Genomic DNA, 57,671 nt, shown 5'->3' on the forward strand with positions numbered 1-57,671 from the left:
GACGTGCACCCGGCCCCCGCACGCCTGCAGGGCACCGGGGCCGAACACCGCGATCCCGATCGGCAGCCCGACGGAACAGACGTGGTCGAGGACCGCGGGCACGACATCGGTCTCGATCGCCCGGTGCTCGCCGCGGTAGCGGTGGAAGGCCGCGCGCCGGGCGGCCCCGCCGTCCGCCAGCACCGCGTCCAGCTGGGCGAGTTGGTCGCCGTTCTCCCAGTCAGGCACCCCGGGCGCGGTGGCCGGTCCGGCCGCCGGGAGGCCCGGGGCGACCGTGCCGGCGAGCCCGGCCAGCAGCCGGTCCCCCTCGGAGAGCAGCCGCCCCTGGTGCACGGTCCGGCCGTCCGCGTCGAGCAGGCTCAGGGCGACCGTGCCGCCGTCCTCGTCCCGCGCGACCACGGCCGAGGCGATCGAGCCGCCGTCGACACGCAGCGCGATCGAGCCCGGGTGGACGGCGAACGCCTCCCCGAGCAGGCTCGGGACCGCGTAGCTGCCCGCCTGCTCGATCCGGGCGACCGGTCCTCCGGTGATCGCCTGGACGTACTGGAAGAGCGTCAGGCACCGGGCCAGTTCGGGCATCCGCGCGTCGATCAGCCGCACGCTGCTGTTCCGTCTGCCGCAGCACCCCTCGAACGCGCACTGCCCGTGCCGGTAGGGGTCGTCGTGGTCCGTCATGCTCAGTACACGTCCCGTACGTAGCGCTTCGCCCGGCGCAGATCCGCCAGGTACTCGGCGGCGTCGGCGTTGCCGCGTCCGCGCTGTCCGGCGATGACGCCCAGCAGGGCCGCCTCGACGTCCTTCGCCATCCGGGAGGCGTCACCGCAGACGTAGACGTGCGCGCCGTCCTCCAGCCAGGCGTACAGCTCGCGGGCCTGCTCCCGCATCCGCGTCTGGACGTACACCTTCTCGGTCTGGTCGCGCGAGAACGCGAGGTCGAGCCGGGTGAGGACGCCGCTGTCGCGCAGTTCGGCCAGCTCGTCCTCGTACACGAAGTCGGTGGCGCGGTGGCGGTCGCCGAAGAACAGCCAGTTGCGCCCCTCGGCGCCCCGCGCGGCCCGCTCGTGCAGGAAGCCGCGGAAGGGCGCGACGCCCGTGCCGGGGCCGATCATGACCATCGGGGTGTCGTCGTCGGCGGGGACGCCGAAGGAGGCGTTGGGCTGGAGGTAGACGCCCACGGGCGCCTCCTCGCCGACCCGGTCCGCGAGATACGACGAGGTGACCCCCGCGTACGTGCGCCCGCCGGTGTCGTAGCGGACGGACGCGACGGTGAGGTGGATCCGGTCCGGGTGGGCGAGCGGGCTCGACGAGATCGAGTACTGGCGGGCCTGCAACGGCCGCAGGAGCGGCAGCAGTTCGGCCGGTCCGGGTGCGGCCGGTCCGGCGTCCCGGAGCAGGTCGAGCACGTCCCGGCCCCACAGCCAGGACTCCAGGTCGGACCGGTCGCCGTGCGCGACGACCGCGGCCAGCTCGCTCGACGGCGCCCGCTCCACGAGGTCGGCGATCAACTCCTTGGACGGCGTACGGATCTCGCGCTCGGCACGCAGCAGTCGGGCGGTCTCCTCGTCGCCGCCCGCGCCCAGGTGATCGAGGAGCGCGCCGACCAGCGCGTCGTCGTTCAGCGGTACGACGGCCAGCGCGTCGCCGGCCTGGTAGGTGATGCCGCTGTCGCCGAGGTCGAACTCGTAGTGGCGGATCTCCTTCGCGCTGTCCGGCGAGGACAGCAGCCTGTTCACCAGGAGGCGGGAGGGGTAGGGGGTGCGCTTGTTCCAGGGGGAGCGGGTGCGGGCGGCCGGGGCGCTCGCGGCGGAGGCCGTGGTGGCGGTCGCCGTCGTCGTGCCGGTCTCGGCGGTCAGCCGGTCCAGGACCGCGGTCGTCCAGGCAGCCGCGGGCTCCTCGAAGTCGACGTCGCAGTCCACGCGGTCGTGCAGCCGGGTGGCCCCCAGCTGTTCCAGACGGGTGTCGATGAGCTTCGCCGCCTGGCAGAAGTCGTCGTACCCCCGGTCGCCGAGCCCGAGGACCGCGTAGCGCAGCCCGTCCAGGCGCGGCGCGGTGTCGGCCTGGAGCGACTCCCAGAACAGCCCGGCGTTGTCGGGCATCTCGCCCTCGCCGTACGTCGAGGCGAGGACGAGCACGTGGGACATGGCGGCGAGCCGTTCGGGTGTGACGGCGTCGAGCGCGGTGGCGGTCCCGCCGAGGCCGTGCGCGCGGGCCCCGGCGACGACCTCACCGGCGAGGAACTCGGCGTTCCCGGTCTGGGTGCCGAACAGCACGTCGACCGTCGCCGTGGGCGCGTCGGCCGCGGCGGACGCCCGGCGTCCGGCCGCGGCGACACCGGCGATGAACCCGGCGAGCCAGGCCTCCTGCGCGGCGGAGAACGGCGCGTCGGCCGGGATGAGGAGCCCGGTCGGGGGCATGGGCGTCACGCGGTCACCGTCTCGGTCGTCTCGGTCGGGGCCTGCGGGGCGCGGCGGCTCGCCAGGTCGTCGAGCGCCGCCGTCGCGAGCAGTTCGTCGAAGCGGGCGGCCCGTACGCGGCCCGCGTTCTTGGCGTTCTGGTGCATGATCCAGCCGTAGGTGCCGGGCGCGTCCACGCTGAGGTTGTTGCGCTGCCGCAGTGCGCGCTTGTAGTCGTCGAGGCGCTTGACCGCGATGAGCGTGGCCAGTTCGTCGTCGTCGAACCGCTCCAGCGTGCCGCGCAGATACTTCACGACCCGCTGCTTGACGAAGAAGTCCTCGGTGAGCACCAGGTTGCGGACCGCCCCGGCGATCCGCGGGTCGTCCGGGCCGCTCGCCCCGGGCACCCGCTGGAGCGCGAGATCCTGCGCGACCCCGAGCACGGTGTACGACGACAGCAGCGAGAACATGTCGTCGCCGCCCTGGTCGCCGAAGGCCGGGGCACGGCCGCCGAGCACGGTCCGGCGGTCGCGGTAGTCGACCTTGAACGCGCGGAGCTTGTCCGTCGCGATCGAGGTCGCCAGCTCGTCGAGGAGCTGCCCCCGGCTCGCCGCGGCGAGGATCTCACCGGCGTCCTGGTACAGGAGCAGCGCCCGGGGCATCCCGCAGTACACGTGCCGCCGCTCGGACTCCCAGTCCGCCAGCAGCCGGGCCGCGAGCGGGGAGCCGGTGGCCTCCAGATGCCAGGCCAGCAGCAGTCGTACGGCCTCCTCGTGGAAGGCGCCGTGCCCGGTGTCGGTCACCGGGAACACCAGCAGCGAGTCGGCGCTCACCCGGTCGCGGACCTCGCCCGAGGGGTCGTACTGGTAGAGGAACCCGCCGCTCATGCCGTTGCCGAGGCCCTTGCCGAAGCCGCCGAGGTTCAGGACGGTGCCGCCGGTCATGTACTCGCAGCCGAAGTCGCCGACGCCCTCGACGACCGCGGTCGCCCCGGAGTTGCGTACCGCGAACCGGTCGCCCGCCTCCCCCTGCACGAACGTCCGGCCGCCGGTCGCGCCGAACAGCGCGAAGTTCCCGACGAGCACGTTCCCGCCGCGCTCCGCGCTACCGCCGCCCGGGGCGCGGACGACGATCCGGCCGCCGCTCTGGCTCTTGCCGACACCGTCGTTGGCGGTGCCGGTGTGTTCGAGGGCGATGCCGTCGTTGCAGAACACGCCGTACGACTGACCGGCGGACCCGGTGGTACGGATCCGGACGGCGCCGTCGACGAGGCGGCGCCGGCCGCGGTCGTCGACGGTGACGGCGGGTACGCCGGTGTCGCTCCTGCGGCCGTCGTGGTTGAGGAGCCGCTCGATGTCGATGGAGAGCTGGCCGCCGACGGACTTGTCGCTGTTGCGGAGCCGGACGCCCTCGACGAGCAGCGCCGGCTCGCGCCGGTCGAGGAGCGCGGCGCGGACCCGCTCGATGAGCGCGTCGTCGGTGGTGAAGTCCTTCTCCAGGTATTCGGGGTCCGTGACGGCCTTCTCCGGCACGCGCGCGAGCAGCCGACGCACGTCGAGCCGCCCGACGCTCGCGGGATGGTCGAGGAGCTGCAGCAGATCCGTCCGCCCGCGCGCCTCCCGCAGGGACCGCAGGCCCAGCCGGGCGAGGATCTGCCGGACGTCGTGCGCGATGTTGAGCAGGTACTGGGCGAGCGCGCGCGGGTCGCCCTCGAAGGCCTCGGCGTTCGTGGTGAGCCCGGCCGGGCACTTCACGTTGCAGTTCTTCGCCATGACACAGCCGAGCATCATGAGCGCGGTCGTGCCGAACTCGAAGCTGTCGCCGCCGAGGAGCGCGGAGGTGACGACGTCGGAGCCGGTCTGGTGCGCGCCGGAACAGCGCAGGACGACCTTCTGGCGCAGCCCGTTGGCGACGAGCGCCTGGTGCACCTCGGCGACACCGATCTCCGCGGACCGTCCGGCGTACTTGAGGCTGGTGACGGCCGCGGCGCCCGTGCCGCCGGTGTTCCCGGCGACGTTGATGACGTCCGCGCCCGCCTTGGCGACACCGACCGCGATGGTGCCGATGCCCTCCGAGGACACCAGCTTCACGACGACCCGTACCCGGGCGGCCTTGCAGTCGTGGATGAGCTGCGCGAGGTCCTCGATCGAGTACGTGTCGTGGTGCGGGGGCGGAGAGATCAGCTCGATGCCGGGGGTGCCGCCGCGGGCGGCGGCGATGTCGACCGTCACCTTCGGCGCGGGCAGCTGACCGCCCTCGCCGGGCTTGGCGCCCTGCCCGATCTTGATCTCCAGTTCCTCCAGCATCGGATCGGCGAGATAGCCCGCCCAGATGCCGAACCGGCCGGACGCGAACTGCTTGATCCGGGAGCCGCGGATGGTCCCGTAGCGGGAGTGGTGTTCGCCGCCCTCGCCGCTGTTCGACAGGGCGCCGACCATGTTCGTGCCGTGCGCGACGGCCTCGTGCGCGGTCGCCACGAGCGCCCCGTGGCTCATCGCGCCGGAGGCGAGCACGCAGGTGATCTCGTGCGCGGGCCGCACCTCGTCGAGGGGCACGCTCGCGGGCGCGCTCTCCAGCAGCCCGAGCAATCGCGCGGCGGTGCCGGTGGCGGTGACGGTGACACCGTCCGCGTCGGCCTCCAGCGTCTCGACCTGGCCGGGATGCGCGAGGGCGAGCCCGCCGGCGAGGGCGAGGTGCCGCTCGGCGGGGTCGTCGGGCCCGGCGGCGGAGGGGCTGCCGGGGGTGAGCCGCAGGCGCAGGGTCACACCGCCGTCGGCGGCCGGGTCCGTGGCGGACACGGCCGTCACGGTGACCCCGCGCACCATGACGCTCGCGTTGCCGTCGGTGGAGAACCGGCCCAGTTCGCGGGCGAAGTCCTGAGGGGTGCGCAGGCCCGTGACGTCCGCGGGCAGGGCCAGTACGTCGCGCAGTGCCGACGGGCGGCGCGAACGCTCCTCGTGCGTGGTGCGCAGGAACGCGCGGTAGCCCGGCGTGATCCGGAACGCGTCGATCTCCGCGTCACTGAGCGCGTCGTACCCCGTGTTCCGGTACGCGGTGTCGGTGATGCCGAACGCGTCGTCGAGCTGGCCGAGCGTGAGTAGGCGCAGCGCGTCCGAGTCGCCGGTCCGCCCGAACTCCGGCCGCTCCTCGACCATGTCGCCGAAGCCGCGCACGGCCGTGACCCCGAACGAGTGCCCGGCGCCGTCCGAGCGCTCCTTGAACAGGCCGAGCAGCGGGATCTGCTGCTCGCCGTCGACCGTGCGGGCGCGTTCGTGCCAGTCCGTCGCGGCCTGCGCGATCCGGGCGAAGCCGACCCCGCCGACCGGGGCGTCCATGTGCGGGAAGGCGCGCGCGAACACGTCGTCGCGGGTGTCGAGGTAGTTCGGTTCGAAGAACGCGCCGCCGATGTAGCTCTCGGCGGTGCACAGCCCGACGCGCCCCATGGTCTTGGCGAGCGCCTTCTCGGCCGCCTTGCGGAACTTCGCCAGCGCCCGGTCGGTCTCGGTGATCTCCCCCGCGGGCGCCGGAGCGGCCGGGTGCCGCTCCTCGGCGCGCAGCCGTGCGCTGAGGCTGTAGACCGCCGAGGCGCCGAAGCCGAGCGCGGTCGCGACATGGTGCGAGGACGGCAGCTGACCGCTCTCCGCGACGAGCGAGACGCGCAGCCGCAGCCCGGCCTCGATGAGGCGCTGGTTGACGGCGGCGACGGCGAGGACGACGGGCAGCGGCGCCCGCGTGGACGAGATCGCACGGTCGCTGAGGAGGGCGATACCGCCCCGCTCGGCGGCGAACCGCTCCACGTCGTCGCACAGGCGCGTCAGCGCGTCCCGCAGCGCGTCGGCGTTCGCGGTGGTGTCGCCGGTGACCGGCTCGTAGAGCATGGCGAACCGTTCCAGCGGCACGATCCGCTGGTCGCGCAGCCGGACCATGTCGAGGTGCCCGAGCACGGGCGAGGCCACGACGAGCTGGCGCTCGCCCACGTCCCCGATGTCTCCGGTGCCGTCCGGCTTGGGACCGAGCGCGACCCGCATGCTCATGCCGTCGGCCTCTCGGATGCTGTCCAGCGGCGGGTTCGTCACCTGGGCGAAGCGCTGCGAGAAGTACTTCGCCATACCGCCCTCGGTGTCGCTGAGCGCGTTGATGGCGTTGCCGTAGCCCATCGCCGAGATCCGCTCCGACCCGTCGGCGAGCATCGGGTCGAGCATGAACCGGAAGCTCTCCTGGTTCAGCCCGTACGCCACGTACCGACCGGCCGGCGTCAGGTCGCCCTCGTACCCGAGGGTGGTGGTGCCCCGGTAGTAGTCGGGGGCGGGGATGCCGTCGAGGTTCACCCGGGCCGCGTCGAGCAGTTCGCTGTACGGGCGGCGCGCGGCGAGCGAGTCGAGCACCTCGCGCGTGCGCATCCGCCGCCCGGTCCGGTGGTCGACGACGAGCATGCCGCCGGCCTCGATCCGGCCCCGGCGCACGACCTCCTCGTCGGGGAACGCGACCTGCCCGGCCTCCGAGGACACCATCAGGTACTCGGCGGTCTCGACGGTACGCAGCGGACGCAGCCCGAGCCGGTCCAGCCGGGCGCCGATGACGTCCCCGTCGCTGAAGATGACGGCGGCGGGCCCGTCGTTCTTCTCCTCGTACAGCGAGAAGTACTCCAGCATGTCGCGGACGGCGACGGGCAGGGTGCGGTCGTTCTCCCAGGCGGGCGGCATCAGCGACACGACGGCCTCGACGATGTCCAGGCCGTCGTCGCAGACCCGGCTCTGCAGGGTCTGGTCGAGCCGGCTGGAGTCGGACTGGCCGGGCGGCCGCACGATGCTCCGGGTGCGGGCCCGCGCGAGCGCCTCGTCGCTCAGCCGGTTCTTGCGGTCGGTGTTGAGCTCGCCGTTGTGCGCCATGAGCCGGAACGGCTGCGCCATCGTCGGATGCGGCTCGGTGTTGGTGGAGAACCGGGTGTGGAAGTACAGCGAGCGCACGGAGTGCCGCGGGTCGCACAGGTCACGGAAGTACCCGACGATCTCCCCGGAGTTGAGCCGCCCCTTGAGCACCTGGGTGCGCGCGCTCAGCGACAGCGGATACAGCCCGGCGTACGCGTCGTCGGCGTAGGCGGCGGCCTCGACGGCGAGCAGGGCGCGATGGGCGGCCGAGTCGACCTCGGGGCGCTCCCAGGCGTCCGGGGCCCGGAACACCCACTGCACGAGGGGGAGCTGGTACTGCTCGGCGGCGGGCCGGGCGACGCCGTGGTCCACGGGCACGTCCCGGACGAGCAGGAGGTCGAAGCCCTGCGCGGCGAGGGTGCGGCCGACCAGGTCCACCGACGCGTGACGCCGTACGCCGTCCGTCGGTACGAAGCAGTTGGCGACCCCGAAGTGTCCGGGGCGCAGCCGTTCGCCGGTGAGCGCGCCGAAGAACTCCACCGACAGGTCGACGCTCACGCCCGCCCCGTCGCCGACACCCTCGGCGGACGTGCCGCCGCGGTGCGGGATGGCCCGCAGCGCCTCGTCGCCCCGGCGGACGACGTCGTGGCTCGGCGTCCCGTCGAGCCGGGTGATGAAGCCGACGCCACAGGCGCTGTGCTCACGGGCGGGGTCGTACAGGCCGAAGGCGGCGGAGGGCGAGGCGGCGGAGGGCGAGCCGGTGGAGCGATTCACGTGCGGGTCCTCTGAGCGGGTTCCGGCTGGGGGCACTTCCCAGGCCCGCGGGGCACTGGGGGAGGGCGGCCAGGCTGCGTCGGTGGAGCGCTCGCCGAGGGGGACCGGTGCGCCGGTCGAGGACCGGGCCCGAGTGGTGCGACTCAGTACGGTAAGCCTTACCTAAGTTAATTCGCAAGGATGTGCCGTGGACGTGGACGTGTACGGGATCTCCCGGGCGGGGGCACCGGGCAGGCAAGATGTCCCTATGAAAAAGCTGTCCGTACGATCGGCCGGTCGTGACTCCGCCTGTGCCGGTTCCGCCGGGTCGGTGCTGTCGCTGTGGTCCCAGGACTCCGTGCTGTCGATCGGCTCGGTGGGCTCGGTGCTGTCCATCGGGTCCGTCGGTTCGGCCCTGTCCGTCGGTTCGATCGGCAGCGCCCTGTCGGTCGGTTCGATCGGCTCGTCCCTGTCGCTGATCTCGACCGGCTCGTGGCTGAGTACGGGATCGCTGTTCTCCGCGCAGTCGCGCTGGTCGGTGCTGTCGTGGCGCTCGACCGGCGGCTTCCTGGCGGTGGGAGCGGTGGGCGCCGCCGGCGCCGCCGTCGGCGGGGCCCTGCTGACGGCGCGGCTGCGGCACCGGGGTCAGGGGTGAGGCCGGAACCCGAACGGTGATCCGCCCGTCTTCCTCTGCCGAGAGGCCCGGCTCGGGCCTGCCCGCCCCCTACCAAATCGACTGAAGACTTGAAACATATAAAATCGCAGGTCATCACCCGGACGGACACCGGCGCCGCGCCCTCCCTGTGGCGCCGGCGACGGGTGAGACTCTGGGCCGTGGTGGGTGTGGCGGCCCTCGGGTTCATGATCGCGCTGGAGATCGCCGCACGTCACTACGGCCTGCCGGGGCCGATCACCAACCAGGTACGGGAAGTGGTCTTCGCCCCCAAGTCGGGTGGGCTGCTCTACGCGAGCATGGCGCTGACACTGGTGGTGCTCCCCTGGCGGCAGCGGTTCGTCGCGGTCGGCGCCGCGGTCGGCATCGACGCCGTCATCTGGCTGGTCCGGTGGGCGGCCGACATCAGGATCACCGACGGCCACCCCTTCGGGAACGGCGCGCTGTGGGTGATCCTCGGCTGCGCGGTCATGGCCTTCACCCGCCGCACCGGCCAGGACCGCGTCCTGCTGCTGAAGGGCGTCGGGCTGGGCCTGCTGCTGGTGGTCGGCCGCAAGACCGGGGACACCTGGCTGCTCATCACCTCCAAGACCCGCCCGATGGTGCTCGACCAGTACATGGCGACCGCCGATCACGCGCTGGGCAACCTCTCCTGGCCGATGGGCAGGCTCGTCACCGCGTCCGGCCCGTTCGGCTTCGGTCTCCTCGACTTCGTCTACGGCCAGCTCGCGGTGGCCGCGGTCGTCGTCGCCCTGTACCAACTGCGCAACGTCGCCACCGAGCGCCGCTTCCCGGGCCATCACCTGGTGCGTACGTTCCTGGTGATCGGTCTCCTCGGACCGGCCGTCTACATGATCTTCCCGGTCGTCGGACCGGTCTTCGCCTTCGGTGACGGCGCCGAGCACTGGGCGTCGGTCAGCGTGTGGGCGCAGGACGCCCCGTCCAGCGTCCAGTGGGCGGTGGGCGATCTGTGGCCGCGGACGCCGCCGCCGATCGGTGCCCCGCAGCCCATGGGCTTCGACGGCATCACCCCGCGCAACTGCATGCCCAGCCTGCACACGGCGTGGGCCGTCACGATCTTCATCCACTCCAGGAAGGGCCCGCGGCTCATACGGTTCGCGGGCGCGTTCTGGCTGATCGCGACGCTGACCGCGACGCTCGGATTCGGCTACCACTACGGGGCGGACCTCGTCGCCGGTGTGGTGTTCGTCCTCACGATAGAGGCGGCCCTGCGCGCGTACGACCGCGGCTGGGACCGCTCGGGGATCCGGCTGGCCGCCCACGGCGCGACCGTCTTCGCCGGACTCCTGGTCGCGTACCGCTTCCTGCCCTCCGAGATGGCCCGCTATCCGTGGATCTACGGGCCGCTCGTCCTGCTCGCCATGATCTCGGTGATATACGGCTACGTACGGACCACGACGGCATGGGAGCCGAAGCCCGCGCCGACGCCGCAGCTGGACCCGCAGCCCGAACTCGCCTGAGCACCGGGGACCGGACCGGACCGGTCGCCGGGGACCGGTCGTCGGACGGTGTCCCAGGCGGCCCGCCCGCCCGCCGGGCGGCCGTTCAGGAGAACAGCAGGCGCCAGGTCAGGGGGCCAGGGATGCCGTCGGCGTCGCCGCGCAGTTCCTTGCGCGACTTCTGGAAGTCACGCACGTTCAGCCGGTCCGCCTCGCCCCAGGTCCTGCTCGGCCCGACCTTGTAGTGGTCGCCGAAGCCGCGCTTGACCAGCTGCTTGCCGAGCTGGAGCACGTACGCGTTCGACGTCCCGGCCCCGAAGTACTTGCGGCCGGGGAAGGCGGGGACGGCGGGCGTGGTCGTCCCCGGGGTGTCGTCGTCCACGTCCAGGTCGGCCTTCGCGTACTTGAGGATCCTGGCGAAGTCGATCGCGCCGGGGTCGCCGTGGACGTTCTCCGGCACGTGCATGTGCCCGCAGACACCCTTGAAGGCAGTCCACTTCGCGCCCGACATCCGCTGCCCGCCGCCGTTCGCGTACGAGGTGGGGTACGCGGGCCACGCCTTCGGGCCGGACAGCGGTACGCCGTGCTCCTCGTGCATCCAGGCCACGAAGCGGGCGACCGCCTGCAGGGCCCAGTCGGGCGCGTCCGGCCAGTAGATGTGCGCCCGGCCCGCCGTCTTCCACTTCGCGTGCGTCGTCGGGTCGCAGGTGCCGACGAGTTCGACCTGGCACACGTTCAGGGTGTTCGTCTCGACGCCGCCCGCCAGATTGACCAGCGCCCGGGAGGAGGTCTCGATGTCGAAGTGCTGGTACCACTTCAGCTTCTTGGCGGCGAGGTCGGGAACCGCCGTCAGGTTCGGCGCGGAGGCGCCACCTCCGTAACCGGGCAGGGTGGAACCCTCCGTGGTGTGCAGGACGACGACGTTGACCTGCATCGGGTCACCGCCGAAGTCGTCCTGGTACCAGTTGGCACGGCTCGCGGAGGGGTATCGCTGGGGTCCCGTCTTGGTGCTCATCACAGACTCCTGGGTCGAGTACGTCCTGCACCCTTGAAGAACGGCCGCGGGCGGCACATCGACTCAGAACGCGGTCTGCGCGGTCCGCGCGGATCGTGGAGTCCGCGCGTTCCGGTCGGTCCGTGGTGTCCGTCGGTCCGGTCAGCCGAAGGGAACGGCGTCCGTGGGAGAGGTGTGCCAGTTGGTGACGATCGGCTCGTCGACGGTGATGGTGTCGACCGACAGGCTCACCGGGTCGGGGTCCTCGTTGCCGACGGCGACGATGATGCTCTCCAGCTCCTTGCCACCGTCCGCGTCGGTGGTCTTGGGGTTCACGCCCGCGTAGGCGGTGACGTTCCCGGTCAGCTTGACCGGCTCGCCGACGCTCTGCTCCGCGGGCCCCGCCTCGGTGCCGTCGGACCCGAACGCCACGGTCGGCAGCTCGGCGGGCAGCCAGCAGGTGATCCCCGACTTCGCCTTCGCGATGATCAGGACGTAACCGCCGGCCTGGCTCTCGGACCTGGTGGACCAGGTGATGTCGTTGGCGCCGCAGCTCTGTTCGACCTTCTCCCGCGTACCGTCACCGGTGTCGACGCCGGAGCCCGTGTCCTTGTCCTTGTCCGCGGCCTGGCCACCGCCCCCGCCCGACGAACCGGACGGCGTGGCCTTGTCGTCCGCCGAGCCGGCGGAGGCGGAACTCGACCCCGCGCCGGTGTCCTCGGCCTTGCCGTCCGTGTCCTGGCACGCGGTCGTCAGCAGGGCGCTGCCCACGACGACGGCGGAGACGAGGAAGGCCCTGCGACGGTTGCCAGACATGAAATTCCCTTGACTGAGGTGAGGTGAACTGAGCTGATGTGAGGTGTGGTTGAAGGGGGTGGCCGGTCACGGCGGCTCGCAGGAGCCCCGGGCTACGCCGCTACCAGACGAGGGCGTCCGCCGCGTTGTCCTGCCAGTACGTGACGGCGGCGGAGCTGTTGAAGAACACACCGCCGCCGGGCAGCTTCAGGGTCTTCTCCGTGGCGGTCGCGTGCCCCTTCCTGTCGGTGAGGATCACACCGAGGTTCTTCACCTGGCTGCCGCCCTCGCCGTCGGGGGAGTACGTCAGGATCCCGGCGTACGCGGACCGGCCGGGCTCCAGTACCAGCACGGACTGCGGGGTGCTGTCCTCGACCCACTGCAACGGGGCCTGGGCGTCGGCACCGGCCCGCAGGAAGGGAGCGCTGTAGGCGTAGCAGGGCTTCGTGCCCGTGTTGGTGGCCTTCAGCAGCAGGTGGTTGATCGGCCGGGACACCGTGCTGACGGACACCTCGGTGTTCGCCGTCGTGCAGGTGGCGATCGAGGACGCCTCGGCGCTCGCGGCGGTGGAAGCGGCGGAGGCGGTCTGCCCGGTGGCCTGGAACCCGACGAGCGCGAGGGCGGCGACGGCGAGGGAGGAGGCGGCGGTACGGGAGAAGGAACGCGTGGAACGCGTGCTCTTACGCATGAGTGGACTGCTTTCTCTGAACATCGGGTGGGTGGCACACACTCGGCGAGTGGTTCGCGGCGAGTGGTTCGCGGCGAGTGGTTCGCGGAGAGTGGTCCGCGGCGAGTGATCCTCGGCGAGGCGCCGTGCTGGGAACGACTCCACCTTGTGCCGCCCGCCGTCCCGTCCGCCACTCCACCGGGAATTACGGGACGCTGGAATGCTCAAACGGCCCCTGAGCTGGGGAAACTTGACCCGCCTGGAACGCCGGACGGAACGCGTGCACACCACCATTTAGAGTGTGCTGACCGTCGCCCGTGACAGCTGTGCCGGGGACGGTCCCAGGGGACGGTCAAGTGGAAGCATCAGGGGGGCGATCGATGTCCGAATTTCACGCGCGGCGATTTCGAAGATCCACGGCGGCGGGGCTGTGCGGGGCGGCGCTGACCGCTTCGGCGCTGCTCGCGCCCACGCCGACGCTCGCGGCGACGGCTGGGGCTGTGGTTACCGCGTCCGGCGGCGGGCGGGCCACGGTGGGAGTGGTCTCGCCGGCGGAGAACGAGGGCGAGGGCGGTGAACTCCGCACCGGTCGGAGCACCGAGTCGGGTGACGACGGCCGCGTCGAACTCGTCGACGGACAGGACGTCCGGGTGACGGCGGACGCGCGGGGCGCGGCTCAGGGAGCCCGCTACTCCGTGGCGTCGGTGAACGGCTCGGTGTCCGTACGGCAGACCGGGAAGTCGGCCTCGGACGACACGACCGCGACGCTTCCGCTGCCGACGGAGGCCGGTGGCACCCGGCGTGCCACCACGGCCGCTGCCGTCACCACGACTGCTCGCACCACCACGGCGAAGGCGGCCGCGGCCACGTACACGGTCAAGCTGACCATCACGCACGCCGACGTGGCGTCCAAGTCGTTCTACGTCTGGGACCGCAAGACCTGGACCGCGTACGCCGTCAAGGACGACCCCACGAGCGACTCGTCGACGGTGAAGCTGCCGCCGGGCGACTACTTCTCGGTCGCGCTGCACAACGACTGGCTTGCGCCGAGCTACCTGCTCACCAGCAGCTTCACGGTCGGTTCGGCGGCGAAGACGGTCAGCTTCGACCAGCGCGCGGCCAAGGAGACCGCGATCCGCACCGACGACACCACGGCCACCCGTGAGGCGTCCGCGGTGTGGATCAGCGTCCCGGGCGGCGGCCTCGCCGGCTTCGCGGGCTCGGGGGCCGACAAGGTGTACGTCACCCCGTTCTCGGTGAGCGGTGTCTCGCTGCGCCTGCACGAACTGCTGGGCAAGAAGGGCTCCTCCGCGAGCACACCCAGCCCCTACCGCTACGACCTCACCCACAGCTTCACCACCACGGTGCCCGCCACGCCCGTCAAGACGGTCGCCGCGTCCTCACTGGCGAAGACCGTCACGACGGTGGCCGCCCCGGGCACGCGGACGACGGCCGCCCTGCAGAGCGTCCCCGACTTCGGCGAGTGGACGGGCGTCTACATCGGCTCCGCGGTGCCGACGGCCGGCTCGGTCACCGAGTACGCCACTCCGGGCATCACCTACGGCCGCCTGTTCTCCTACGGCTCCGACGGGACGACCCTCGACCTCCCGGACCGCACGCTGTCCGCCGGGACGGGCGCGGGCGAGACCGTGGGCGGGGCGCCCGCGCAGCCGGTCCGCCGTGAGTGGGGCGGCTCGCAGCGCAACTCCGGCAAGGTCTGGCTGTACGAGCCGCACACCTTCGGCGACACGGCCGGCCACCGGGGCACCGACGGCCGCGCGACGTACTCGTACCGGCTCAGCTCCTCCGACGGAGTCACCTACGCCCAGGCCGACGGCCTCGACGCGTACGCCACGCTGACGTCGGCCGCGCTGCCCTCGCAGCAGAAGACGTACACCCTCGACCAGACGGCGCACCGCCGGGCCCCGTACACCCGGCTGTCGACGGACGTGCGCAGCGAGTGGACGTTCCGCTCGGACTACACGGCGAGCGGTGAACTCCCTCTCATCGACACGCAGTTGAAGGTGGCCGGGCTGGACGGTCTCAGCCGCGCGACCGCCGGTCCGGTACGCATCGACACGAGCGCGACGACCCGCGCCACGGACGCGGCGGAGGCGAACACCCGGGTCACCGGGCTCGCCTGGTCCACGGACGACGGCGCGACCTGGACGGACGCGGCCCTCGCGGCGGACGGCTCGGCGACGGTCGACGTCCCCGCGACGGCCTCCTTCGTCTCGCTGCGCGTCACCGCCGCCGACGACCAGGGCGGCGTCCTGCGCCGCACCGTCACGCGGGCGTTCGCGGGCCCGGCCCCGCAGGGCGACGAGACCGTGGGCGCGACCCGCGTCTCGAACGTCGTGGTGAACGGGGGCAAGGCGGTCGAGCTGACCGACCAGCCGCTGCAGGAGTTCACGGCGAAGTTCACCGCCACCGACCCCTCGGGGATCGCGGGCGGAGACATGTACCTGTACAAGGGCCCGTACGACACCCCCGACGCCGTCATCCACGGCTCCTGGGCCGCGACCTGTACGAAGACCAACGCGACGACTTCCACCTGCGAGACGCAGTTCGCCTACATCCAGCCGCGCGGGCTCCTGGGGCGCAACTCGCTCGCCGGTACGTGGAAGGTGGCGGCGTGGGCGGAGTCGGCGGACGGCAAGAGCCGTACCGACGTACACGCGGCCAAGACGGTCCCCGTGCTGCGGGACGCGAAGCTGACGGCCAACGCGGCTCCCGAGCCGGTGACCAAGGGCAAGACCCTGACCGTCACGGGCAAGCTGTCCCGGGTGGACTGGGAGACGCGCGGCGGCTACCACGGCTACTCGGCCCAGAAGGTGAAACTGCAGTTCCGCAAGAAGGGCGCGTCCGCGTACACGACCGTGAAGACGGTCACCACGGACAGCTCCGGAAACCTGAAGACCACGGTGAAGGCGTCCACGGACGGCTACTGGCGCTACAGCTTCACCGCCACGTCGACGACGGCCGCGGCGAACGCGACGGGTGACTACGTGGACGTGCGCTGAAGCCAATCCCTTTGGCGGGCTACGTCCCGCCAAGGGGAACGGTCAGCTCACGGGCGATCAATGCACAGGGAACCCGAAGGTGTGGCCCTCCGCCTTGAGCTGGGGGAGGATCTGGCGCAGGGCCTCGACGGTCTGGGAGCGGTCGCCGCCCGCGTCGTGGAAGAGGATCGTCGGCCCGTCGGGGAGTTCCTGCTCGACGGTGGCGACCATGGTGGCCGCGCTCGGACCCTCGAAGTCCTTGGTGTCCACGTTCCAGCCCAGCGGGCGCATTCCGTGGGAGGCGGCCAACTTGCGGCTGTACGGGGTGAAGGCACCGCCCGGCGCCCGGTAGTACATGGGCCGTACGCCCCCGGACGCCTTGACGATCATGCGCTCGGCGTCGAGGATCTGCTGCTTCTGGTAGGCCTGGGACTGCTTGTCCATGGTGGTGTCGTGCGACACCGAGTGGTCGCACAGCCGGTGCCCCGCCGCGACGACCTTCTTCACGAGGTCGGGGTGCGCCTCGGCCTGCGTACCCACCATGCAGAAGGTGGCCTTCACCCCGTTCTCCCGCAGCACGTCGAGCATCTGCGGGGTCCACACGGGGTCGGGGCCGTCGTCGATGGTGATGTTGACCCCGCGCGCACCCTTGTCGGAGGCGTGCACGATGGTCTCCGCGACCGGCTTGACGGCGGTCTCCGAGGCGGCCGGCTTCGACGAACCGCCCACGACGCCGGCCTGCGCGGTCCATACCGAGGCGCCGGTGGCGGCCAACGCCACCCCGAGCGCCGCGCCGATCACCTTGCCGTGCCAGCCGCGTCCGCCACTGTGCCGCGCCATATCCGCCCCGCTCCCCCGAAGTTACCCACCAACTCCCCGGTCACCCGGCGACATTCAGAACAGTACGAGGAACGAAGCGGTCCGGACGCCCCCGTTACGGATCAAGGACAAACCCGAAGAGGTTCGCGGACAACTTGGCCTGTGGGAGTTGGAGTTGGGGTACGTGCGCCGAGTGGGCCCAGCCGAATTCCCTGGTGTCGGTGTCGGTGTCGGCGTCAAGGCCGTTCGGGGATCTTCGGCAGGACCCTCTCGACGATGTCGACGAGAACGCTGTCGCTCGGGAGGGTCCCGGACGTGCTCCACACACTGATGTCGCAGTAGCCGCCCCGGTCGTCATGGTCCAGCGCCACCGTCACCGACCTGGCCAGGGGGCCTTCCTCGACCGGCCCGCCGGATGCGCTGCCTCCGAGATCGATCTCGAACTTCATGGTGTGCGCCGAGGAGAGCACCGCGGGCCGGCCCAGCACCGTGAGCTTCCTGACGTCCGTCTCGTCCCCGAACTCCATCAGCTTCACGTACTGGCCGATCGACAGCCTGTTGTACGTGGCCGAGAGATTCACGGTGTACGTGTCGAACGTGACCGAGGCCTCCGGCGCGGCGACCTTCTCATCCGTCAAGGGGGCGGTGTTGTTGGTGCTGGAGACGGAGGTCGCGGTCTCTCCCGGCGTGCCGAGGAGTTCGGCCAGGTCCGGCCGGTCGAGCGCCTCGCACAGCTCTTCACCGGTCACCGGCCGGGGCGAGTCCTTGTAAGCCTCCGGCAACTCCTCTTGGGACGAACCGTCCGAACAGGACGGGGCTTGCGGGGTGTTGTCGCTGGACGGCACATAACGCGGGAGTGCCCACAGCGCGACCGCGATCACCCCGAACACGGCCACGGCGGCAGCGGCCTGGCCCCACGCGTTGGGTTCCTTGTCCTGCGGCTGTGGCTGCGGCTGCGGCTGTGGAGCGGCACCGACTGCACCCCCATCCGCACCCCCGTCTCCGTCTCCGTCTCCGTCCCCGTCCCCGTCCCCGTCCCCGTCCGAGGATGCTGCCGCACCTGGATTCCGGCGGGTACGCAGGGCCCGGACCACCGTATGGACACGTACGGCCGTGAACACGAGGAACACCGTGCCGAGGCCCGCCGCGACCCAGTCGTGGTCGTGGACGGCGAGATACATGATCCGTACGCCGAGAACAGAACCGAGCACGATGAGCAGGGGCTCACGGACCCAGAACGGCAGGAGGCGGATGAGGAAACCGAGCATCCGGTGATCTCACCAGGGCAAGATCACATCCGCCGTGACGGAAGCCACAATTCCGGGCATGTACAGAGCAAGTCGAGGCGGCGGCCGTGAAAGGGAGGAGGTGGGGGCAACCCTGCCCCCACCTCAAGGGTCACACAGGCGTCACTCATCACTTCGCTTTCCCAAGGTCCGGAAAGGGCCCCACTCTCCGTGCTGACTCGTACCCGGCTGACCGCGGTGGCCGCGACGGCCTCCCTCGTCGCCGTCGGCGGCCTGCTCACCGCCGCCCCCGCCTCCGCGGCCGTCACCTGCGCCTCTCCCCTCTGGAAGGCGCAGTACTTCGGCAACTCCGCCTTCAGCGGCACCCCGAAGCTGACCGCATGCGACTCCGCCATCGCCGAGAACTACGGGCACGGCGACCCGCCCGGCGTCACGCTGCCCAAGGACAGCTTCTCCGTCCGCTGGTCCCTCACAAGGGACTTCGGCTCCGGCGGCCCCTTCCGGCTCTCCGCGTCCACGCAGGACGGCATGCGCGTCTACGTCGACGGCGTACGGAAGATCAACCTGTGGAAGAACGTCTCCACCACCGCCCGCAAGACCGTCGACCTGACCGTCCCTGCGGGCAAGCACACGCTCCGCGTGGACTACGTCGCCTGGACCGGCACGGCCCAGGCCGGGTTCACGTACAGCCCGCGCACCTCGGCAGCCGTCGACGCCGTCAAGCCGCTCGCCCCGACCGGCCTCAGGGGAACGTACGACCAGGACACCACGAAGACCACGCTGCGCTGGACCGTGAACAAGGAGATGGACCTCGCCGGTTACCGCGTGTACCGCCGGCTGGGCACCGCCCCGTGGGCGAAGGTCAGCGGCTCGGCGCCGCTCACCTCCCCGTCCTTCGTGGACGCGACGCCCGCCACGGGCCAGACCTTCCTGTACGAGGTCCGCGCGGTCGACAAGGCGGGCCGAGAGTCGACCGGCAGCCCCGACGTCACCGTCGCGTCCGTGGACCGTACGGGTCCCGCGGCGCCGACCGGTCTCACGGTCACCGGCGACGCGTGGTGGGCGAACCTGGCCTGGCAGGGACCGGCCGACGCCGCGACGTACGAGATACACGCCGCCTCCACCGCCACCGGCCCGTTCGAGCTGCTGGGCACGACGACCACGACGACGTACCGCACCAACGCGCCCGTGAACACCGCACGCCACTACCGGGTCCGCGCTCTCGACGCGCTCGGCAACCCGTCGCCGTACACCACCGTCACCGGCGACGGCGTCGACCGGACCCCGCCGAAGTCCCCGGCCTCCCTCGACGCCATCGCCCGCGTCGGCCGCACCGAGGTGTACTGGAAGCAGCCCGACGGCTTCGACGAGGACTTCTCCAACGGCGGGACGTACCGCGTCTACCGCTCGCCCGGCAAAACCCTCGACCCGGCCACGCGCACCCGCGTGACCTGCGCCGAGGAGAGCGACGAGACCAGCACCGGCGGAGTCTGCGAGGACGTGGACATGCCCTCGGGCACGTACGTGACGTACGCGGTCGCGGCGGTGGACCCGGCTGGCAACGAGTCGGCGCCGTCCGCCCCGCTCGTCGTCCGCACCGGCGACCGCGTCGCGCCCGGCCCGGTCACCGGCGTGCGGGCCACCCCGCGCGCCGACGGCATCCTGCTGAGCTGGACGGCCTCGCCCGAGGACGACGTAGAACGCTACGCGGCCTGGTCGGGCACCCGACAGACCGACGGCACGATCAAATGGCTCGGTACCGCCGACTGCCGGGAGGGCACGAGCGACCCGCTCGCGGTCCTCTGCGGCGACCTGCCGGACGGTGAGACGTACGTGTACGCGATCGTCGCCAGGGACCGCTGGGGCAACGCGCTGCCTCCGACCGACCCGAAGGTCACCCCCGTGGAGGCCACCGAACTGGACGTCCGACCGTCCGTGCCCGTCACCCGGGACTGGCAGCTGGGCCCCACATCCAACGGCACCGTGATCGGCGGCCCCGACGAGGACGGCCCGACCGTCGGCTGGAGATGCACCAGAACAACGGACTGCGACACGGTGACGGGCTACCGGATCACCCGCTGGAACACCACGACGAAGACGTACGAGCCCTTGCACACGGGCCTGCTGAGCCCGGATACCAAGACCTACACGGACACCGGGGCCGCGCGCGGGGCGACGCACTTCTACACCCTGCAGGCGGTACGCGCGGACGGCAGCGTGGCGGGCACACACGTATGGAACTGCGTCTTCCAGGACCGGGTATAACCGCACGTATATCTCGGCAGGCGGTGTGATCGTCCTGGCAGGATGCCGTCGTGGGGAACACCTGTGCGTGGCCCGTGTTGAGGACCACAGATCTGGCCGAGGCATTGACGCTCGCGGAGAAGTTGCTCGCGTCGGCGTTCTGGTACAGGCCCGACGGCTGCTATCTGGACGCCTGGGCACGCGACGACGACGCACTCCGGCGTCTGACAGACGCTAGTCCTGGGGCGAGGGTCAGGTTCTACAGGGAGGGCCGTACCGCGTCGACCGCGAACGTGAGCCTGGGGGTGTCGGATTTCGCGCAGGCGAGCGACGCTTTGAGCACCTGGGCAGACATCACCAGGTGCTACGTCCTGTGGCACGACCTGAAGTGGCCGGCTGTTCCGGAGCTTGGGCTGAGCGAGGAGTACAAGTACGCCGAGCTGCAGGTCGCGTGCAACAGTCACACGATCCACTGTGACGAGTGGGCAGCGGAGCACACCGTCTTCGTTCATGCACGACCAGGCCACGACGCACGAGCTGCGTGGCTGGCGGCGCAGGTCGGAACCCGAGTCGTCGGACCGCCCGAGGAGGGGTGGTGACCGACTGGATGATCTTCGGGGTCATGTGGCGTGGGGCAGGAACGGTTGGATCGAGAGGATTTGCTGCTTGAGGGGGCGGAAGGGCATGGATGCCGAGGACGAGCGCTCCCAGACTCTCACCGCCGCCTTCGCTGACCGCAGCAAGGCCATCTGCGAGCGGTGCGGTGCGCATGGTTGCTCGCTGCGTGAGAGCCAGCGCATCGATCTGGTGCTGTGCGAACGGTGCGAGACGCTCGTTCCGGAGCACGGCCGTCTCTGACTGGTGTGTTTGTGGTGCGTTCGTCGCTCTGACGCGGGAGGCCTACAGATCAACACGTGTCTCGCCTGTACCCCGCCGGAGAAGGACGTGTGCAGGCCGGAACGGCAGACTGCGCAGAGTCGGCTCCAGGACCTTGAACAGAGCATCGGCATCGGGTCCGTAGGCGTACACGACGGCTTCGCCTCCTCCGAACTCGTTCCCGTCAATCTCCCCGACGCCTGCCTTCTCGACCGCGGCCTCCATCGCTCGCTCAGCTTCGTAGATCTGCTCGCGCTGATCGGCATCGCCGAATCCACCACCAGCAAGCCGGAAGTGCGCGATGACGGCATGCTCCTCATCCCCGCCGCCAGGGGCCATGGGTGTCTCCATGCCGCACACACTGTCATCGAGGTCTGACACCCTCACCGCTGTGTCTGCCGGGGAGGCTCTCCACCAGCGCGCTTTCCAACTGTGCTGGTGGGGCGGTGGGTTGGGTGCGGGGGCGTTCACCTGGGTTCATGGGCGGTTGGCCCGTGTGGTCAATCTGACGCGTGGCCCTCTTTGAACGGTCGTGAACGGGGCTGAATGAGACGGAAATTGAGACGGTGGCGGGGGCTGCTTCAGCCTTCCCCGGGTGGGATGAGTCGGTCGGCTCTCTGCGTCGTCCACGTGTCCGTGGCCGTCAACTGTGACTGGGGTGGCTCGGCCCTTGGACGTGACTAGCCACGCAAGTACCTGTTCGGTCAATGGCCCGTTGTCGGGTCCCTCGTCCTTCCAGTAGGCACGCCAGCCGCCTCCGGGGATTGCGGACACGACCTGGTCTGCTCGCTCCAGGTGGGAGAAGTCGGGGTAGTCCGTGACCGGCCGCCGCACGCCGCGCTGCGGATCGACGACGAGGGCCACGCCCGATGCTTCGTCCCAGGCGTCTACGTCCACGGTCCGACCGATCGTTGTTTCCGTGCCGGTGAAGATCGCGTGCCAACCTGTCCCGTTGAAGTAACGCATGCGGTCATCGTTCATGACGACGGCTGGCTTTGCCGCAGGAGTAACCAACTCCGTTGTCTCGGTGAGACCTTAGCTTGGGAAGCTTAGGTTCTCGGTAGGAGGCTGCTTGGCTGAACTGCGGCGGAGCGGGAGCGGGACCTGACTGAGCGGCGATCTGGTCCCCGTCATTCCCCGTGGTTCCCCGCACGATCTGGCACGTGTCTGGCACGGGTGCTGCCGTCGGCTCCGGGCGCTTGCCGTGAACCGCGGCCTACTCGTAGATGGTCGCAGCCTGCAAGGCTCGCGCTACGAAGTTCCAGTCACCATTGGCGGGCAGATGGCGGCCGGCGTTGCTGTACCAGCCATCCGCGTCGTCGATCCAGGCTGCCAGTGCCTCTAGGAAACTCGCGAGGTCCGCGTTCTCCCATACGCGGCCCTCCTCGGTGTGGCTGCGGTGGAGGGCGCGGACGAAGGCAGCCAGGTCCGTTCTGCTGTTGACGTGATCAGGAGAAGTGCTCACGAGCGGCACCCTACTTGGCACGCCCGTAGAGCTCGTAACACGATCATGACGTCTTGGTCCCCCTAGTCGTGTCGTGGTGGAGCGTGAAAGCGTGGCTCAGGATCGTGGGCGATGACCTGTGTGGGGAGGAGGGGCTGGATGAGTGTGGTGTGGGCGGCTACGTCGCCGGAATCGGGACTGTTTCACCCGGTTGAGAGACGTTCAGAGGTGGAAGATCTGTCAGGCCGCTTCAACGACCTGCGTTCCCGTGGCCAGGGGTATGTCGAGGTTCGGTTGCCGAACAGGGAGTTCCCGGTGCTGACTCTGGCCTTCCGAGATGATCACGCGGTCGTCCATCTGATGAGTAACACCGAGCGGATGTCTCTACTCATGGGCGACGGCACCGTGCCCTCGGGTGCCGAGGTCGAAGTCCCGATCATCGACGACCTCACCGCGTTCACGGGCAACTTTGTCCTGGATACCCATCGGGCGTGGAACCTGGTGCACGACTTCACCCAAACGCGATCGGCCCGCCCTCGGGGTGAGTGGTGTGAGTTGTAGCCAAAAGCTCGCGCCGCGATCATGATCGGTGCTTCTTCAGGCGCCTCCAGCAGATGAGGCCGCAGGCCAACGAGACGAAGGCGTCGTGGAGTTCGGTTCTGCGTTCCCAGCGGACGGCGAGGCGTTTGAACTGATGGAGCAGGGCGAAGGTCTGCTCCACGACGTAACGGAGTTTGCCGAGGCCCTTGATGTTCGGGGCGCTCCTGCGGGAGATGACCGGCAGGATCCGGCGCTTGCGCAGCTCCTCGCGGTGGGGGTTGGAGTCGTAGCCCTTGTCGCCGAGCAGTGAATCGGGGCGGCGGCGTGGCCGGCCGGGACGCCCGGCCACGGGCGGGATGCCGTCGACCAGGGCGAGGGTTTGGGTTACGTCGTTGACGTTCGCAGCGGTGGTGATGACTTTGAACGGGGTGCCACGGCCGTCACAGATCAAATGATGCTTGCTGCCCGTCTTCCGCCGGTCGACCGGTGACGGACCGGTGTCGGCTCCCCCCTTTTTCGCGCGGATGCGGGAGCCGTCCACACACGCGGGACCAGTCGAGCTCTCCGGCCGCATTCAGCTCGGCGAGCAGAATGCGGTGCAGCCGGTCAAAGACCCCGGCCTGCTGCCACCGATCCAGACGCCGCCAGCAGGTCTGTCCGGAGCCGAATCCCAGCTCCAGCGGCAGCAGTTGCCAGGCTATGTCGTTGTGGAGCACGTACAGGATGCCCTGCAGACACAGCCGGTCCGCCACAGGCCGGGGCCCCGGTGATCGCTCAGGCCAGGGCGGCAGCAGCGGCTCGATCAGCATCCACAAATCGTCATCCACCATCCATGGCCGGGTACTCACACTCTCCCGAACGGCCGAATCGTCACATCGGTCACGCCCGACCAGGGCACCTCAACAAGATCGTGTTACGAGTTCTTAGGGCACATGGAGGGGATGGCACCCTCGAATTGGACTGGACAACAAGAAACCCCCGGGTCGATGACCTGGAGGTTCTGCATGGAGCGGGTGACGAGAATAGAACTCGCACTCTCAGCTTGGGAAGCTGCGATCATTTGGGGCTGGTTCGGGCGCTAGCCTGGGCGACTGACTCGGGTGCGGCCTCGTCGGGCTCGGCTGCTTGCACCGTGGTTCCCTGCTGTTCCCCGCTCGATCTGGTGCGCTTGTGGTGCGGTCCGTTCGCGTGCGGCATCGGTAGACAGCTGTACCAACGGGCGCTCCCGGCGCTGGTTCACAGCACCTGCCCGGCCGGGTTTGTGCTGCTCACCAAAGTCGATCATATAGGGGTGCGTATGCCTCTGCCATGGCTACGGATTTCTCTATCTCCTTACGAGCGCGTTGATCCGGGTCCTTCGATTCTTGCTCCCGAAGGGAGGAGACGGCGCGGGTGTCGGCAGCCCAAATACTTCCTAGTATTTGGGCTGCCACAATACGCACCTCCGGATATGGAGAACTGGTGAGGAATTCTACGAGCGATTCACGATCCTGGTCAGAGCCATCTCGGCTAGCACGGGCGCGAAGGTCGCGGATGAGGTCCTCAACGATTGGGTTTCTAGTCCAGTATTTAGCCAGCACGTCGAAGGCGTGGGTGCGCACCTTCTCATGAGGGTCTTCAGCGGCCCGAACCTCGACGAACTCTCGTGTGCCGGGGTCCTCGCCCCATTGTGCGGCAAGCGTGTCTAGAGCATCGCAGCGCACGTCTTCGTGGGGGTCTTCCGTGGCATGGTGCTGGATGAGCTCGCGCACGGTGGCATCCTTGGCCCAGTGAGTGGCGAGGGCGTTCAGAGCCCAGCGGCGCATGTACTGGTGGGGGTCCTGTGTAGCGTGATGTTGAACGAGCTCTCGCACGGCGGGGTCTTTTGTCCAGTGATCAGCGAGGGCGTCGAGTGCATCGCTGCGCACGTACTCGTTGGAGTCTTGAATTGTGATTTGTTGGATGAGTTCGCGCACAGCGGGGTCCTCGGCCCAATTTTGGGCGAGCGCTTCAAGGGCCTCACTGCGTACGAACTCGTTGGGGTCTTGGGTTGCGCTGTGCTCAATGAGTTCACGCACAGCCGGGTCCTCAGGCCAGTAGATGGCGAGCGTTGGGAGGGCTCTGCTGCGTACGTCTTCGTGGGGGTCTTCGGTGGCGCGGCACTGGACGAACTCTCGTACGGTGGGGTCCTCGGCCCAGTACTCGGCGAGCGTTGGGAGGGCTCTGCTGCGTACGTCTTCGTGGGGGTCTTCGGTGGCGCGGCACTGGACGAACTCTCGTACGGTGGGGTCCTCGGCCCAGTACTCGGCTAGCGCATCTAGAGCGCCGCTGCGTACGTCTTCGTGGGGGTCTTCGGTGGCGCGGCACTGGACGAACTCTCGTACGGTGGGGTCCTCGGCCCAGTAGCTGGCGAGCGCGAAGACGGCCCAGCGGCGTACGTACTGGTGGGGGTCTTCGGTGGCGCGGTGCTGGACGAGCTCTCGTACAGTGGCATCTTCGGTCCAGTAGTGGGCGAGCACGTCCAACGCATCGCTGCGGACCAAGTCAGCAGAGTCGTGTAGAGCAAGGTCTTGCGCGAGCCGGAATACCTTGTCCTCTTGTGGCCACTTTCGCGCGAGATGCGGCAGAGCATTAGCCCGAGCGGCCGGTTGCCAGGCTCGAGATGCAATAGCCGAAAGAACGTCCATATCTGTAAACAAGCTATAGGCCGCGGCGGACGATCTTATTCCGCCTCCGGACACATGGAGCCAACGGCGTATCTGGCGACTGCCGGCCCACTGGGGTCCGAGAGAGTTTAGCGACGCATCAGTGTCTGCGGCGACGTTAGGGGGGACGACGTGATTGCGCTCCCAGTAGTGGGTCAGGGCCACTGCTGTCTTGATGCTTTGTTCTTTAAGTGCCCCTATTCGACGTACCTCGGTCAAGGCTCGCAATGCCAGGACAGCAGGTGGAGCTACGAGCTCTATCTCGTTGTCTGCTTCAAGTGCCAATATTTTTTCGATCGCCGAGGCGGCCACCTTTTCACCTAGTTGCCCCAGGATTAGCAGCAGCACCTCATGCCATGCTGGGTCAGGGGCATGACGGGAAAATATTTCATCGAAGAGCTCTTCGTCGGTTAGTTCCCGCTGTTCGTATTGGCGAACAATGTCAGAGGCGGCAAGGTATTCCAGGAAGGCTCGGTGCACGAATCCGTATACCTGGCTACCGTAGAGGCTGAGGATGAAGTTGCGTTCGCGAAACTGCTTGACCATGGCTCGGCTTACTTTTCTTGCCCGCGCCATATCAAGTTGGAGTGTTTCGCGAAGGTATTCGGTGAAGACTTTTTCGACTTCTTCGCCGAGGACATGGTTTCCGGCGATGCCATCCTCGCCGCTTTGCATGTGGCGAGCGAGCCGTTCGAGCATCTCGCGGCGGTCGCGGTCGTCGAGGTCCGCGATGGCACGGACATCTGGCGTTAGCTCGAGGTGCTTCGTATCTTCATCCCAGTGAGCGATCAGGACGTTCACGGCATGCTGATATACACCAGCTCGATCGCGGGGGAGCCTCTGTCGACGGGCGATGATTGCGAGAATCGTCAGCAAGAGTGGGTTGCCTGCAAGTTCCCGCACTGGTCGTGAGCGTGTAATGGCGTCGCTTAACCGGTTACGCAGTCGGTCGGATTCCTGTTTATTGGCTGGACAAACTGCTTCGTACCAACGGATGGTGAACGTCGAGATTTGTTCGTTGTCCAGAGTCTGAATCATGTAGTGCCGGAAGCCCGCAGCGTCGAGGGTGTGGCGATTGTATCCAATCACTCGGGAAGTCACGACGACACGGATGCCTGGATAACGAGCAGCGAAGCCTTTAATCCGGCGCGTAACGTCGTCTCGAACGCGTGGCTCGAAAAGCTCGTCAAGGCCATCGAAGACGACAACTGCCTGTCCACTCACCAAGCAGTGATTGAGCAAGATCGGCGCTGGAGCATGCCCTTCGTATTCGTGTATGTAAGCCAGGAAATCCTCGAAGGATCTTTCTCTCCAGTTCGCGTCGGCGTAGCGGCGCAGTTCGACTACGACTGGTAGCATCCCAGTGAGCGGTTCAAGTGCGCCCGTAAGTGCCCGTGAGGTGAGCGAGAGTGCCAAGTAGCGGGTAAGTGTTGACTTTCCTGCTCCAGGATCGCCGAGTAGCACGACACGACCGGACTCCGCAGACGCAAGAGTCTCCAGCAACTTAACTGCAGGGCGCTCTCGATACGCCTGACGGGCTTGCTCCCATGTCTCTCGATCGATTCCAGGTGCCTGTGGAGTGTCCGCCTTGCTGTTGGGAACTTCGCCAGCTTCAATCAATCGGCGATGCAGTTCGACAGGTAACTCCACGGGTGGTGGATCGGCGCGAAGCAGCGGCGGCACAAAGACCTCACTCAATTCAACCCCAGGATGCTCACCCTCGGTAGTGGGTATGAGGGCTTCCAGATCCAGGCGGCCGTAAGTTTCTCGAAGCTGTTGAGCGTAGGTGCTGAATGCGTTACGGATTTCCTCTTCGGGTAATGAGGTGTCGCCGTGGGAGTTGAGACCATTTAAGAAAACAAACGTACGATTATCTTGGACAGTGCTACCTTTCCCCGTTGCGTTATATGTGGCGTCACCACCTGCCCCGATTGCGCTAGTTCCGCGCGCTATTACTTGCTTCAGAGCATCGGGGGAGGGGCCGGGGTCGGAGTCACCGGCCCCACTTTCCGGGCCGCCTGGATAGAGGTTATGGGTCACCTTTCCACGACCTCACTTCCGTCGCCGATTGCATTGCCTGTCGCATCATCTCCAGCCGCTACCGCCCCTCGCCCTTGGGCGGTTACCTGTTGTTGGGATGGTGCACCTGGACGGCGGCTCGAGTTGGGAGAGGAAGCACTGCGAGTGACCTTGGCGTTCTTCCCTATTGCATTGCCAGTAGCTTTCCCGCCAGCTGCCACTGCTCCGCGTCCACGCGCCTGGATCGAAGCGCCACTAGATTGAGTCTGGCGTATTTCGAAATAAACGCTTAGCGAACATCCGACGAGCCCAATAACGGCACCTACTATGCTCGCTACTCGGTCACCTGTGTCTAGATCGACGAGGACAGCTACCAACACCAGCCCCACCGCAGTGAGGCCGCACAGTCCAGCGATGGTCCACATGACCCGTGCAGTGCCCACAAGATCCGCCTCCCCCAAGCGACTAAGTCCCGGACAACGACTCGAGCCCGTGAACCGACGACTCACTCTAGGTGAAGAGACCATGCCCTATCTCAGTATCTGGCCACGATGGCTGAGGCGCGACATAGTGCAGACTGCGATGCACCGAGAACACCGATGCCTGCGCCTTAAAGGTCGGTGGAGCGGGTTTGGGCTGGACCTGCTCGGTAAAGTACGACGTTGGGGCCATGATCTTCGAGGCTCGCGCCGAAGTGGCTCCGTAAAGCCGTGGAGCCGACCGCCCCAGCCACGACGTACCCCTTCTCTGGCATTAAGTGGCTGATTGCTGTGCGCGGCACGGGCGCCGGCCGGGCTGGAGCGGGGCGGAGACGGGAGCGCAGGCTCGGTCGGGCGTCGGGCCGTGCGCGGGGAGCGGAGCGAGCCGCCTTAAACCGTAGAGAAAGTTATAACTCAGTCGGACTGCTGGGGCTTTCTATGCCTCAGTTGATGCTTGGCAGGCTGGCGGCGGATGAGTGACCGCGATATCAGCAGTTAGAACGGTGGCTTCTCGCTGCATCCGTCGGAACCGGGAGTGTGTTCCCACGGTGATGAGTCGGCGGGCGGTAGGTCGGTGTCGCAGAATTCGAAGGGGTTTCGTTGGCCTTCGAGTCCTGTGGAGTCTTCGCCCCATGCGTCCAGTGCGTCGATGGCTCGTTCGCGGTGCTGCCACAGGTCGCTCGTGCCCAGCACTTCGCGGATCGAGGGCGCCAGGGCGTGCCGGTGGTGGAGTAGTTGAGGATCGTCCAGGAGAGGGATGCAGGCTGTGAGCGCTGCTTCGCGTACGTGGCGATCTGGATCGTGCGTCGCGTCGTGCGCTGCGGTGAACAGCAGTGGGCGTATCTCAAGGATGCCCAGGGCCGGCGGGTAGTCGTTGAGTGGGAAGCCGACCTGTCGGCTTGTCTTCGCCGCTTCGTTGGTGACTTCGCTCGCGACTGAAGCGATCCAGGACAGCAGTTCGGCGCGCATGGGCCCGGGGAAGGAACCGCGTCTCTTATCGACACTCCAGGCCGTTCGCGGGTCCGCGAGGACCGCAGCCACGTAGAGGGCTGTGGCCACCGTTGCGCTGTAAAGGGTGTTCTGGTGGTGCAGGGTGCCGTACAGATACTCCAGCGCCTCTGTTCGCACGCTCTGATCGCGGTCCCAGAGCGCGACCAGCTTCGTAGGCGCGTCCGTGGCAGGTCCGTAAGCGTGCTCCAGTGCGGCCCAGTCGGTACTTGTCAGCGTGTGGTGGGGCTCGGGCAGGTCGAGGTGACGAGAGCCGCTGGCGTGCGTCATGGGATCTGCCACAGAGGGGCGGAGTACTGCTCTGGACGGTTGCCGATGAGGAGTCGGCGCAGGTCCTCGCGTTGGGAGCCGTCGAGGTTCAGGACTTCGGTGAGGTGGCGGAACGTGGTGTGGGTGACGCCGCGGCGCCTGGCCTCTGCCTCGAACTCGTCGAGTTGAGCCAAGACGGTCTGCGGGACCAGGTCCGCAGGCGGCTGGTCCTTGAGCCATGCGGCCTTGTTGCGTTCGTAGTCGATCTCCGAGTAGCCGCAGATCTCCCGGCTGTGCGCCTCGACCTCGTCCAGGGTCTCGGTTGCCATGATGGCGCGGGCCAGTTGGTTGCGGGTGACTGCCTCGTCCAGGTCGACCTCGTGGACGGTTGGGCCCTCGTCCGTGAGCGCGATGGGGAGGCCGGCGTCCCGGACTTCGCAGGTGCCGCGTACGCCTCGGGCGGTGGCGGCCAGCATTCCGGTTGCCTCAGACGGGTGCCACTCCAGTACCGAGCTGACCGACTCCACGTCCGCCGGGGTGAAGGTGTGGATACGGGCGCCGAGTAGGGCGCGCACGTCATCGACCGGCAGTTCGCCGTCGAGGCTGGGACCGGCAACCAGTAGCCGAACGGGCGCGTTCACCTGGCAGCACGCTGCGAGCGTGAGGGCGTCCGCGAGCGGGCTCTTCAGCGTCGGCTCGTCGGCCCGCGCGAGGATGGCGCCCCCCACGTCGAGCAGGTCGATCGATTCCGGCGACAAGTGGTCGATCAGCTCTTCAAGTTGGCGCGTGACGCCCTCGACGCCGTGGTGCGGGTCGAGCAGCGCGAACGTGTGCGGGAGCTCTGCCGCGAGCCGCGGGAGTGTGGACCCTGCCGGTGCGATCGGGCGGGCGTTCGCCGGCACTGTCCAGACGGCGGGGGTGAGCTGTTCGAGGCCGGTGAAGTTGTCCGGGCCTCGTGGGCCCGGCACTGGATCGACGAGCAGGCGGTCCCACGCGTACGTGAGGATCACCGCCTGGTCCTCGTCGCCGTAGAGGGCGGAGTGAAGCATGGCGGCGGCGACAGCGTCGCCCCCTCCTCCTGCTGCGACGATCAACCGCTTCATGCGGTCAGCGTACGAGCCACCTTCCTCTGCGACCACGTAGGTGTGGCAGTTCCTCCTCGCACCTGCCGGAGGAGTCCACTGGCAACTGGTCGAGCCGCTTGGCGCCGATGTGGTCCGTGCCGCGCCGGGGGCACGGACCACGGGCAACAAGAAACCCCCGGGTCGACGACCTGGGGGCTCTGCATGGAGCGGGTGACGAGAATCGAACTCGCACTCTCAGCTTGGGAAGCTGATGTTCTACCACTAAACTACACCCGCGTAAGACGCCGGATACGGGTTGTCGTGCCGGGTCGGAAACGCGGATTCACCATACCTCATGCCAGGCCCCCGGCGCTGAAGCCGTGGGGCCCGGGGGCGTTTCGGGGGGTGGACGGGGCTGCGGGTCGCGGGAGTTGGGGCGTACGGTGGAGGAGCTGGAGAGGGGGCGGGCGGGATCGGAGTGCCGCCTGGAAGGCCGTCCCTTTCATCCCGTAATGTGGCTTCTTCTTCAGTCAGACGCGGCTCTTGGGGAAGGGACTCTGAGGACTTGATGGAACGCAGCACCGTCGTCCGTTGTGCCGAGGGGCACGTATTCAGCACCGCATCACTTCCGATGCAGCAGGCCGATCGGCTCGGTCCTGGCCGGCTGATCCGTTGTCCCCGGTGCACCCGGCTCCGCAACGTCGTACCCGTGGAGTTCGAGAAGCGCTAGACCGGCCGCGGTCAGTGCCGACCGCGCAGTAGTTCAGGAGCCCGCGGGCTCGCCACGATCACCGGATTGTGGTGGGCCCGCGGGCTCTGCGTATCCTCGGGGCGTGCTTCTCTCTGACAAGGACATCCGGGCCGAGATCGACGCCGGGCGTGTGCGGATCGACCCCTACGACGAATCCATGGTGCAGCCCTCAAGCATCGATGTGCGGCTCGACCGCTACTTCCGGGTGTTCGAGAACCACCGCTACCCCCACATCGACCCCTCCGTCGAGCAGGCGGATCTGACGCGGCTCGTCGAGCCCGAGGGGGACGAGCCGTTCATCTTGCACCCCGGGGAGTTCGTGCTGGCGAGCACGTACGAGGTCATCTCGCTTCCCGACGACCTCGCGTCGCGGCTTGAGGGCAAGAGCTCGCTCGGGCGCCTCGGGCTCGTCACCCACTCCACCGCCGGGTTCATCGACCCCGGGTTCTCCGGGCACGTGACCCTTGAGCTGTCCAACCTCGCGACCCTGCCCATCAAGCTCTGGCCGGGGATGAAGATCGGGCAGCTGTGCATGTTCCAGCTCAGCTCGGCGGCCGAGTTCCCGTACGGCAGCGACCGGTACGGGTCCCGCTACCAGGGGCAGCGCGGCCCGACCGCCTCCCGCTCCTACCTCAACTTCCATCGGACCCAGGTGTGAGCGGGAGCGGGGCTGACGTGAGCGACGTACGCGAGAACCTGACGTACGAGCGGTTCGGGGGCGCCGTTCGTGAGCTCGCCCAGACCATCGCCGACGACGGGTACGAGCCCGACATCGTGCTCAGCATCGCGCGCGGCGGTGTCTTCGTGGCCGGCGGGCTCGCCTACGCCCTCGACTGCAAGAACATCCACCTCGTGAACGTCGAGTTCTACACGGGGGTCGGGACCACTCTCGACATGCCCGTCATGCTCGCTCCCGTCCCCAACGCCATCGACTTCTCCGACAAGAAGGTGCTGATCACGGACGACGTGGCCGACACCGGCAAGACGCTGAAGCTCGTGCACGACTTCTGCGTCGACGCCGTCGCCGAGGTGCGCTCCGCGGTCATCTACGAGAAGTCGCAGTCCCTGGTGAAGTGCGAGTACGTGTGGAAGCGCACCGATGAGTGGATCAACTTCCCGTGGTCTGTGTTGCCTCCATGCCGTAAGTCTGGCACGCCCATCACGCCTTCGAAAGAGGCTCTCTGACCTCTGGAGTGGGGCGTAGATCGAATCTGCCCCTCGCGTGCTCAAGGCGCAGCGAGGGGCAGACAGAGGCGGCTCTACCGGAGGTGGAGCACCGCCACGCCCTGGTTCAGGTGCGGCGGCTCCAGAGCGCTTTCCACCATGCCAGGCGGTCTGCCGAGCCCTGAGGGATCACAGCGTGTAGTGCGGCCAAGGCATTGGTTAGTACGAAACAAGGGACAACAACCCACCATGGCGCGCCGAGTGTGGCGACCATGACGGCGCCTCCTGCTGCACTAGTGAATCCGAGTGTGTTCCTGAAGCCGATCGGCATGATCTTGCGTACTCCCTCAGTGTGTCTAGCCTGCCCTGCTGATCTTCATCTCAGCGTCAAGGAAGTTCTTGCGGGATCGGGAAGCACAACTTGCCCACAATCGGGAATAATGCTGCTCTCGGGAAGAAAGGGCGGGCATGGTCGACGATCAGCTTCCAGCGCGGCGAGGGCGGGGTCTAGGAGCCGTAAAGCCGGGTCCAGGCGAAGTAGTGCGTTTTGCGAATCACTTGCGGGAGCTGCAAGGAGAGCTGCAGGTAACGCAGGATGAATTGGCCCGCAGATTGCACGTAAGCCCGAGTACTCTTTCGCGCTATATGTCAGGTGAGAGAGTGCCCGAGAGGGAATTTCTCTTGGGTATTTACGGCATGCTCGGGAAGCGTGCAGACCTCGCAGATCCGGCGGGAGATTTCAAGCATAGCGTTGAAATCCTTTTTGCGGCTAAGGAGCGAAAGGAGCCACTGAGTCACAGGATCTGGATTTTGGAGCTAGCTAAAGAGCGGCTGGAAAATGAGATCAAGGAAGGGCGGGATAAGGCTGCTTCTCTGGAAAGGAAATTGAAAGAGGAAATTTCGAGACGATGTGAACTTGAAGCGGAGCTAGATGAGTTGCGCTCTGAAATAACTCAGCGAGCAGCGGATAGACATCGCATGGGTGAACTGCAAGAGCTGCGCGTGACAGTAGATGAAAAGGTCCACGAACTTGAGGGTGTGCTTCGTCAGCAGAGATCCGTCGTCACTCTTCTGGAAGGGGATCGGGAAAAATTGTCCTCCGCATTGGGGGATGCTGAACGCCAGGCGAGCCTGAACTCACTCATTCGGACTGGTTGGTCCGAAGGTGAGGGCCAGCGCTGGGCGCAAGATGGAGAATTGAAGGAGCATGTCGTTCAGCAAGCGGGCGAGCTATTCGATGAAGGGGAATCAGAGAAAGGGGATAATTTACTCTCTGTCTATGCGCGAGGCATCGTTTCTGGCCAACTTGTCGAATTCGTTGTGGCGCTCTACGCTAATGATCGCCGACCTGCCGCTATGCGTCTTCTTTCTAGAGAGGTTTCTACGCGTTCTGTCAGTGAAGTTATTAAGCTAATGAGGAAATTTTGGGAGAAGGGACGGAGAGAGGAGTACAGTCAGGTCGGGATTAAGGAGGTCGACTTCATTCTGGATTCCTTCTTGGCGCAGCGCGGTGCTGGAGAAATCGCCAAGCTGTTGAATGCGATGGCCGAAAGTGACATATTCGATGTGAGTGAAGTTGCAAGGATTGTGACCCTCGGTAGGTGGGCTGTGATGTTTCCGGAAATTTATCCCGTGCTCAGTTCCTCTGTCCGGGAAATGTATCTCAGGAAAACTCTTGAGGGTGATTCCAGGACGGCTGCGGCGGCGATCATTTGGCTTTCCTTGGAGCCTGGTGCTGACGGTTATCCAGTTCCACTCTCGTTTATGGAGGAGTTGGAGGAATCGAAAAAATTGGCTATTTCAAAACATCTCCGTAAAAGCGGCTGGTCTGATGAAGCGTCCATGATGGCCATTTACGGTACAACAGATCTGGGAAGGTAGCGGAATATGGCCGGCCGGGAGCAGTTGGCTGATATGTGATCGATAGAGAAAGTAGGGGAACGGTGCCCTGTGGGCGGCTTGTTGACCTGCTAGAGGGAGTGCCTAGAGAGGAAGCACAGACTTGAGGCCCCTCTCCTGACGGCCGTGATCTGCTCGTGAGGTCCCGTGTGGCGGGTTCGCGCGGATACTTGGGGCCTATTTACTTTTCCAACTCGTCTGCAACTAGAAGCAGAGATGGGGGAACTTCCGGCCTGTTTCGAGGGCCGTGATGCCCATGCCGATGGTTTCTTCGGTCTCACCGGTTCGGGCGGCTGTTACGCCGAGGGTGAGGCGAACTTCTGCGGCGAGGATAGGGGAGACCTCTGTGCCGTCGGGGCCGGTGCCGATGCGGACTACTGATCGCGCGTGTCTGTGAGGCCCTCGCCGACGCGCAAGCGGTCTCCGAGAGATGAGCCGCTGCACCAGCCCATGCACCCGCTGAAAGTGAGTGGCGCTGTCCCATCTCGTCTTTGATGCCGAAGAGTGGGTACCTTCATGGTCGTGTCTGGCGTGCGTCGGGTTGGTCACCTGTAGGCGTGCGCCGGTTGATCGCGCGCGACTAGGGGAGCTGGTACGGGCATGTCCGTTGGAGCTGCTCGGGGATCAGGACAAGCGTTCACTTCGGCTCGGGCGGAACGCGTGATGACTGCCGCGTGCCGCACTGCTGGGCTTGACGACAGAGGCGCGGAGCTAATCCGACTGGGGGAAAACGCTCTGTACCGGCTGGCTTCGGTGCCGGTGATCGTGCGTATCGCGCGATCGGTCGAGTATCTGCCGGCCGCGCGCAAGGAAGTGGACGTTTCGCGGTGGCTGGCTACCGAGGGCTTCCCTGCGGCGCGCATCGTTGAAGATCTCGACCAACCGCTGATGACCGATGGGCATCCGGTGACCTTCTGGCATCTGATCGTCGAAGGGGGCAGGGGGGCCACGTACGGAGAGTTGGGTGCGGTCTTGCGTGACCTGCATTCGCTGACGCTGCCTACTGGCTTGGATCTGCCTCGATACAGTGCCTTCGGGCTTTCTGACTTACGTCTAGAGCGGGCTGCCGGGATACCGGATGCCGATCTTGCGTTCCTGCGTAGACGGGGCCGGGAGTTGAAAGACCGGCTCGTCGAGCTGCGGTTCGAGTCGCCCTTAGGCCCCGTGCACGGTGACGCGCACACCGACAACCTGATGGTGGACCGGAACGGGGTGGTGCACCTGATCGATTTTGAAAACTTCTGCGTCGATCACCCCGAGTGGGATCTTGAGGTTGCTGCGCACGAGTATGACCGGCTTGGCTGGGTGACGGATCAGCAGTACGCCGACTTTGTGGGCACCTACGGGCGTGACCTGAGAGAGTGGCCCGGTTTCAAGACGCTGTGCGCAGTCCAGGAGTTCAAGATGACTACCTGGCTCATGCAGAACATCGCTGAGGGGGAGGACGTGGCGGAGGAGGTAGGTCGGCGTATCAAGTCGTTGCGCGATGGCGCCGCGCCGCGCCGATGGCTCCCGTATTGAGGACAGAGTTTCAGTCCTTCAGATTGGCCAATGCCTCGGAAATTTGATCGTTGAAACGGGTTACGATCGGGGTTTTCGCATGGACGCTGGTCTTCTCCTGGAAGTCGGTCACGTAGCGCAGGAATCGAATCGACTGGAGTGATTCGCCTTCCTTAACTGCCTTTGTGGCAGTGTGAATTGCACTGTCAAGATCTCCGTTCAGTAGGTGGCTGTCCGCAAGGACCATGCGGCAGAATCCCAGGGTGCGCGCATATTGAGGATTAGTCTTCGAGACTGCCTGTTCGGCGAAATGGAGTGCTTCGGTAGGGCGTTTCAGATCGCGAAAGCAGTGGGAGAATTCCCCGATCAATTCTGCTTCGTCGAAGTAAGCGAGCCATTCGGGATCATTGGCGGCATCGGCTCTCTCGAAGTGGTGCTCTGCCTCGTTCATGGCGCGGGAGGCGCCAGGGAGGTCTCCGCCGCTTGAGAGGGCGCGAGCCTCATGGATCGTGTACATGGCCTTGGCGCGTGGGGTGGCGCTGCTATGGGCTCCCTCGACGGCGGCGCGGGCCAGTTGTAGGGCGCGTGACGTGTGTCCGAGGTAGTTCGCCTGATGGCTGAGGTTGGCCAGGATGGAGGCGCCGAACATGCGGTCGCCGGTGACCTGGGTGAGTCGTAGCCCATGAAGTAAATAGCGGTTCGCCAAGTCGTGATTGCCGATGTCGTACGCCATCCAACCCAATACTTCGGCGGTCTCCGCCGCCACCCTGAACAGGCTTTGACCGACCTTCTCTGAATAGCTGGCGTTCAGTAGCGGTAGTACTTCATGGCGGAAGTAGTGCCCCAAGGCTTTATGGCCGTGGCCGCCGCCGTACAAGAAATCCAGACGCATAAACATCTCGGTGGCGGTTTGGATTGCGTTAACGTCGCGCATGCCGACGCGTTGCGTAGAGGGCCGGTCCGCCATCACGCCATCAGGTCGGGCCACCATCCACGACAATACTGCGGTGCTGAAATCCGTGTCCGGGGTGATGAGTTGATTGTTCGACGCGGTCTCACGCTGTTCTTCGGTAAGACCTCCCAAAGCTGACAACGTCTCGGGTAAAGCGGAGAGATAGGTGATTGGCTGAGACGCGGGCGGATCTGGATTATCGAGAAGTCCGAGATCTTCTTGCGTGATGCGGCGTCCCATTTTTGCACTGAGGGCATCCGCCATAATTCTGGCCGCTGGTGGTCGGATGCCCGATCCGTCCCGCCACCGCTGCACGGACACGTGGGTGGTCCCCAGGTCGATGCCCCGCCGTTGAGCAAGATCGCGCATGCGTTTGGCAAGACCCTTGTTCGAGACCGAAGCCTCAGTCATAAGGGAGATCAACTGCGCGTTCGGCTCTCGGCTCATGTTCCCCTACCCGGCCCGAGAATGACGGCGAGTATCCATCCTGTCACAGCGATCTCGCCCTGGAGGGGGGTTCATGAGTGAACCCCCCTGGCTCGGGGCGGTGTTCATGTGAACCCCCTGGTGAACACTCCCGGCTGCGCCTTCTGCGTCGTGTACTGGCTTGCCAACAGCAAGCGGCGCCGTGGAGGCCCGTCGAGGGCTTCGGAAGGGGACCGGATGGATGCCAAGAAGTCTGCGCACTTGATGAGCGAAGTGGACGCGTTCGCTCACTGGTACGTAGTGCCGGACCCGTCCTCTACTGGTCGCTTTCTGGCGCTGACGCTGTTCGCGGAGTTCCCCGACACCGTGCGCGTGGCGCGTGACATGACGGCCGCGTTCCTGCGGGGCGCGGGCGTGCATGACGTCGTGGACGATGCTCGGCTGGCTGTCTCTGAGCTGGTCGGCAACGTGGTGAACCATGCGGTGCCGGATCGTCATCTGGCAGAGCCTGGTAAGGCGCGGCGTGTCGATCTGACGTTCAAGCTGTGGCCGAAGTGGCTGTTCGTCGGTGTGGCCGATGAGGACTCGACGCCTCCTGTGCTCCCGGCAGGTGAGCCGTTCTCTCCGGGGTTGATGGGTGATCTCTCCGAAGCGGTGGTGCCCGACAGGGGCCGAGGGCTCCTGATCGTCCAGCGTCTCGCGGTGGCGGTGTGGTGGACACCGGAAGATCGGGGCGGCAAGACCGTCTGGTGCCGCTTCGACCTCGACCGCGAAGCCACGGACAGACCCGACTGATGATCTCCGGGCCGTCACCGTTCGTTCAGCTCCCACGTGATCGGGAGTGGGCGGCGGCCCGGACGCAGGCCGGAGTCTGACCCCTCCGGCCAAAGGGGCGCGGTTCCCTGGCCTCCGATTCGCCGGGTCCCCCCCCGGCTCAGGGAGCCGCGCTTCACAACCTCATACCGAGACCGGACCACCCCCGCGCCTGGACAGCAACTGGGGTGGTCCGGAAGGGGACGCGACGGTCCCCGGTGCCTGATGGTACCGGGGCCGTTGCTCTGCGTTCTGCCCTGGGCCAAAGGAAGTTGACGATCCGTTATCTAGATCAGGGTAGAGGTGGGCCGGGTGACTGGTACGGATGAGGACTGGCTGAGCGACGGACTCGACGCCACGGGCGCGGACTCCGGACTGTGGGTGTCCGGGGTCGACTACCTGACGGGCTGGCGACGTGCGCGAGAGGCTGCCGACCGGTTGAACCGGGCCATCCTCGGCGCTGGCATGGAGCTGTCACAGGTGCGCGCCGTGGCCTCCACGAACGAGGAAGGGCGCGGGATCGTACGGGTCACAAGCTGGCCGAGCGCTGTGGACGAACTTGCCGGGCTCCTGGAGACGCTTGCCGATGGTGACGGCGGTGCGGTGTGAGGGGCGGCCTCTCTGGTGAGCGGTGCGCGTGGGCACGTCGCCGGCCGCAGAGACTTTGGGCGGTAGCTGCCATGGGGCGAGTGACCAGGGGGTCTTACGCTCGCCAGCGGATCGGGCAGCCCTTGGAGCTGCCCGCAATAGTCCGATCGGCCCCCTGGTCTTCGAGGCTCGCCCCATGGGAGCTGCCTAAGGTCTCGGAGGCCGTCGACCCCCAGCCACGCGGGCCCCGGCCCGGCTCGGCGAGTCGACGTCTTACAGCCTCTGGCGTGCTGCGGTGCGGGCAGTCGGGCGACCGGACGGGATCGGCGGTCACGCCGCACGCCCGGCCGGGGCGGCCGGGCTGCCCGGCGCGCCGCAGGCGCGCCCTTGAGGAAGTGAAGACGGTTTCGACCGATGGCTGTTGCCGATCATGCCGGGCGGCGTCGGGTGGTCTGCTTGTCGGCGGTTATCCGGTAGGCGAGTTCGGCGCGGTCCGCTCCCACTCGGAACTCTTCCAGCATCAGGGGGCGGTCGTCGGTGCCGTGCGTGACGCGGGACAGGTGCAGGATCGGGGTCGCGTCCGGGAGTCGGAGCGTGGTGCGCTCGTCGGGCAGGGGCATACGGGCGCGCACCGTCTCGGACCACCACAGCTTGTGTCCGGCCTGACTGAGAATCCCGTACGCGGTGGTGGGGGGTGGACCTGGTGCCTCGCCGAGAAGCGGGGCGTCGGCGGCGACTGCGAGCGGAGTCGTGGTGCGGTGCATGGCGCGGGTGCCGCTGGTGGGGTCGGTGAGCAAGCGGTCGCAGACGAAGAGATCTTCGTCCGTGTCGAGTCCGAGCAAGGGGCCGGTGGCCTTGGTGGAGTGGGCGCGGTGCGGGGTGGGCTCTTCGGCCTCGTCCCAGACGGAGCCGTCGGGCAGGGCGAACTTCCCGTCACGGGTGTGGCTGATGCGGCGCTCGATGGTGAGCGAGGGTTGGCTGTCGGAGCGTACGAAGCTGCCCTTGCCGTGGCGGACATCGATCAGGCCTTCCGCGCGCAGGGCGGCAACGGCATTGCGGACCGTGGGACGCGAGACCTGGTAGCGGGCCATGAGCTGAGCCTCGGACGGCAACAGGGAGTCCGGAGTGAACTCGCCCGACAGGATCGCCTCCCGGATGGCGGCGGCGACCTGCTGATAGAGGGCTCCGGGGCGTTGGATCTCCGTCATCTGGGCACCTTCGGGTCGGTGTCATAAGCACGTCGCACGCGCGACATCACTCGTCAGCATAAGTAGTTGCACCCCTGCCGTACAGAACTCCATAGTCGTAACTCGTAAGGACAAGTGACGTCCGAATATGTCGGGCGTCCCGACTGGCCAGGGAGGCCACACCACATGCAGTCCATTCCCGTGGACACGGCGCGGCTCGGCGTACTGCGGTGCGCCATCGCGCCCGAAGCGAAGATCAGCAACTCCGAGACACAGGAGGTGAAGAAGGACCGCGACGGCCAGACCATCTACACCGTGGCCGTCACGGTGCGCCAGGACCGGCGGCGTATCTCCGTGATCGAGATCGCGGTGAGCGGCGAACCGAAAGGCATCGAGGAAGGACAGATCCTCAAGGTCACCGGGCTGGTGGCGTTCGCCTGGGCGATGGGCGACCGGCACGGAATCAGCTTCCGCGCGGACGCCATCACCCCCGTGCACGGCACCGTCTTAAAGGCCGGTGGTGCGTGATGAACGGTTCGATCGCGCTCGCCCTCGCACTCGCCGTACTGGCGTGGGTGCTCGTCGTCGGTGACCTGCTGCGGCGGCACCGTCCGGCCTGGCACTGGTACCTCACCGGATACCCGGCCACCACCTGCCGGGTGCTGTTCACCTGGCGCAAGGTCGCCCTGCTCAACGACCTCTCCGTATCCCGCCGCCCGCCCCGCGGGCTGCTCGGGGACCTGGTGGTCAAGGGCGATCCGCTGCGGCCGGTGACTCCGCGGATCTCCTTCCCGCGCGCCACTCGCCTGGGCCTGACCGTAGTGGTGCGCCTGCACGCGGGCCAGACCCCCGCCACGTACCTGAAAGCAGCTGATGCCTTCGTGCACGCGTGGAAGGTGCACGCGATACGGGTCACCTCGCCGGAACGCGGGCTCGTTCTGCTGACGGCGACGGCCACGGATCCTCTTCTGCGGCCGGGTCTGGCCACGGCTCCCGCCGCGCTGCTGTCCGCGCTCGTCGGCGTCCTGGAGAGCGGCGGCGCATGGGTGATGGATCTGCGACTGATTCCGCACTGGCTCATCGCGGGCGCCACCCGCTCCGGCAAGTCCACCCTGCTGGCCCGGCTCATCACCCAGCTCGCCCCGCAACCCGTCGCCCTGATCGGCATCGACTGCAAAGGCGGCATGGAACTCGGCCTGTTCACCAGCCGCTTGAGCGTGCTCGCGACCTGCCGACGGGAAGCGGTCGCGGTTCTGGGTGCGCTGGTGGTCGACATGCAGGACCGGATGAACGCGTGCCGCTCGGCCGGAGCGCGCTCCATCTGGGAGCTCCCCGAGACGCTGCGGCCGGTGCCGGTCGTCGTGATCGTCGACGAGATCGCAGAGCTGTATCTGTCGGACGGCAGACGGGAGAGCAAGGCGGAAGCCGAACAGTGCTCCGTCCTTCTCCTGCGGCTGGCTCAGCTCGGTGCCGCGCTCGGCCTGCACCTGGTCGTCGCCGGCCAACGCGTCGGCTCCGACCTCGGCCCCGGCGTCACCGCACTGCGCGCCCAGCTCGGCGGCCGGATCTGCCACCGCGTCAACGACCCCGGCACGGCAGAGATGACCCTGGGCGACCTCAACAAGGACGCCGTGGCCGTCGCCCAGTCGATCACCGCGACAGAGCGGGGCGTGGCGGTGTGCACCGGGCCGGACGGCGGCTGGAGCCGTGCCCGCTCGCACCTGACAACCACCGAAGAGGCCATCGCGGCGGCACAGCGGCACTCCGCGCTGGCCCCGGAAATGTCATTTGTCCGCCGCGCTCTCGCGGCCCTGGAAGGAGACGACAAGTGATCAGCGAAGGAACAGCGTTCACGTTCGCGGTGATCTTCGGGATCATCACCGTCCTCCTCGTCCGCTCCCGCGACGTACGCGCCTGGGAAGCGGTCTGCGTCGGCCTCTTCGGCATCTACCTCGGCCAGACCCCCGTGATCTTCACCGTCCACGGACTCGTCACCTGGTTCGTCACCGGGTTCTCCCACACCTGATCAGAAAGGACACGACGCCATGCCTATGCCTCGCGTGAGGTGCCCCTACTGCAAGGGCGACGGGGCCCGCAGGACCTGGACCGGACGACTGCGCCGCTGCCGCGTCTGCCGGGGCGCCGGAACCATCCGCTGAACCCACCAACCACCCCCGACCAGCCACAGGAGTGATCCACATGACCGACTGCGCGCCACCCACCACCACCCGTGCCGCTACGGCGGCCCACCCCGGAAGGCCACCACCATCACACCCGAGAACACCTCGGCTGACAGGCGCGCCACACTCGACCGCGCGGCGCGCCTGCGTCAGCTTCCCGAAGCAGACCGCGACGCAATCCGCATCGCCCAAGATCCGCAGTTCACACGCTGGCTGGCACAGATAACCGCCACAGGCGGCTGTGCCCACCCCATCCACCTGTCCGGCTCGACGACCACCCTGGACGCGACGACTGGAGAGGTTCTACGCCGTTACGACACTCGCGACGAACCGGGGGAACGGCTCTCCGTCCGATGCCGCAACAGACGGGCCACCGTCTGCGCCCCGTGCTCACGCCTCCACGCAGGCGACACCTTCCACCTCGTCCGTGCTGGCCTGGTCGGCGGCAAGAACGTCCCCGACGCGGTCCGCCAACGGCCCCGGCTGTTCGTCACCCTGACCGCTCCGTCCTTCGGCGTCGTCCACCGTGTCGGGGACGACCGTTGCCGCCCTCGACGTGTCAGAGGAGTGTGCGAGCACGGTCGACCGCTCAGTTGCGGGGCTGTCCACGATCCGGCTGACTTCCTTGTCGGCCAGCCCCTGTGCGCCGACTGCTACGACTACCTCGCCCATGCCCTGTGGCACGCACACGCGGGCAAGCTGTGGGACCGCTTCGTCATCGGCGTACGCCGACACCTCGCCACGGCCGCTGGCGTCGTACAGTCCCGCCTCCCCGAACACGCACGGCTGTCATTCGCCCGCGTTGCCGAGTATCAGAAGCGGGCGGCCGTCCACGTCCACGCCGTGATCCGCCTCGACGGACCGGCCGGACCCACCGACGAACCTCCGTCCTGGGGCACGGCTGCCCGACTGACCGACGCGGTGCGCGCCTCCGCTGGTCGGGTCGTGGTCCGCGTTCCCTACAGCCTGGCTGTCGGGGAACTCGTGCTGCGCTGGGGCTCCCAGGTCGACGCTCGACCACTGCGCGCTGACGATTTCGGACCGGATGACGACGCCGTGGCCGCGTACGTCGCCAAGTACGTAACTAAGGGAGCGAGCGAGACAGGCGCCGGCACGGACTACCGGCTCACGACCTGGGGTGACGTTACGGCGGCTCATGTGTCCGGCCATGTTCGGGCTCTCATGTCTACGTGCTGGCGCCTCGGCGGCCTCCCCGAGTTTGCGCCCCTACGCCTGCGGAGCTGGACCCACACCCTCGGCTACCGGGGCCACATCCTCACCAAATCCCGTGCCTACTCGACCACATACGCAGCCCTGCGCGCCGACCGAGCGGAGCACCTGGGCCATGAAGTCCTACCCGGCACGATCACCGATGCCCAATGGAGCTACGTCGGGTCCGGGCATACACCGGCCGGGGCACAGTTCGCGGCAGGTATTGCCGAAGACCTTGCCCGTCTCCGAGAGGTCATCCGAGATGACCGCCCGCTTGGTGGGCGGTCACAGTGACCACGCAGAAGAAGATCATTAGTCGGCGTGACTGGATCAGGAAACATTTGGAGCGGGCGCCTGACCGTGATCAGGCATGGGTGAAGCGTCTGTATGTGCTCCATCGTGGGTGACGCGCAGCAACAGAGAGGCCCCGGGAGCTTTGCCCGGGGCCTCGGTGTCACTCTCGCCAGATGGGTTCGATCAGATCTGGATCAAAGATCCGCCTTCCACGCCCTGCCGGGTGGATAGACACCGCTGACAGGCTGTGCAGGATGATCGACTGTTGACGCTCAATCGGCAGGTCGCGAAAGTCCTCCCGATTCTTGATCCCCTCGGCGATGGACTCCGCGCGCTTCAACTCCCTGAGGAAGCGAGCACGTTCAAGCTTCAGCTCATCTCGTCGGCGCTCCAGATCCGGGAGAACCTGGAGCAGGGAGGACACCGTGATCTCACGGGCGTTCGCGGCTGCGGTGAGTGCCTTGATGTCGTCCGATACGGTCTGGAACTCGGCTTCGCCGGGCCATCGGACTTCGACAGGGCTGCCATCCTCCGCTGCTTTCTTGCGCTGTTCCTCAAGAACGAGATCGATGATCAGGTCCTCAACGGGTTCCCCCACACGTCCGACCTTGCCGCAGCCGCCGTTCACGACGGAGCACTGATAGCTGTACTTCGACGCTTTTGATCCGGGCTGCCATCGCTGGTTGATCTGGCCCCTGATCTTGGTGTGACACAAGCCGCACCGGGCGATGCCGGAGAGCAGGTACTTCCGGCCGACCGGGCGCCCGGCACCGGTGCCACCTTTCTTCCGTTCGGCGACGGCGGCGCAGACTGCTTCCCATTCCTTGACGGTGTTGATCGTCTCCCACTCGCCCGTGACCGGCTCACCGTTGTCGTTGAGCAAGATCTCGCCGTGGTAAGTGCGGTACCCGCACAGCCTCGGGTTGGTCAGCATGTGCTCAAGGTGGTGGTGCGCAATGCGCTTGGTCCCTTCGCGGGGGTGCCCAAGCCTTTCCTCGTGCCAGCGTCGGCGAATCGTGCCGATACGCACTCCGGCAAGGATCTCTTTCTGCGCCGCGCGGATGTGACTTGCGGCTTCGCGATCCACCTTGTTCGGGTCGTCCTTCTGCCAGCCATATGGAGCCGGGCCCCCGCTAGACTTCCCGCTCATCGCCAACTCAAGGTGCTTGCGCCTGATCCGACGAGACGAGTCGTGGGACGCCTTGTTGGCGAACGCCACCATGACGCGTGCCATGGTCCGGCCGTCCGCTGCCGAAAGGTCGATGTCGTTGGTGACCGTGGCGAACGTCAGACGCTTGCGACTGTCGAAGACGTCGATCACTCGCTCTAGGTCTTTGGGCTGCCGGGCCAGTCGGTCCAGGTCGTAGGACACCACGCCATCGATCAGACCCGATGCCAGGTCCGACAGCATGAGTTCGAACTCGGGGCGTCGGACGTTTCGCTTGTACGCCGAGACGTCGTTGTCCTCGTAGATCTTGGCGAGCGACCAGCCTCGTAGATCTACCAGTCGTTCGCAGTCCTCCCGTTGGCGGGCGACTCCTAGGCCTTCGCCCTCGTCGTCTCGTGAGATCCGGGTGTAGATGGCGACCTTGCGCGCCATACTCGGCTCCTCCTCAACTCCAGCCCGCCTGCGCCAGATTGAGGTAAGAGTACTACCGTCATTGAGTTCACTATGCGTGGAGCGTCGAGCCGCCCGTCGTGAAGCGGGCGGGGCAGGTGCTCGACGCCTGACGTCCAGGGTGACGTCCCAGGGGCGAGTGCCTGCCCCGCCGGTCGCCCCTGGACGTCACCCCTTGGACGTCACCCCCTGGTCAGGACGCCGTCCGGTCCACCGGGATCCACAGTTCCGCGTCCGCCTCCATGGCGTTCGCCCCCATGGCGTTCGCCTTCGTGGCGTCCGCCTCCGTGGCGTTCGCGGACAGGTGGGTGCGGAGGATCTCCGGGCCCGGCCTGCTCTCGTACGGGTTGGACGGGAACCACTGCGTGAACACGTCCCGCCACATGTGCTGCAGGGTCAGCGGGAACGGGCCCGAGCTCTCGAAGACCGCCCACGTGCCCGCTGGGACCGTGAGGGCGTCCAGGTCCTCCGGGACGGTCGTCCCGGTGCCCGTCACCACCGCGTGGTAGTAGTCCAGTTCCGTTCCCTCCGCCCTGCTCGGGTCCAGGTTGTCGCTCACCCCCACGATGCCCCGCGGCTCCTCACCCGACAGTGCGGTGATCCGTTGCACCGTCTCCGGTGCCAGGCCCCGGATGAACGTCGCGATCTCCGGGTTCATCCCCTCGTGGACCAGCGGGACCCTGACCCGCTTCCCGACCACCTGGAACGCCTCTTTCCGTACGATCCTGTAGCGCATACTGCTGCTCCCCTCGACGACCAGACGGAAGGACAGCCGGGGCTGGGAGGTCAGGGCGGCGCCGGTGGTCCGGGCCTCGCCCGGGCCCACGCCGTGCACCGTGCGGAACGCCCGCGCGAACGCCTCACCCGAGCCGTAGCCGTACCGCACCGCGATCTCCAGCAGCGTCCGCTCCCCGGCCAGCACCTCGGCGCCCGCCACGGTGAGCCGTCTGCGCCGGATGTACTCGGACAGCGGGAGCCCCGCCAGCGCGGAGAACAGCCGGCGGAAGTGGTACTCCGACGTCCTCGCGATCCGCGCCAGTTCGGTCACCTCGACCTGCTGATCGAGACGCGACTCGATGTGCTCCAGAGCCTCGTTCAGTCGCTCCAGCAACTCGGCCTCCTTCCTTTGCGTCCTCCACGTTAGGAACGTCGTACCTTGCCGGACCCGACAGTCCGTGCCCGGTTCGGTCGGGTGGGACATCGGATGGGGCACCCATTAAAGAAACGCTTGCGTTTCGCTTCCGGCTTCCGTAGTTTGTGTGTACGAAACCGTTTCGTATCGATTGGCGTCAGAGGGGAGGGTGAGGTGCCGTGACCGTACTGCTGGCCGTCGGCCTCTCCCTCGTCTCCGCCGTCTGTTACGCCACCGCCGCCGTCGTCCAGGAACGGACCGCCGCCGGTACCGCGAGTCTGCGGTCCACGCTGGCCCGCCCGTCCTGGTGGGGATCCGTCGCCCTCAACGGCGGCGGGGCCCTGCTGCACGTGGTGGCCCTGCGGTACGGGCCGCTCACCCTCGTCCAGCCGCTCGGCGCGCTGAGTCTGGTGGTGGCGGTGCCGCTCGGGTCGCTGGTCACCCGCCGTCGGACCTCCCGCGCACAGTGGCGCGGGATGGCGCTCACCCTCGTCGGGCTCGTCGCGCTGCTCGCCGCCACCGCGTCGGGCGGTGCGCCGGTCGACACCCTGGGGACCGGTGAGGTGCTCCTGGTCGCGCTCGCCGCCGCCGTCGTGCTCGCGGCGCTCGTCCGTCTCGGCGGCTCGGGCCGCCGCGGGAGAGAGGGCGCCACCCCGGGCGGCGGTCTCGCCCTCGCGGCGGCCTCGGGCATCGCCTCCGGGGTCGGTTCCACGCTCGCGCAGAAGCTCGCCGTCGGGTCCGCGCCGAGCTGGAGCCTCGCCGCGGTGGCCGTCCTGACCGTGGGGTTCGCCACCGCGGGGGTGCTGCTCTCGCAGAAGGCGTACCGCAGTGGTCTCGGCGGACCGCTCGCCGTGCTCACCCTGGTCAACCCCGTCGCCGCGTCCGCCATCGGCATCACCCTGCTCGGCGAGGGCGTGCAGTACGGGGGGTTCGGCGGGCTCGGGGGCCTGCTGGCCCTCGTCGGCGCCGCCGCGGCCGCCCGCGGAGTCGTCCTGCTCAGCCGGCCTCAGGCACGTTCCGGGACCGAAACGGGGCAGGAGGTCTTTGCCCAGGATGCTCAGGGCGCCCGGGAGGTCCAGGTTGCCCGGGAGATCCAGGGCGTTCAGGCGGCAGGGGCCGAAGGTGTCGGCAAACTGACCGGCATTGTCAATCTCACCGGCATGAGCCGGGCCGCTCTCTGAAAGGTAGTGAACGTAGAAAATGACCATGACCACGCTTGAGATCCCCGTACGGGCCGCCGTGCGCGCCGCCGGACTCGTGGACGTACCCGCCGTGGTGCGGTTGATCACGCAGAGCTCCGCCGGGCACTCGGAGCAGGCTCAGCGCGCCATGCGGCTCGTGCTGGCCCATCACGCCCTGGAGAAGGGGCAGGTGTGGGTGGCCGAACGGGACGACGACGGCACACTGCTGGCGGCCGCCATCTGGCTGCCGCCCGGAACCGGCACCGATCCTCCCGGCCCGCAGCTCAGGAGCGTGCTCTCCCGTGAACTGCCCACCGGTCGTCCGGCCGCCGAGCCCGCCTTCCGCCTGCCGCAGCACCCGATCCTGTCGACCGTGCTGACGGCGGCCGGGCCCGACCGGTCGACGCCGTACTGGACGCTGGTCGCCGTCTGCGCCCCGGACGAGACGGAGGCCTGGGACCGTACGGTGGTCGACGGGCTGCTGGCTCCGGGGCTGCGGGCCGTCGACGAGCAGGGCGCCACCGCCGTCGCGGTCACGATGTCCGCCCGGCACGGGGATCAGCTGCGGCATCTCGGGTTCCGCGGGCCGCGGCGGGCGCGCGTCGCGTCCGACGCGAGCGTGTGGCTCACCACCCGGTACGCCGTGGTGGAAGCCGCCGCCTGAGCGCCTCCCTGATCACAGCCACCGGCGCGGCTACTGGCAGACCACCCGGATCCGCTGGACCTCGTTGTTGGCGAAGCCGCCCCGGTTCCATGGCGGGGTGAGGGGCTGGGCCGTGCCCTCGGCGTCCGTGGCGCGGGCCGTCAGGACATGGCGGCCGGGGGTCGCCGTCCAGGGCGTGTGCCAGTGGCGCCAGGCCCACGGACCGCCGTCCGCGGCGGTGAGTTCGGCGGCCTGCCAGGACGCGCCGTCGTCCGCGCTGACCTCGACCTTCGTGACCGGCGCACGGCCCGACCAGGCGCGCCCCTCCAACCGCACGGGACCGGGGCGTACGACCCGGGTGCGGGACATGAAGTCGGGGAAGCCGGGCGGGATCATCAGCGCGCGCGGGGCGATACGGGTCACCGGTTCGCCGGGCTCGCCGGCGGACTGGCGGAAGCGGTACGCCACCGCTTGCTGGAAGCCGGTGAAGGGCGTGTCGGTCAGCTCGATGTCGGTCAGCCACTTCACATGGGCCATGCCGTACCAGCCGGGGACGATCAGCCGCACCGGGTAGCCGTGCTGCGGTGGCAGCGGGGCGCCGTTCATCTCGTACGCCACCAGCACCTCGGGGTCGGCGGCGGTGGCGTCCTGGACCGTCAGACTGCGGCCGTAGTCCTGCTCGACGCCGCGTTCCACCCCGTGGTCGGCGCCCGTGAAGACCGCCTCGACGGCGTCCGGCTCCACTCCGGCCTCGGCGAGCAGCGTCCGCAGGGGTACGCCCGTCCAGTCCGCCGTGCCGACCGCCTCGACCAGCCAGGGCTGGCTCACGGGTCGGGGGGCGAGCCGGGCCCTGCCGTTGCCCGCGCACTCCATCGTCACGCGGTGGGTGACCGGCGGAAGGGCGCGCAGGGCGGCGAGGTCCAGGGTCAGGGGCGTACGGACGCGGCCGTGGACCGTGAGGGTCCAGGTGGCGGCGTCGGCGGCCGGTATGTCGTAGTGGACGAGGATGTAGTGCAGTCCGGGCGGGGTCACGTCGTAGCGCAGGGCCTCCAGGGGGAGGCCGTGGTTGCGGGCCGCGAGGGCGAGTTCCTCGTGGCTGATGCCCTCGTCGGGGGCGGCCACGCGGCCGGGTGCGCTGACCTCTGAAACAACGGTGCGTTCCTGTGTGGCGTCCATGGCGTCCATGGTTTCCATGGTGCTCCCGCCGGACGGGCCGGGCACCCGTACGTGCCGCCCGGGGCCGGACATGCCGGGAGGCCGGACCGCGAGCGGCCGGCCTCCCGTACGCAGGGCGTACGCAGGACAGGTGCGGGGCTGCTAGAACGTCCCCAGCTTGATGATCGACAGCAGGGCGATCAGCTGGATCGCCGACGCTCCGAGGGCCTTGGGCCACGGCAGGTCGTGCGACTTGCCGACCATCAGCGTGAACAGCGCGCCGGCCGCCACCCAGGTCGCCCAGCCCAGGATGCGGACGAAGGGCGCGTCGCCGCTCGCGAACATCGCGACGACCAGGCGCGGCGCGTCCGTGAGCGACATGATCAGCATGGAGAGGCCGACCGTGGGCTGCCAGGCGCCGTCGCCGCCGAGCTGGCGGGCCAGGGTGTGGGTGACCACGCCCAGGATGAACGCGCTGAGCACGATCGCGACCGCCGTCACCAGGACGATGGGGACCGCGTTCGACAGCGTGGCGTTTATGGCGTCCGCGCGGGCGCCGTCGAAGCCGAAGACGGCCAGCAGGCCGTAGAGGAACGTGACGATGAGGGCGGGGCCCCACATCGTGTAGTCGCGCATGTGCAGGAAGGTCTGGTTCGGGCGCATGATGACGCCGCTCAGCAGTTCCTTCCAGTGCAGGGGCGGGCCGACGGGCGCCGCGGGCGTGCTGCCCGCGCGGTAGGTGTCGCCCTGGTTGTAGGGGTCCTCGCCGACGGAGAACGCCGTCGTGTGGCCCGGCTGGTTGGCCGCGTACGGGTCGTGGCCCTGCGGCTGGTGACCGCGGGGCTGGTGGCCCTGGGGGTGACGGCCGCCCTGCGGGGAGTGGCCCGGGTCGCCGAAGTACTCCGGTTCGCCGTGTCCGTTCCCCTGGTGACCGTTGCCCTGCGGCCACTGCTGCGGGCCGTTGCCGCCGCCACCGCCGTACTGGGGCTGCTGATTGTGGGCCCCGGGCGCGGGGGGATAGCCGTACGACGGGCCGCCCTGGGGGGCCTGCTGTCCGTACGGCTGCTGCCGCTGTTGTTGCGGAGGCGCCTGCTGCGTGCGGTTGTCCCGGCCGCGTCCGATCCTGAATCCAGCCACGTAATCGAACGTACCTGGTCCCGCAGAGTCACGTGCCGGGCCCGGGGCATCGGACCCGGCTTTGCGGCCGACCTGTGACATCCCCTAGGGGGCCGGCCGGACGTTTCGTCAGAGGCTGCTCAGGGTTTTGCCGTAGGTGAGCGCGCTCGTCGGGGCGGGCAGGCCCAGCCGGGCGGGGGTCAGGGCGTAGGAGCCGTTCACGCTCGCGTGCGGGAACGCCCACAGGCCACCGGAGTTGGCGTTCTCGCCGGGGGAACCGACGGCCAGGTCCTTCCTGCCGTCGTGATCGTAGTCGCCGGTCGCCACGGCCGCGCCGAAGGCGTCCCCCGCCTCCGCCGCGCCCGGCACGCGCGGGGTGCCCTGGTTGTACGCGACCGCGAGGCTTTCGCCGAACTCGTCGACCAGGCCGTTCTTCATGCCGAACAGGACGGTGACCGCGCCCGCGTTCGCCCGGGTGCCGATCGCCTCGCCGGGGGCGCCCGCGACGAGGTCGTCGCGGCCGTCGCCGTTCAGGTCGGCCACGGCGAGGGCCGCGCCGAAGCGGTCGCCGGCCTCGGCGCGGCCCGTGATGCCGACCGTGTCCTGGTTCAGGGTCTGCTTGCGGAAGCCGAAGGAGCCGTCGGAGCCCGTGCCGTAGTGGATGTGGATACCGCCGCCGTACGCGTACTCCTCGGGGCCGCACGGGTCGTCGATGTTCTCGTCGGCGATCTCGCGGCACTCGCCGAGGGCCAGGTCGTCGTGGCCGTCGCCGTCGAAGTCGCCGGAGGCGAGGGCGGAGACGCCGGCGTTGTCGGTGTTCCACACGTTGGCCAGGGCCTGCTCGGCCTTCTCCCAGGCCCAGATCCGTACGTGGGACTGGGTGAACGGGTCGTTCGTCCAGTAGCCCACCGCCAGGTCCGCGGCACCGTCGCCGGTGAAGTCGCCGGTGGTCAGGATCGGGGCACGGCCGCCCATGGGGGCGCTGACCACGGTCGCGGCGAGGCCGTCGGCGGTGCGCAGGACCACCTTGTCCTTGCCGCCGACCACGATGTCCCTGCTGCCGTCGCCGGTCAGGTCTGCCGCGGCGACCGACTGCCCGTACGCGGCGGAGGCGGCGGGGCCGGTGGTGACGTTGGCGCCGGGGCCCGGGCCGCCCTTCGCGCCGCCCACGACGACGACCACGCCGGCGTCCGTGCCGCGACCGGTGATGTCCTCGCCGGGCGCGCCGGCGAGCAGTTCCGCGATGCCGTCGCCGTTGAGGTCCTCCAGGAGCACGGAGGCGCCGAAGCGGTCGCCGGCCTCGGGGGTGCCGGGTACTTCGGGGGTGGACTGGGTGATGCGGATGCTGCCGTGGGCGCCGATGCCCTTCTTGCCGCCCCACAGGACGTTGACGTACCCGGCTCTCGCCTTGCCCGCGACGGCGCCGTCCGGCACGCCGACGGCCAGGTCGGGGTAGCCGTCACCGTTGAAGTCACTGGTGGAGGGGGAGGGTTGGGGCACGGCTGCGGTTGCCGCGGGGGCGGCGAGGGCCAGGGCCGAGGTGGCCGCTGCGGCGACGGTGGCGGCGGTGACGGCGTACGTCCGTATGCGCACGGGGGCCTCCGGGGGGCGGGGTGGCTTCAAAGGGGTGGCCGGGTGGCCGGGACCGGGCGGGTCCGTTCGTTCACCTGTGTGACACCTGGAGTAGGGGTGGGGTTGTGCGGGCGTGATGGTGATCTGCGGGCCGGTGGGGGCTGGTCGCGCAGTTCCCCGCGCCCCTAAAGACAAAAGACTGCGCCGTTCCCCGCGCCCCTAGAGGCAAAAGGTTGCGCCGTTCCCCGTGCCCCTGGAAGTGAAGGGCTGAGCCGTTCCCCGCGGTTCTTTGGGGCGTGGGGGGCCGTCCGCGTCAGCTTCCTGGGGGCGCGGGGAACTGCGCGGCTCGCCCCCACCGGGCCGCACCCTTCTGACCGGCCTGCGGAGCGCGTTACTTCAGGCGCAAGGGCACGCCCAGCTCGTTCGGGGTGAAGAGTTGGGTTTTCGTCGGGGTGAAGCCGTCGTCCGTGCCGCGCAGGACCAGGAACGCGCCCTTGCGCTGGTCGTAGAGCGGGGCGAAGACCACCGCGTCGGTGTGGTCGTCGCCGTTCACGTCGAGCAGTGGGGGCTGGTGGTCGAAGGCGTTCCAGTGGTGCGGGTTCGGGGTGCCGGGCAGGCCGGGGGTCTCGGTGTCGACGGTCTGTTCGCCGGCCGCCGACGGGACGCCTCCGGGTCCGCCCGGCAGCAGTGTGACCTTGCCGTCGTGGCGCCGGAAGTCCGGGGTGTTGACGACGATGTCCGGTCGGCCGTCACCGTTCACGTCCCCGGTGGCCGGTGAACTGCCGTAGTCGATACGCCGTTTCGCGCCGCCCTCGCCCTCGATCACCGACTTCTCGCGTCCGCCGCCCAGGCCCGACCGGTCCCCGTACAGGATGGTGAGCGCGCCGCCCTCGGCCGGCATGTCGGCCGGGGCCGCCTTCAGTTGGGTGGGCAGCAGCAGGTCGTCGACGCCGTCGCCGTCCGCGTCGCCCGTGGCCGGGGTGCGGGGGCCGTCGAAGGTCTCCACGGCTTCGGTGATGGCCGGCTCGCGCGCCGGGTCGCGGACCAGGCCGGCTTCGTCCCCCTCGTAGTAGCCGACCGTGTGGAGATCGTCGGGCGCGCTCTCGTCCTCCTCCGCGTCGAACGCGTACGTGAACACCACCTCCGCCTTCCCGTCGGCGTCGAAGTCGCCGGTGGTGGCCGTGGTGGGTGTCGCGTATCCGTGCTGGCCCAGGTCGAGCGCGGCCTGGCGCTTCGGGGTGCCCTCGCGGTCGAAGGGGCCGTGGAGGAGCAGTCCGCCGGAGCCCGGTCCGGTCGCGGCGGGGTCGCCCGTGCCGCCCTGCCCGCCGTCGAGCAGGTCGGTCGAGCCGTCGCCGTCGAAGTCGGCCGCGGCGAGCGGCCGGAACCCCTCGGGCAGGGCGGTGAGTTCGGTGGCGGGGCCCAGGCCGCGGGGGCCGCCGAAGAAGGCGAGGGCCGTCAGGCGGGAGTCGCCTCTGCCGCGGCCGACGACCAGGTCGGTGTAACCGTCGCCGTCGAGGTCGGTGCGCAGGGGGGAAGTGAAGTACGCGAAGTCGGCGCCCGGTGAGGTCCGCTTCGCCGTGGCCGGGGCCAGGCCGTCGCGGGAGCCGTAGACCACCACCAGGGTCTCCTCGGAACGGGACTCGTCCTTCGACCGGGAAGTGAGGACCGTCGTGAAGTCGTCGTAGCCGTCGCCGTTGAAGTCGCCGGGGCGGGGGTCCGTGGCGGGTTTTCCCGTGCTGGGCTTCGTGCGGGTGGGGGTGGCGGGGTCGTCGGGGGAACCGCCGGCGCAGCCCGTGAGCAGGCAGCAGCCGGCGGCGAGCAGTGCGACGGCGGCCCGCGAAGGGCCCGCGCGGCGCATCAGCTCTCCGCGCCGAGGAACTCCGACGTGGAGAAGGTGAGCGCGGGCTTGCGTGCGATCAGGGTCTTCTTCGCGCCCGGGTACACGGCGATCGTGTCCTCGGTGTCCCCGCGGTAGGTGCGCACCACCAGGTCGGCCCGCTCGTCGCCGTCGAAGTCGGCCACCGTCAGGACCCGGGTGGTGCCCCCGGCGGGCGGCTGCACGGTCACCATGCCGGACGTGGACAGGCCGCCCGCGCGGCCCTTGATGATCCTCAACTGCGAGCCGCTGGAGACCAGTTCGCTCACCCCGTCGCCGTCGAAGTCCCCGGCGTCCAGGACCGTACCGGCGACGGCGAGTTCGGCGCGCAGGGTGCCCGGGACCTCGTACCGCAGGGCCGTGGCGCGCAGTGTGCCGATCGCCGCGTCGAGTCCCTTGCCCTTGCCGAACTGGCCGAAGGCGACGTCGACGCCCTTCGGGAGGGCGACCGCGGTGCCGGTGGGGCCCGTCGGTCCGCCCAGGACGAGCGAGGAGTCGGAGGTGCCGGACCCCTCGGCCGTACGCACCAGCAGGTCGTCGTAGCCGTCGCCGTCGACGTCCACGGCGGGCGGCGCAGGGGCGTTGCCGGGGGAGTCGAGCGGCGCGCCGGCCGCCTTCGGGGCTCCCTTGCGGGTGAAGGGGCCGCGCAGATAGCTGAGGCGGCCGTCGGAGGCGTGCACGACGAGGTCGGCCGCCCCGTCGCCGTTGAAGTCGCCGCACACCGGCTGGTCCGGCCAGTCGTTGCCGAAACGTGCCTGCGCGGGGATCGCCAGCTTCACGGCCTTGCCGGACAGGCCCCGGGCCGAGCCGAAGAGGATCTGCAGCGGTACCGGCGGCTGCCCCTGGCCGTCGTACGGCGGGTCGGTCGACACGACGAGGTCGGTGAAGCCGTCCTTGTCCAGGTCGCAGCTCGCCTCCGCGTCGAAGACGGCGGGCGACTGGCCCTTGGTGGTGGCCGCGTGCTGCGCGGGGCTCAGCAACTGCCGTGCCCCGGGGGCGAGTCCGTCGGCCGAGCCGTACACGATCCCGATGCCGGCGTCGTCCCCGTGCGTGTCACGCTTCACGAGATCGTTGAGTACGAGGTCGCGGTGGCCGTCGCCGTTGAAGTCGCTGTCGACCTTGCTGCCCCTGCCCACCGGTACGGGGATGCGGGCGGGGGCCTTGGCGACCGTGAGGGGGTCGCGGTCGGCGGCGCCGGCCTTGTCGCCCTCCGGCCCGCCGCAGCCCGCGAGCAGCAGGGCGCAGCCCGCCACGGCGCCCACCGCACGTATTCCGTTCTTCCCCATGGCCACGTCAACCCCGACCGCATCGTGAGACAACAACCTGCACATGATGCGGTCGGGGCGGGTCATAAGTCATCAGGGATGGCCGTTTTCAGCCCTTGTCGGCACCGTGGCGCTCATCACGACCTGCTGGTGTTCGAGCGGCCGAAGAACTCGATCTCGGCGATCGACACCTGCTTCTTGGCGTCGGCGGCGTACGCCGAGCGCAGGATGAACCGCACCGCGACGACCTCGCCCACCCGGAACTTGCGTGCCTGGCCGCCCGCGACCCGGTCGAGGGTGATGAACCGGCTGCTCTTCTTTCCGTCGGCGGTGGTGATCTGCGCCTCGATGCGCTTCGGGAGGGCCGACTCCTGGAGGTGCTCCTGCTTGGCCGAGACGCCCGAGGTGATCACCACGTCCAGCAGCCGGGTCGGGGTGTCGAAGCGGGCCTCGATCCACTCGCCCTCACCTGCCTGCGAGACGCCCGGTCCCCACCAGGTGTTGCTGAGGCCGTCGAAGGCGAGCTTCTGGCTGTGCCCGGGGTACGAGCGGGACGCCCTGAAGCTGTCCGGGCCGACCGGGGCGCGCTTGGCGAAGTGGTCGCGGGTCGCGTCGATGCCGTCGCCGATGTTGGCGATCAGGGCGATGATCAGGCCGATCACGGCGGCGCCGACGACCCAGTTCATGATGCGGCCGAAGCCGCGGCGCAGACGGGGGCGTTCGCCCGCCCACGGGATGTCCCCGTTGCCGAAGTTCAGCAGGCGGCGCCACCAGGTCTGCCGCTCCGGCGGACGCGGGCCGCCTTCCATGGGCATGGCGCAGCGGGCGCAGAAGTGCCGGTCGGGCCGGTTGGGGGTGGAGCACCACGGGCACGGCGGGCCGTCCAGCGGGCCGGACTCGGGGCCCGGGGTACGGACCTGGGGGCGGCCCGCCAGCGGGACGCCCGGCAGCACCGGGGCGACGGCGGGGGTGACCGGAGCCCGGGGTTCGGGGTCGTTCACGGGGATGAGGAGCGACCTGGCCCGCTCGCCCGCGGCGTCGGCGTCGGCGGTGGAGGGAGCGGGGGACGACGGTGCCGGGGCGCCGTGCCCGAGGCCCACGCGCGGCTCGGTGTCGGTGTCGTCCGCGTGGCCGCCGCCGGCCGTCCGGGTGAGCGCGGAGAAGATGTCGGGGGCCACCGGGTCGGCCGGTGCGGCCGGGGACGCGGGCGCGGGCGCCGGTGCCGGGTTCCGCTGTTCGGGGACGGCGGCGTTCGGCGGGGTGGCCGCGGGCGGGGCGGACGGGGCGGCGGCGCGCTGGTGGGTGTCGGCCCCGGCGGGGTGGCCCGCGCTGTGGCCCGCGGCCGGATCGGCCGCCGTGGCCGGGGCGGCCGGGGTGGCCTGGGCCGTGCGGGCCGTCCCCGCACCCGCACCGGCACCGGCGCCAGCACCGGAGCCGGGCACCGCGAACGCGTCCCGTCCCGTGTCGTTGCGCGGGTCGCCGCCCGCGGCACTGCTCGCAGCGCCGCCCGGAGCGCCGCCCGGATCGTTGTCGGCCCCGCGGCCGGTCGCGGAGTCGCGCGCCGGGGCGGCGGCCGCCGCGGGCACCGGGGCCGCGGCGTTGCGGCCGGTTCCCCAGCCGAGTACCGCACCGCAGGAATCGCAGAAGGACTGGCCGGGCTCCGCGCGGGTGCCGCACTCGGCACAGCTGCGCGCCGGCTCCTGTCCCGTACCGGAGTTCGGGCTGGTCATCTCTCGGGAGTCCTTTCGGCGGCGGTCACCTGGACCGTGTAGGGCATGTGGGCGGGACGGGCGGCTGCCACCAGGCTGTCGAGGCGGTGTTCGTCCGCGCGGGTCGGATCGGGCAGCCGTAGAGCTACGTGCAGACGCGGGCGGCGGTCGCCGGGGACCGGGCCGAGCGGCCGGGCGTCCCAGGAGGCGCCGCCGCTCTCGGTGATCTCCGGGGCCACGCCGAACACCAGGCGCACCGCCTCCGACAGACCGCGGCTGGTGCCCCGTACCCGGTGCAGGTACGCGGCGGCGGCGACGGCGGCGCGCAGCCGGTCCTCGGGCTCGCTGCCGTCGGTCTCGGCGCCGACCCAGCCGGCCAGCCACCGGGTGAAGTCCACCGGTGCCAGGGACGGCGTGAAGTAGGAGTCCAGGTTGTCGAGGACGGCCAGGATCGGCGCGAGGACGTCGTCGAGCCCGCCGACGAAGCGCTGCGCCAGATCGTCGTCGGCGAACACGGCGGGCAGTGTCATCCCGATGGGCGCGGAGGATCCCAGCCCGTCGATGGAGCCCCTCACGGCCGGACTCCCTTCACGCGCGCGTACCCGCCCGGGGCAGCGGCGACGGCCCACGAGCCGCACGCGACCGCACGAGCCGGGCCAGCGGCGCGGGCCGTACGCCCCGCGGGGCGTGCCGCGGTGGCCGAGTGGCGGCTTCCGGTGTGTGTGGTCCGTGCCCGGTACCCCAGGGACGCGGTGCCGGTGCGGTGGATTCGGGCGTGGGCGGTCCGTGCCCGGGAGCCCCGCGGGGCGGCGGGGGCCGGGCGTGGGTCCGAGGGCTTCGGCCGGCCGGGGGTCACGCGCGATCTCCGATCACTCGGACGCGGTGGTCGAAGGAGAAGACCAGGGACGGCGCGGCGAGGTCGATGCGGTCCGTCGGGTCGCCGCGCTTGCCGGTCAGCGGGTCGGCCGGGTGGAGCTGGACCTCGTCGACCAGTTCGACACCGGGAACGCGCTGGAGGACGGCGAAGACCTCGCCGGACTGCACGGGCCGGCCGAAGCGCCAGCCCCGCCCGTCGGCGCCGCCGGTCAGCGGGTCCAGGTGCCGGTACAGGGCGTCGTGCGCCTGACGGCGTACCCGGTCCGTGTCGGTGCCGCGGAAGG

The 57,671-nt window shown here is 68.8% G+C and carries 45 protein-coding genes and 1 tRNA gene (2 of these 46 running past the window's edge); 19 read left to right on the top strand and 27 right to left on the bottom strand.

Annotated elements, in window-relative coordinates:
• The 3 genes in view from J8N05_RS07090 to J8N05_RS07100 are tightly spaced (at most 5 nt apart) and all read right to left on the bottom strand, a layout consistent with a single transcriptional unit that may run on beyond the window.
• Positions 1-675: the 5' portion of a hypothetical protein gene (locus tag J8N05_RS07090; protein ID WP_210881602.1), read on the bottom strand. Its footprint begins 243 nt before the window's first position; only the first 675 of its 918 coding nucleotides appear in the window; it begins with the start codon at positions 673-675; the stop codon falls past the left edge of the window.
• A 2-nt stretch (positions 676-677) separates the two neighbouring features.
• A complete protein-coding gene (locus J8N05_RS07095; RefSeq protein WP_247706679.1) occupies positions 678-2,414 on the bottom strand; it encodes a sulfite reductase subunit alpha in 1,737 nt (578 codons plus the stop codon).
• Positions 2,415-2,419: 5 nt separating this feature from the next.
• Positions 2,420-8,035: a glutamate synthase-related protein gene (locus J8N05_RS07100; RefSeq protein ID WP_210881604.1), complete on the bottom strand. Its 5,616-nt coding sequence runs from the start codon at positions 8,033-8,035 to the stop codon at positions 2,420-2,422.
• A gap of 247 nt (positions 8,036-8,282) precedes the next feature.
• On the opposite strand from J8N05_RS07100, the gene J8N05_RS07105 reads away from it, so the two are divergent.
• Entirely contained in the window at positions 8,283-8,669 is a 387-nt protein-coding gene (locus tag J8N05_RS07105) for a hypothetical protein (RefSeq protein ID WP_210881605.1), read from the top strand.
• 179 nt (positions 8,670-8,848) lie between these two features.
• A complete protein-coding gene (locus J8N05_RS07110) occupies positions 8,849-10,168 on the top strand; it encodes a phosphatase PAP2 family protein (RefSeq protein ID WP_210890052.1) in 1,320 nt (439 codons plus the stop codon).
• 85 nt (positions 10,169-10,253) lie between these two features.
• Here J8N05_RS07110 and J8N05_RS07115 read toward each other — a convergent pair whose 3' ends face one another.
• From J8N05_RS07115 to J8N05_RS07125, 3 genes are all read right to left on the bottom strand, one after another.
• Positions 10,254-11,162 carry a peptidoglycan-binding protein gene (locus J8N05_RS07115; RefSeq protein ID WP_210881606.1) on the bottom strand — a complete coding sequence of 303 codons (909 nt, stop codon included), beginning with the start codon at positions 11,160-11,162 and terminating at the stop codon, positions 10,254-10,256.
• Positions 11,163-11,303: 141 nt separating this feature from the next.
• Positions 11,304-11,957 (bottom strand): DUF4232 domain-containing protein, encoded by a 654-nt coding sequence (locus J8N05_RS07120; protein ID WP_210881607.1) that lies wholly within the window; start codon positions 11,955-11,957, stop codon positions 11,304-11,306.
• 100 nt (positions 11,958-12,057) lie between these two features.
• Entirely contained in the window at positions 12,058-12,624 is a 567-nt protein-coding gene (locus tag J8N05_RS07125) for a DUF4232 domain-containing protein (protein ID WP_210881608.1), read from the bottom strand.
• Positions 12,625-12,983: 359 nt separating this feature from the next.
• On the opposite strand from J8N05_RS07125, the gene J8N05_RS47240 reads away from it, so the two are divergent.
• On the top strand, positions 12,984-15,626 hold the full coding sequence (locus J8N05_RS47240; RefSeq protein ID WP_247706178.1) for a hypothetical protein: 2,643 nt from the start codon (positions 12,984-12,986) through the stop codon (positions 15,624-15,626).
• A gap of 57 nt (positions 15,627-15,683) precedes the next feature.
• Here J8N05_RS47240 and J8N05_RS07135 read toward each other — a convergent pair whose 3' ends face one another.
• Together J8N05_RS07135 and J8N05_RS07140 are read right to left on the bottom strand one after the other, a co-directional pair.
• A complete protein-coding gene (locus J8N05_RS07135) occupies positions 15,684-16,445 on the bottom strand; it encodes a polysaccharide deacetylase family protein (protein ID WP_210881609.1) in 762 nt (253 codons plus the stop codon).
• 215 nt (positions 16,446-16,660) lie between these two features.
• Positions 16,661-17,692, bottom strand: coding sequence for a DUF6215 domain-containing protein (locus J8N05_RS07140; protein WP_210881610.1), 1,032 nt, complete (start codon positions 17,690-17,692; stop codon positions 16,661-16,663).
• 189 nt (positions 17,693-17,881) lie between these two features.
• On the opposite strand from J8N05_RS07140, the gene J8N05_RS47245 reads away from it, so the two are divergent.
• The 3 genes from J8N05_RS47245 (at position 17,882) to J8N05_RS07155 (ending at position 20,773) form a co-directional block, all read left to right on the top strand.
• Positions 17,882-19,936 carry a PA14 domain-containing protein gene (locus J8N05_RS47245; RefSeq protein ID WP_247706179.1) on the top strand — a complete coding sequence of 685 codons (2,055 nt, stop codon included), beginning with the start codon at positions 17,882-17,884 and terminating at the stop codon, positions 19,934-19,936.
• 50 nt (positions 19,937-19,986) lie between these two features.
• Positions 19,987-20,514, top strand: coding sequence for a hypothetical protein (locus tag J8N05_RS07150; RefSeq protein WP_210881611.1), 528 nt, complete (start codon positions 19,987-19,989; stop codon positions 20,512-20,514).
• Positions 20,515-20,599: 85 nt separating this feature from the next.
• A complete protein-coding gene (locus tag J8N05_RS07155; RefSeq protein ID WP_210881612.1) occupies positions 20,600-20,773 on the top strand; it encodes a hypothetical protein in 174 nt (57 codons plus the stop codon).
• A 42-nt stretch (positions 20,774-20,815) separates the two neighbouring features.
• On the opposite strand, the gene J8N05_RS07160 is transcribed toward J8N05_RS07155, so the two are convergent.
• Both J8N05_RS07160 and J8N05_RS07165 read right to left on the bottom strand, forming a co-directional pair.
• A complete protein-coding gene (locus tag J8N05_RS07160) occupies positions 20,816-21,142 on the bottom strand; it encodes a hypothetical protein (protein ID WP_247706180.1) in 327 nt (108 codons plus the stop codon).
• An 865-nt stretch (positions 21,143-22,007) separates the two neighbouring features.
• On the bottom strand, positions 22,008-22,256 hold the full coding sequence (locus tag J8N05_RS07165) for a DUF7660 family protein (protein WP_210881614.1): 249 nt from the start codon (positions 22,254-22,256) through the stop codon (positions 22,008-22,010).
• 138 nt (positions 22,257-22,394) lie between these two features.
• On the opposite strand from J8N05_RS07165, the gene J8N05_RS07170 reads away from it, so the two are divergent.
• Complete coding sequence (locus tag J8N05_RS07170) at positions 22,395-22,796, top strand: hypothetical protein (RefSeq protein ID WP_247706181.1); 402 nt, start codon at positions 22,395-22,397, stop codon at positions 22,794-22,796.
• Positions 22,797-22,815: 19 nt separating this feature from the next.
• Here J8N05_RS07170 and J8N05_RS07175 read toward each other — a convergent pair.
• From J8N05_RS07175 to J8N05_RS07195, 5 genes are all read right to left on the bottom strand, one after another.
• A protein-coding gene (locus tag J8N05_RS07175; RefSeq protein ID WP_247706182.1) for an IS5 family transposase occupies positions 22,816-23,605 on the bottom strand; the annotation gives its coding sequence in 2 pieces (ribosomal slippage) (positions 22,816-23,319 and positions 23,321-23,605; 789 coding nt in all).
• Between the two features lie 438 nt (positions 23,606-24,043).
• Complete coding sequence (locus J8N05_RS07180; RefSeq protein WP_210881617.1) at positions 24,044-27,499, bottom strand: HEAT repeat domain-containing protein; 3,456 nt, start codon at positions 27,497-27,499, stop codon at positions 24,044-24,046.
• Between the two features lie 953 nt (positions 27,500-28,452).
• A complete protein-coding gene (locus J8N05_RS07185; RefSeq protein WP_210881618.1) occupies positions 28,453-29,235 on the bottom strand; it encodes a hypothetical protein in 783 nt (260 codons plus the stop codon).
• The gene (locus J8N05_RS07190) at positions 29,232-30,317 is read right to left on the bottom strand and encodes a DUF1152 domain-containing protein (RefSeq protein WP_210881619.1); all 1,086 of its coding nucleotides are present in this window, start codon (positions 30,315-30,317) and stop codon (positions 29,232-29,234) included. The genes J8N05_RS07185 and J8N05_RS07190 overlap by 4 nt, the downstream gene beginning before the upstream one ends.
• 184 nt (positions 30,318-30,501) lie before the next feature.
• Positions 30,502-30,575 (bottom strand) — tRNA-Gly (locus J8N05_RS07195).
• A 536-nt stretch (positions 30,576-31,111) separates the two neighbouring features.
• Here J8N05_RS07195 and dcd point away from each other — a divergent pair.
• The 4 genes from dcd (at position 31,112) to J8N05_RS07215 (ending at position 35,613) form a co-directional block, all read left to right on the top strand.
• Complete coding sequence (gene dcd, locus J8N05_RS07200) at positions 31,112-31,687, top strand: dCTP deaminase (protein ID WP_210881620.1); 576 nt, start codon at positions 31,112-31,114, stop codon at positions 31,685-31,687.
• Positions 31,688-31,704: 17 nt separating this feature from the next.
• Positions 31,705-32,214 (top strand): phosphoribosyltransferase, encoded by a 510-nt coding sequence (locus J8N05_RS07205; RefSeq protein WP_210881621.1) that lies wholly within the window; start codon positions 31,705-31,707, stop codon positions 32,212-32,214.
• 447 nt (positions 32,215-32,661) lie between these two features.
• A complete protein-coding gene (locus J8N05_RS07210; protein ID WP_210881622.1) occupies positions 32,662-34,074 on the top strand; it encodes a helix-turn-helix domain-containing protein in 1,413 nt (470 codons plus the stop codon).
• A gap of 618 nt (positions 34,075-34,692) precedes the next feature.
• Positions 34,693-35,613, top strand: a complete 921-nt coding sequence (locus J8N05_RS07215; RefSeq protein WP_210881623.1) for an aminoglycoside phosphotransferase family protein — start codon at positions 34,693-34,695, stop codon at positions 35,611-35,613.
• Positions 35,614-35,623: 10 nt separating this feature from the next.
• Here J8N05_RS07215 and J8N05_RS07220 read toward each other — a convergent pair whose 3' ends face one another.
• On the bottom strand, positions 35,624-36,991 hold the full coding sequence (locus J8N05_RS07220) for a sporulation protein (protein ID WP_210881624.1): 1,368 nt from the start codon (positions 36,989-36,991) through the stop codon (positions 35,624-35,626).
• 216 nt (positions 36,992-37,207) lie between these two features.
• On the opposite strand from J8N05_RS07220, the gene J8N05_RS07225 reads away from it, so the two are divergent.
• Positions 37,208-37,765, top strand: a complete 558-nt coding sequence (locus J8N05_RS07225) for an ATP-binding protein (RefSeq protein WP_210881625.1) — start codon at positions 37,208-37,210, stop codon at positions 37,763-37,765.
• 330 nt (positions 37,766-38,095) lie between these two features.
• Entirely contained in the window at positions 38,096-38,392 is a 297-nt protein-coding gene (locus J8N05_RS07230; protein WP_210881626.1) for a hypothetical protein, read from the top strand.
• 407 nt (positions 38,393-38,799) lie between these two features.
• Here J8N05_RS07230 and J8N05_RS07235 read toward each other — a convergent pair whose 3' ends face one another.
• The gene (locus J8N05_RS07235; RefSeq protein ID WP_210881627.1) at positions 38,800-39,579 is read right to left on the bottom strand and encodes a GntR family transcriptional regulator; all 780 of its coding nucleotides are present in this window, start codon (positions 39,577-39,579) and stop codon (positions 38,800-38,802) included.
• 165 nt (positions 39,580-39,744) lie between these two features.
• Here J8N05_RS07235 and J8N05_RS07240 point away from each other — a divergent pair, with 165 nt between their 5' ends.
• The 4 genes from J8N05_RS07240 to J8N05_RS47250 all read left to right on the top strand — a co-directional run bounded on the left by J8N05_RS07240 (position 39,745) and on the right by J8N05_RS47250 (position 43,244).
• Positions 39,745-40,086, top strand: coding sequence for an SCO3933 family regulatory protein (locus J8N05_RS07240; protein WP_210881628.1), 342 nt, complete (start codon positions 39,745-39,747; stop codon positions 40,084-40,086).
• Positions 40,086-41,390, top strand: a complete 1,305-nt coding sequence (locus tag J8N05_RS07245; RefSeq protein WP_210881629.1) for an FtsK/SpoIIIE domain-containing protein — start codon at positions 40,086-40,088, stop codon at positions 41,388-41,390. Before J8N05_RS07240 ends, J8N05_RS07245 begins: the two co-directional genes overlap by 1 nt.
• Positions 41,387-41,584 (top strand): hypothetical protein, encoded by a 198-nt coding sequence (locus J8N05_RS07250; RefSeq protein WP_107015575.1) that lies wholly within the window; start codon positions 41,387-41,389, stop codon positions 41,582-41,584. Before J8N05_RS07245 ends, J8N05_RS07250 begins: the two co-directional genes overlap by 4 nt.
• A 298-nt stretch (positions 41,585-41,882) precedes the next feature.
• Positions 41,883-43,244: a replication initiator gene (locus J8N05_RS47250; RefSeq protein ID WP_247706681.1), complete on the top strand. Its 1,362-nt coding sequence runs from the start codon at positions 41,883-41,885 to the stop codon at positions 43,242-43,244.
• Positions 43,245-43,404: 160 nt separating this feature from the next.
• Here the strand turns inward: J8N05_RS47250 and J8N05_RS07260 are convergent, their stop codons facing one another.
• Both J8N05_RS07260 and J8N05_RS07265 read right to left on the bottom strand, forming a co-directional pair.
• Entirely contained in the window at positions 43,405-44,844 is a 1,440-nt protein-coding gene (locus tag J8N05_RS07260) for a recombinase family protein (protein ID WP_210881631.1), read from the bottom strand.
• Positions 44,845-45,055: 211 nt separating this feature from the next.
• On the bottom strand, positions 45,056-45,973 hold the full coding sequence (locus J8N05_RS07265) for an AraC family transcriptional regulator (protein ID WP_210881632.1): 918 nt from the start codon (positions 45,971-45,973) through the stop codon (positions 45,056-45,058).
• Positions 45,974-46,173: 200 nt separating this feature from the next.
• Between J8N05_RS07265 and J8N05_RS07270 the strand changes: the two genes are divergently transcribed.
• Together J8N05_RS07270 and J8N05_RS07275 are read left to right on the top strand one after the other, a co-directional pair.
• On the top strand, positions 46,174-47,175 hold the full coding sequence (locus J8N05_RS07270) for a DMT family protein (protein ID WP_210881633.1): 1,002 nt from the start codon (positions 46,174-46,176) through the stop codon (positions 47,173-47,175).
• A 25-nt stretch (positions 47,176-47,200) separates the two neighbouring features.
• Complete coding sequence (locus J8N05_RS07275; RefSeq protein ID WP_210881634.1) at positions 47,201-47,839, top strand: hypothetical protein; 639 nt, start codon at positions 47,201-47,203, stop codon at positions 47,837-47,839.
• 30 nt (positions 47,840-47,869) lie between these two features.
• On the opposite strand, the gene J8N05_RS07280 is transcribed toward J8N05_RS07275, so the two are convergent.
• The 8 genes from J8N05_RS07280 to J8N05_RS07315 form a co-directional block, all read right to left on the bottom strand.
• Positions 47,870-48,994, bottom strand: coding sequence for a sulfite oxidase (locus J8N05_RS07280; RefSeq protein WP_210881635.1), 1,125 nt, complete (start codon positions 48,992-48,994; stop codon positions 47,870-47,872).
• Between the two features lie 141 nt (positions 48,995-49,135).
• Positions 49,136-50,191 (bottom strand): Yip1 family protein, encoded by a 1,056-nt coding sequence (locus J8N05_RS07285; RefSeq protein WP_210881636.1) that lies wholly within the window; start codon positions 50,189-50,191, stop codon positions 49,136-49,138.
• 27 nt (positions 50,192-50,218) lie between these two features.
• Positions 50,219-51,682 (bottom strand): FG-GAP-like repeat-containing protein, encoded by a 1,464-nt coding sequence (locus J8N05_RS07290; protein ID WP_210881637.1) that lies wholly within the window; start codon positions 51,680-51,682, stop codon positions 50,219-50,221.
• A 370-nt stretch (positions 51,683-52,052) separates the two neighbouring features.
• Entirely contained in the window at positions 52,053-53,519 is a 1,467-nt protein-coding gene (locus tag J8N05_RS07295) for an FG-GAP and VCBS repeat-containing protein (RefSeq protein WP_210881638.1), read from the bottom strand.
• Positions 53,519-54,823, bottom strand: a complete 1,305-nt coding sequence (locus J8N05_RS07300) for an FG-GAP repeat domain-containing protein (protein ID WP_210881639.1) — start codon at positions 54,821-54,823, stop codon at positions 53,519-53,521. Before J8N05_RS07300 ends, J8N05_RS07295 begins: the two co-directional genes overlap by 1 nt.
• Before the next feature lie 116 nt (positions 54,824-54,939).
• Positions 54,940-56,532 carry an NADase-type glycan-binding domain-containing protein gene (locus J8N05_RS07305; RefSeq protein WP_210881640.1) on the bottom strand — a complete coding sequence of 531 codons (1,593 nt, stop codon included), beginning with the start codon at positions 56,530-56,532 and terminating at the stop codon, positions 54,940-54,942.
• Complete coding sequence (locus J8N05_RS07310; protein ID WP_210881641.1) at positions 56,529-57,086, bottom strand: phage tail protein; 558 nt, start codon at positions 57,084-57,086, stop codon at positions 56,529-56,531. The genes J8N05_RS07305 and J8N05_RS07310 overlap by 4 nt, the downstream gene beginning before the upstream one ends.
• A gap of 277 nt (positions 57,087-57,363) precedes the next feature.
• Positions 57,364-57,671, bottom strand: partial view of a putative baseplate assembly protein gene (locus J8N05_RS07315; protein WP_210881642.1) — the end only. It continues 1,651 nt past the right edge of the window; 308 of the gene's 1,959 nt are visible here — the last part of the coding sequence; the start codon falls outside the window, past its right edge; the stop codon is at positions 57,364-57,366.

Source organism: Streptomyces liliiviolaceus, assembly GCF_018070025.1.
In the GTDB taxonomy this organism is placed as follows: Bacteria; Actinomycetota; Actinomycetes; order Streptomycetales; family Streptomycetaceae; genus Streptomyces; species Streptomyces liliiviolaceus.

What these genes read in the sequence shown, in the direction of transcription:
- J8N05_RS07155 (WP_210881612.1), top strand. Translation starts at nt 20,600, where the DNA reads ATGGATGCCGAGGACGAGCGCTCCCAGACTCTCACCGCCGCCTTCGCT.
- J8N05_RS07170 (WP_247706181.1), top strand. Translation starts at nt 22,395, where the DNA reads ATGAGTGTGGTGTGGGCGGCTACGTCGCCGGAATCGGGACTGTTTCAC.
- J8N05_RS07115 (WP_210881606.1), bottom strand. Translation starts at nt 11,162, where the DNA reads ATGAGCACCAAGACGGGACCCCAGCGATACCCCTCCGCGAGCCGTGCC.
- J8N05_RS07260 (WP_210881631.1), bottom strand. Translation starts at nt 44,844, where the DNA reads ATGGCGCGCAAGGTCGCCATCTACACCCGGATCTCACGAGACGACGAG.
- J8N05_RS07215 (WP_210881623.1), top strand. Translation starts at nt 34,693, where the DNA reads ATGTCCGTTGGAGCTGCTCGGGGATCAGGACAAGCGTTCACTTCGGCT.
- J8N05_RS07295 (WP_210881638.1), bottom strand. Translation starts at nt 53,519, where the DNA reads ATGCGCCGCGCGGGCCCTTCGCGGGCCGCCGTCGCACTGCTCGCCGCC.
- J8N05_RS07160 (WP_247706180.1), bottom strand. Translation starts at nt 21,142, where the DNA reads ATGGAGACACCCATGGCCCCTGGCGGCGGGGATGAGGAGCATGCCGTC.
- J8N05_RS07275 (WP_210881634.1), top strand. Translation starts at nt 47,201, where the DNA reads ATGACCACGCTTGAGATCCCCGTACGGGCCGCCGTGCGCGCCGCCGGA.
- J8N05_RS07300 (WP_210881639.1), bottom strand. Translation starts at nt 54,823, where the DNA reads ATGGGGAAGAACGGAATACGTGCGGTGGGCGCCGTGGCGGGCTGCGCC.
- J8N05_RS07135 (WP_210881609.1), bottom strand. Translation starts at nt 16,445, where the DNA reads ATGGCGCGGCACAGTGGCGGACGCGGCTGGCACGGCAAGGTGATCGGC.
- J8N05_RS07125 (WP_210881608.1), bottom strand. Translation starts at nt 12,624, where the DNA reads ATGCGTAAGAGCACGCGTTCCACGCGTTCCTTCTCCCGTACCGCCGCC.
- J8N05_RS07185 (WP_210881618.1), bottom strand. Translation starts at nt 29,235, where the DNA reads ATGACGCACGCCAGCGGCTCTCGTCACCTCGACCTGCCCGAGCCCCAC.
- J8N05_RS07220 (WP_210881624.1), bottom strand. Translation starts at nt 36,991, where the DNA reads ATGAGCCGAGAGCCGAACGCGCAGTTGATCTCCCTTATGACTGAGGCT.
- J8N05_RS07235 (WP_210881627.1), bottom strand. Translation starts at nt 39,579, where the DNA reads ATGACGGAGATCCAACGCCCCGGAGCCCTCTATCAGCAGGTCGCCGCC.
- J8N05_RS07140 (WP_210881610.1), bottom strand. Translation starts at nt 17,692, where the DNA reads ATGCTCGGTTTCCTCATCCGCCTCCTGCCGTTCTGGGTCCGTGAGCCC.
- J8N05_RS07190 (WP_210881619.1), bottom strand. Translation starts at nt 30,317, where the DNA reads ATGAAGCGGTTGATCGTCGCAGCAGGAGGAGGGGGCGACGCTGTCGCC.
- J8N05_RS07305 (WP_210881640.1), bottom strand. Translation starts at nt 56,532, where the DNA reads ATGACCAGCCCGAACTCCGGTACGGGACAGGAGCCGGCGCGCAGCTGT.
- J8N05_RS07280 (WP_210881635.1), bottom strand. Translation starts at nt 48,994, where the DNA reads ATGGACGCCACACAGGAACGCACCGTTGTTTCAGAGGTCAGCGCACCC.
- J8N05_RS07095 (WP_247706679.1), bottom strand. Translation starts at nt 2,414, where the DNA reads ATGCCCCCGACCGGGCTCCTCATCCCGGCCGACGCGCCGTTCTCCGCC.
- J8N05_RS07105 (WP_210881605.1), top strand. Translation starts at nt 8,283, where the DNA reads ATGAAAAAGCTGTCCGTACGATCGGCCGGTCGTGACTCCGCCTGTGCC.
- J8N05_RS07285 (WP_210881636.1), bottom strand. Translation starts at nt 50,191, where the DNA reads ATGTCACAGGTCGGCCGCAAAGCCGGGTCCGATGCCCCGGGCCCGGCA.
- J8N05_RS07225 (WP_210881625.1), top strand. Translation starts at nt 37,208, where the DNA reads ATGGATGCCAAGAAGTCTGCGCACTTGATGAGCGAAGTGGACGCGTTC.
- J8N05_RS47240 (WP_247706178.1), top strand. Translation starts at nt 12,984, where the DNA reads ATGTCCGAATTTCACGCGCGGCGATTTCGAAGATCCACGGCGGCGGGG.
- J8N05_RS07240 (WP_210881628.1), top strand. Translation starts at nt 39,745, where the DNA reads ATGCAGTCCATTCCCGTGGACACGGCGCGGCTCGGCGTACTGCGGTGC.
- J8N05_RS07245 (WP_210881629.1), top strand. Translation starts at nt 40,086, where the DNA reads ATGAACGGTTCGATCGCGCTCGCCCTCGCACTCGCCGTACTGGCGTGG.
- J8N05_RS07120 (WP_210881607.1), bottom strand. Translation starts at nt 11,957, where the DNA reads ATGTCTGGCAACCGTCGCAGGGCCTTCCTCGTCTCCGCCGTCGTCGTG.
- J8N05_RS07210 (WP_210881622.1), top strand. Translation starts at nt 32,662, where the DNA reads ATGGTCGACGATCAGCTTCCAGCGCGGCGAGGGCGGGGTCTAGGAGCC.